Consider the following 57,671-nt stretch of genomic DNA (forward strand, 5'->3'; position numbering starts at 1 on the left):
TAAGCCGTCTTCGGGCGCTGCGAAGGCGAATTGTTGTACGCCGTGCAACAAGTAAGCCGTCTTCGAGCGCTGCGAAGGCGAATTGTTGTACATCGTACAACAATTAAGCCGTCTTCAAGCGCTACGAAGACGAATTGTTGTACGCCGTACAACATATAAGCCGTCTTCAAGCGCTGCGAAGGCGAATTGTTGTACGCCGTGCAACAAGTAAGCCATCTTCGGGCGCTACAATGGCGAATTGTTGTACGCCGTGCAACAAGTAAGCCGTCTTCGGGCGCTACAAAGGCGAATTGTTGTACGCCGTACAACATATAAGCCGTCTTCGAGCGCTGCGAAGGCGAATTGTTGTACACCGTACAACCGGCGTTCAGTTGGGAATCATGGTCATCATTTCGGAGACGAGCGGCATAGCATCGATATTCATTTTATTGAATATGGCCGATCATGACGACGAGGGCGTGCTGTCTTACAACGGACGTAATGCCGAAATGTCCATGTGTATTTGGAGGAAAGATGAAGTCCATTGGATTTGGCGAATCCTGAATGAGCTATTCATTTTTACAATGTACTAAGGCGCAGCTCATAAAAAAACTGCACAATCGGATGCTTTATCTTCACCTTCTCGGTCATGTTTAACATTCTCTTTTTTCCAACTCGTCTGTCCACCAAAGCTAAAATATTCAATAAGATATCATTGCTCTCTAGGCTTTCCTCTATAGAAGTAGATAAAAACTTATTGGCTACAACGGTAAAATTAGATTTACTTAGTGCAGACTGTTCTGACAAGAGCTTCTTTGCATGTTCTGATATTTTTCTATTTCTTACGATTACTTTTAGACGATCCTCCGGAACTATCCCCTTGGTTTCTGTTCTGACAGCTTCAATTTCTTCATTGTCGATAGGAATCCGGATGTCCGGATCATTCTTTATTTCCAGCTCCGTCTGATACCATCTGATTAAGGTAGTTTTATCACTCATATTGAGTACGTTCTTCTTATCTACCGCAATATAACACGTTCCTGCTTTATCAGGTAAATAACGGTAGCTGGTTGCACGGTATTCGACCCTTCCATATAACGCAGGACAGAGAAAACTCTCCAGTTGTTGCTTCAATTTGCTCCAGGACATGTAATCCTCCTATGCAACGATTAAACTTGCCGTCTATCGCCTTGAATATAGGCTTCTATATCTTATTGAGGCAAATCGTTCTATTATCCATTCTACAATAACCAACACTTCGATCATACTAATCACTCCACATGCCCCCTATGCGGGAACATAGGCTATTGGTTCCAATCAACCGCGGGTTTTGAACCTTATGGATTTTTCCCGGTGTTCGACGTAAAAAAACCTCCCCGAATGGGGAAGTTGAGGATAAAAAAGGGGGAGGGGCAACTTTTGCGCATATGGCAACCGAAAACCTTGCCTCAATCCTTATACGGATCAAACTCATCCGCTCCCGCCATGCAAACGCCGATCGGCTTCAGCACGTGCATGACTTCGATCGTTTCGGCATGGGCGTCCAGCACTTCCTGGAGCTTCCGGTAAACGAACGGGCTCTCGTCGGTGCCTGCGCCGCGGAGCTCGACGCCGAAGTCGCGTACGGCATTCAGCATTTGCGCCGTGGAGATTTGCCCGCCGGTGCGAGCTCGGGTTTTCCAGTTCATTTTGCCTGCTGCTTGCGTCCGGCTCATGATGCGGCCCGCTCCATGAACGGTGCTGCAGAAAGCTTCGCGATTCTCCGCGGTATCTTTTCCTCTCACGATAACGGATATATCGCCCATGCTCCCGCCAATAAAACCGATCTGCCCCGGTGCGGAAGGTGTCGCCCCCTTACGAACCACCACGACTTCTTTCCCGTCATGCGTCTCTTTCCAAGCGTAGTTATGATGGTTATGCACCTCAAAATCCGCTTCCGTTCCCAGAATCGACAGTACTTCCCGAATCACGTAGTCCCGTCCGGCATAGGCATAGCGACCGGCCAGCTTCATCGCGCGGTAATACATGTCGCCGAGTTCGCTGCTCAAGTCCAGCAATATAGGAGCTTGATCCATCTTCTCGCCGGGGGCGTTAGCCAGAAATTCTCTGCCGGCAGCAAGGTTGATGAAACCGCTCGCCGTCTTATGCCCGAAGCCCCTGCTGCCAAAATGATTCCCGATCCACACGCGGCCGGTTCCCGTTTCTTCAAAGATATCGACAAAATGGTTCCCGCTCCCGACCGTGCCGAGCTGATCGCGGGCCAGCGTTTTCAGCTTATCGTGAACTTGGTTGCCGAGCGCCTTATAAACGTCCCAATCCGGGTCATCAAAAAGGTCATGATCGACCTTCTCGTTATTGACGCGCCCTACTCCGAAAGAGATTTTGCGAGCGATATCGTCCATGATCTTTGCCAGTCTAGGCTTTACGTCTTCCACGTGCAGATGGGTCCGCACAGCCTTATTCCCGCACGCAATATCGTACCCCACGCCGGATGGCGAGATTTGCCCGTCGTATACGACGACTCCGCCGATCGGCTGGCTGTAGCCTTTATGATGATCCGCCATAAGCAGCGTTTGTACGACGTTGCCGGTTTCCGCACACATTTTTGCTTGAGCAAGCGCACCTTCGTCGGGTTTCCCCCAGACTAGTACGCCGTCTATATTTTGATAGGCCATAAGTTCCAACTCCTGTAATCAATGATTGTGGTCTAATCAGTTATATTATTACATCTCACTCTTCGAAAATCGATAATTACCATTACAAGATACAAACTAGGGTCTTTTTTTTGTTTTTTAACACATTACTGCTTAATGCTTGAGTTTGATCTTCTACGCGGCGTCTGAGAATTCAATTTTGGGATATTTATAGGGATCTATTTTATATAAGCACCAAACAAAAAGGGGTGCTTATATAAAATGCTTAAAATCATTCAAAAAGCAAAAAAAGTTGTGGAGAATACGGCCGCTTGGTGTAACTGGTTGTTTGAGAGCAAGTACGTCAGAAAGATAAGGAAATGCGTGGAAGTGATAGCGGTATTGGCTTTCCTATGGAACATAGTAAAAGGTGTAGCAAAAATTTCGGTATTCCTATGGCACTTGTTGAAATTAGTGCTTGGTCTTTAAATCTTACCGATGCTCCCGGGAGTCCTAAACACAGGCCCGGGAGCATTCTCCCCTACCCCCACACTTCGCTCAACGCCTCTCGAAACAATTCATCAAACCGTTCGTCCTGACCACCCACGGCGGCTTGCATATCGGATGCCATTCGTTCGTAGAAGGCGATTCTTTCCTCCAAAAATTCGTTAATCGGATTAATTTTCGGCTCATAATCCATTTCGTCGCCTGCCATTTTGCGCGCCAGCAGATTAAGGATAACCGTCTTAAGCTCGCTCCCCTCCGTCACTAAGCCGTCGACAAGCGATTGGAATTCGATCGGCGGCATCTCATTGTGCCTCTCGATCCACTCGCACGCCAAAATCGGACGAAGGACATAAAAATACTTCTTGATTTTCACTTGCTCGCCCTGCAGGTATTCCCGGTAGTTGCCTTTGGCCATGTGCAAATAGTGATGCATGCACGATCTGGGCGAAAAAGTAAGCGGCGAGATGCCGCGGATTTGTTTAGCAACCGAATAGTTTTCCATGTAAAGGATCGGCGACTGCAGCCACTCGAGCAGTGGCGGGTTGGATTTGCGGAACAAATTTAAGGCTTTTTTCAAATCCCAGCCGTTGATGTCCAGCATGTCGCTGATTGGGCGCTCGATCACATCCCGCTTCTCGAAAATGGATAGATACCAATCCATCGGCCTGATGTATATAAACCTTACGTCGAAATCGCTATCCTTGGACGGGAAGCCCCACGCGCGGCTGCCCGATTCGCATGCGTACAGGATCCGGACATTTTCTTCCTGCTCGATTCGTTTCAACTCTTCTATAATTTGCTGCCGCGTACCTGACATGCGTGTTCCTCCTATATTCATTCTATAAATAGGTTGACCAATGAAATTAAAGTTCCTTTCATTCTGTCTCCTCAACTTTTTCTTTAGTTCAAATCATCTAAATCCAAAGCCCCCACCCGTTCCGTCAATGTAGAATACCCTTGCACGGACTGCGCGATGTAGGAAAGCACGGTGTCGCTCCAGCCGTAAATGTAGAAGGTTTGCGGATCCTCCATCGGGACCATCGCATGCCGGTATGGCGCGATATCGACAATAAATGCCTTCGCATCGCGGTTGACCTTCGAGCGGTACTGCTTAAGTCGTTTGTAGAACGGGCTGCCGCTGTTTTGCTGCTCGTCGGTTATGATGATGATTTGATCCACTTTCTTCTGATCCTGGATAAGCTTACGCACCGGCGCCCCCGTATCCGTTCCACCGCGAGTTTGAATTTGCGCCGCCTGAGTCAGAATGCTGTCTTTGCGCGACGGTTTGGCATCGACGACCTCGGTATCGAACAGCCAGAACAGGGAGCTCCCCTGCGTCTTTTTGTACAAGGCCAATGCAAAAACCGAACCGATCTCCAAGTACCGCCCGCTCATCGAACCCGATATATCGAGGAAAATGGCCGTATGCTCGCCAAGCTCCGGCAGGTTGTCGAAGGTGAGCTCAACCGCTTCCCGCAATGCGTCACGAAGCTGCGGATGCTCGACCTGACGGAATGCTGTCGCCAACCGAAACGGCAGGATTTTGGCTTTCGTCAGTGCCTGTTTGTCGGTCAAACGGCTAACCATATAGTCCAGGTTCCGCCGATCCTCCAACACGCCGGCCCGCTGCAAAGCGTTCATATGACGGAGCATGGCGAACGTCGGCATTTGATAAAGCAATGCTTCCCAAACCGCCTTCGACGGTTGGATGGCGCCGGTAACGGTTTCGTACGGAAGCCTCCCGCGTTCGATCCACGCGATCTGCTCGTCTTCGTTTGGAGCAAGCTTTAAGTTTTCCAGCGCTTCGACTTGCGGCAGCAAAGCAAGGTTAGCCTCGAGTCCCCGCAAATAGCTGAACAATGCCTGCTGCTTCATGTCCTTCGGCTTCGGATGAGCGGTTGCGACGGCGTCCCCCAGGCTGTATCCGCGCCCGCGTCCGTTGTACTTGAGCGCCCAATATTCGGATACGCCGGCTAAGAAAAAGCTCACCTGCCGCTTGACCGCACGACCGCCCTCCCCGCGTCCCATCCCTTTCAGTATGGTCAGGAAATCGGATAAATCCGACGGAATCCGCACCACCTGCAAAAAAATCTTCGCAAACAAGTCCGGCCGAAAAACGGACAAAACCGCCAGGCCGAACAGCGGCTGCAGCCTCATAAAGCCTTCGTTGCGCGCGAACACGATCGCTTTGGCCATGAAGGTCGGGTTGGCGTCGGCCATCCCGTAATGGAGCTGCGCCGCATCGCTCATCAATTCGTTCCGATCCGCATAGAACGTGTTGCTCATCGTATTCGTCAGCAGCGTCTGCAAGTACTGCTCCTCCGCAGACCGCGTATAGGCAGGGTAGTTGTTTTTATTCAACGTATCCGGCTTCAGGGAGCCGAACAGCTTTTTGGCTATACTCATGACTATCATCCTCCTAAAAGCTCGTAAGCTTATGGTTAAAAAATACGGCGAGGAAAAAGCGGAATAGGTTTTTGCTGCAGGGGTCGAACCTGCCTGCGGCATACCGGCCGCCGCTATCCAATTGGATTGGCGGCTATGCTCGGAAGTGCCGTTTTGTCCGGGTAAATCCATTGTTCGATCAGCTCGAAGTAACCCATCCCTGCGCCTCGCCGGTTTATTCAATTAGTAGGGTAACGAAGCGAGGAAATTATGGAAAAGGCCGCTGGTGTCCTGAAAACACCATCAATACTTATCCCTAATAAGTCGAAGTAGCCCTTGCCGGCGCCTCGTTTCGTCATTCATTTGTGGAAGATCACCGAGGAAAAAGTTGATTTAGAAAGGCACAGACTGCTCTACCGCTGAGCTATTCCACCTTTACGGCGAAAGTTGGATTCGAACCAACGACCCGTCGCGTGGGATGCGAAGTAACCCTTCCAAGCGCCTCGGCGATCTTTTTGCTTACCTGCGCGTCTTCGTGTGTTCCCTACTCGCGTTCGGTTATCTTCACGAGTCTTCGTGTACACCCTACTCGCGTTCGATTGCCTTCACGAGATTTCGTTTGCTCCCTACTCGCGTTCGGTTACCTCCACGAGATTCCGTTTGCTCCCTGCTCGCGTTCGGTTACCTTCACGAGATTTCGTTTGCCCCTACTAGCGTTCGGCTGCCTTCACGTTAACGCATCGGCTTTGTGTGTTTATCTTCGCTTATTTTCGAACCGGCGAACATGGCGAAAGTATTACGACTATAAAGAAAGTTTCCATTCCGCCCCATTCGATCCCCTGCTACAATGGAGGAAGGTTGTTTTAAGAACGGAGGATTCGGATGGCCAAGGAGAGTTTTGATAAGGAGATTCAATTTCTGCGTTTGCTCGTGCTCACAAGCGGCGCATACAACAGGCAGCAGTTCGCGGAACGGCTGGGCATATCCGTCCACACCTTTGACAAAACGATCCGCCGGCTCAAGGAAATCGTCAGCTCCGTATACCAGCGCCTGCCGCAGGAGCAGAGCAAGGAATTCGCCGAAGCCATCCGGTTCAGCTATTACGACTCCACTGATCCGATGCTGCTGTTCCTGTTCCGCGCCAAATCCGTCAAAGAATCCGAAAGCCACAGAATTTCTCTGCTCCTCGGCGCCATGAACGACCAAGCATTAACGGCCATGGAGCTTATGGACATCTGCTGCGGCAGCCTGTCCTCCGATCTCCCCCAGCCCGACGAGAAAACGATCCGGTCGGATCTTAAATATTTGGAGGAAGTAGGCGTCATCCGAAGGGAGTCCGGCGCTCGTCCTTACCGGTACCGGGTGCAAAACGATCTGATCCGGCAATTGACGGATGAGGAACTAGTGGATTTGTATGATTTTGTCGATGTCATGGCGAATACGCAGGTGCCTTCCGTACAGGGCTATTTGCTGCGCGACGGCTTGAAAAAGCATTTGCTGCGCAATCATGCGGAGAAACACGCCATTGAGCCTTTTTTATATAAGTATCATTTTTACTCGCGTATTTTGGACGAGGCGCATTTGTTCACGCTGCTGAGCGCCATCCGGCATCGCCGCAAAGTCCGGTTTCTGTATTTCTCGCCGAAAACCGATAAAAGCTACGCCTCCAAAAATACGAACCCGCTGTTCGAAAGGGAGACGGAAGGCAAATGGGAAAAAACGCTTCCGCTTAAGGTTGTCTACGATCACCAATACGGCCGGTGGTATTTGCTTTCGAACGGCAGAGAGGGAATCCGCAAATACCGGATGGAAGGCATGACCCAGATCGAAGCGGATGAAGGCGTGGACGAGGCTATATTTACGGAGAAGACGATCGAGCTGGAGGACAAAATCCGCCATAGCTGGCTGATCGACACCGGGCGCAAGGTGAAGGTTCGGGTCCGGTTTTTCAATCCAGATTCGGTCGAGCCCAATTTTGTTAAGGAACGGGTGCTGCTGCAAGGACAATGGGGGCAGATCGTCGCAGAAGATGAGTATTCGTTTATCTATGAAATTACCGTTAACGGGACAACCGAAATCAAGCCGTGGCTGCGGAGCTTCGGCTCCAGCTGCGAGGTGCTCGAGCCCGCTTATTTGCGCCGCGAAATGATTGCCGAATGGAAGGAGATTCAGGCTTACTATGAATCTGTTTGAGAAAATATTCAACTACCAGATCATTTCCCGCCTGGAGGATTCCGGCACGTTCATGATCACCTCTCACGAAAGATCGTGGCTGAAAACGATGCTGGCACACCCCGCCGCAGCCAGAGCTTTCACGGCGGAAACGCTGAACAAGCTGCGCGCGATCCTCGAGCCGGATCAGGCGATGGATAGCTCCGATCACCTCATCCAAAAAGCGTCCAGCCTGGAAAAGCAAGTGTATCACCCGCTCCTGCGTGCACTGCGCCGGCATATTATGAACAAGAGCGGTATCCGCCTCACTTACAAGCTCAAGGACGGGCGCTTAAACCCGGATCATTCCGGGCTGCCTTACAAGCTGGAGTATTCCATGGTCAAAAGAGAATGGTACCTGCTTTGGTACCATCTAAGGAAACGGGCATTCATGAGCACCCGGCTGGCCAACATCATCTCCGTAGCGGAGGAATCCGTCCCGTCCGCCAAAGCCGATGACATCCTGTTATGGATCGGCCGGACGCTCGACTCTCGCAAAAGCGAGGCCGTCATCGAAGTCGTCCGCATGTACAATGCAGAGCTGTCCCGCATCCTGTACGCCTTCTCCAGCTTCGAGAAAGACGTCGAGTACGATTCGGAGAACGACGTATACAGAGTCAGGGTTTGTTTGCTCGGCGACGAATATGAGTATTTGCTTTCTAAGCTCCGTTTTCTGGGGAAGCGCGTGCGGGTCGTCGAAGGCGACTACTTGAAAAAGCGGATGTTGGAGTCGTCGACGAAGGCGCTGGAGCGGTATGGGGTAACTGCGTCTAACGAGGAGATGTTGGGTTAGGTATCCGTTAGCTCATTGAAAAAGAGCAACTGCCGTGGTTTGCATCTTTTTGGCAGAACAAACAGGCTACGGCTTATGCCGCTAGCCTGTTTATGGTTTTATCGTATCCGTTAGCTTATCCACGTTTCTTATTATTCGAAGAGGAACTGCTGGACCGGTTGGACACTATTCCAGGGATCGCCCGTCGAACCGCTGAACAATATCTCCCCCCACTGCTTCCTAACATTGATCTGCCCTCAAACAAAATGAAGGCGTAGCTTTAAAAACAAGTTTGCTACGCTTAGTTTCCTATTGCCATTTTTGAGTGTCCAGCGTAAGCTTTTCCTTCCACTTTTCGTCTCCCGCCTTTATATAGAGATGAGGCGTCTCTTCGTCCACCGCCTCCCGCATTCTTCCTCGAAGGCAAAATCAGCGCTGCTTGAGTGATACTGGGGTTGTGACCGGGGCTTCGATAAAGTCGAAGCAAAGATAATATGACAATAAAAGCAGACGATATGTGCTGTTTCCGCACCGTACAGCAAGAGATAATATAAAAAAAATAGGGAGGGCATGTTAGCTTCAATCGCATCTTTGCTGGCTATGGAACGACTTGCAGCAACAGGAAGGAGATCGATCGAAAAGCCCTTCCATCGCAAAACTATAAAAATTCAAACATCGAGGTGTATATAGGCATGTTATACCCGTTAAGTAACAAATTCGGAGCCATTTCATTTGATTCCGTTGCAGGAATATGGTCATGGACTGCAGATCAACGCTTGGTCATGGAATCCTTTTCGCTCGTATGGGAAGTAGATGGCTCCCAGATCCGCTGTCTGGAGAAAACCAATTCGGTCGAAATGAATCAAGGCAAAGACTTGCATGGACGATACTCGGAACTTGTTGCCGATTGCGGCGCCTCAGGTACGGGGAAGAAGTTTGCGATTTCGTTCCGGTTATATGAAGAGGAATGCTTCTTGACAATAAAAGCCCGTGTCAAAAATGTCGGAAAAACAGTCATTAAGCTCGGGAAATGCCATTTATTGCACGAGAGCGGCAATATTGATCTTGGCGAAAAAGCCGAAGAAACGGTGGCGCTTTGTCAAACGGCTTGGGTTCTCGATAATTATGTGAAAAAGCTTTATTCTGAAAACAACTGTCACCGGAGCAAAACTGTCGGTTTGCTGTATAATCGGTCCCATAAACTTGCATTCAACTGCAGCTTTATGACCTTTGACAGAATAAATACGGAGATTGAATACAGCACGTCCCACAACAAGATTCATGTTGATGGTTACTGCGACTTTGATGGTTATGAGCTTCAGCCGGATCAGGAAATCGAGTCCGAAACGATCGGGTGCGATTGGTCATACGATCCTTACGCGTCTTTGGAAAATTGGGCAGCGAAGGTGGGCCATTATTACAAACCCCGGATAGCCCCGAAACCGTCCGTCGGCTGGATCGGAGGATGGACATGGAAGGACGGTTTTACCCAACAAACGTACGAAGAACTTGTGCTGGAGAATTCCGCCGCCATTCAAACGAGACTCGAAGGGTTTGATGTCACGAATATCTGGGTAAGCATCGGCAATTTAAAGCATATGCTGCCGGGAAACTGGACAGCATTTAACAAAACAACGTTCCCCCACGATTTCGAATGGCTTGTTTCCAAATTGGCGAAAAACGGACAACGTCTTGGCTTTTGGGTCGCTCCTTTCTGGATACCGGACAAGCTGAGTCCCCTGTTTGAAGAACACAAGCACCATCTGTTAAAAAGGCAAGGAGAGTTCGTCAAATGCGATTCCAGGTGGAGGTTCGGGAAGTCCGGGGATTTGCCGCCTGACGAACGGGTTGGCTTCTATTGCCTGGATGGAAGTCATCCCGATACGGTTGACTTTTTGAAGCGAACCTTTGAATTTTATCAGAAGCTGGGGATCAGGTACTATATGATCGATTTTCTTTATGCGGGATCGGGCTCGACCCCGGGCCACTTCCTCTATGATGAATATTTCGACCGCTCCAAGGTGAAAGGTCCCGAAGTATACAGAGAGGCTTTGAAAACGATCCGGGAAGCTGCAGGCGAGGATGCGTATATTTTGTCTTCGACCGGAACAACATTCCACAACATCGGTTGTGTCGATGCTGTAAGGGTTGCCCCCGATTGCGGTGAAGGACGTCCGCTTATTAAAGGGATGAATGAATACCCTGCCATGTATACGATCAATACGTGGAATTTGATTCGAACAGTATCGACCACAATGGCCAACACTTATTTTACGGATCGAAAGTTGTATTATAACGACGCTTTCAATGTGATGACCATCGATAAGCCTATTCCTTTGAACGAAGCGATGATCACGGTCAGCATGTTTGCTTTATCAGGCGGTCCCGTGATGCTCGGGGACGATATTGCGACAATTGGCGAAGAACGGCTTGCGCTTATCAAGAAGGCGCTTCCGCCATACAACAAGATGGCAAAACCGGCAGACTTGTTTGACGCCGTATATCCGGATTGGCCCAAAACATTCAATTTGAAGGTCGAGAAGGGCTGGGACGAATGGAACGTTATCGGCGTCTTGAATACCGAACCTACGACCGTAAAAATGGAGCTCCCGCTGGACAAACTTGGGTTGGAACACGGCCCGACCTACACCGTGTTTGATTTTTGGAACGAGATGTATTTGGGTGAAATAAAAGACCGGCTCGAAGTCGAGGTGCCCCCCCATCATATCCGGGTATTTCGAATAGCCAGGTCGAGGCCGCATCCTTGGCTGATTGGGACCGATATGCATGTAACCCAAGGAGGGGTCGAAATCGAACGGCTCGAGTGGAATCCGAACAAACGCTATTTGAGCGGCGTATGCATCCGGCCAAAAGGGGAAACGGGGAATTTGTTCTTGAAGCTTCCGAAAGGGTGGAAGCCCGTTCAATATGAAGGGCTTCAAACCGCAAAAGTCCCAATGGATAAAAGCTTAATCGTCCTCAAACCTTTGGCGTTTCGAACGGAGACACTCACTTGGCGCATTGATTTCGAGCCGGAAGACGAAGCGGAATTTCACAACTTGCTGCATGTCGGGGAAGAGAGAGTCATTTTGGAATGATAAAATGAGGCTGCCGGGAAACGTTCCGATGGTCAGATCCCGTCAAGCAGGAGAAAAAAGAGCGCTCATGCGGCGATCGTTTTCCGGTATTCCTCCGGAGAGCGGTCGCTAAGTTATTTATCGCTGTCACGTGTTAAACGTGCATCAATATCATGGTCCTTTATAATAGTAACAATACGCTTGCTAAAATATATATAAAAAAGCCCCGAAGGGCTTCATCTTAAACAACCACCATGGGAAGCCAGTTTGCACCATTGTCTGCTGTATTAATCCAACCGATGCGAGTTGCATTAGGGTCGGACGCTTTAAATATAGTTCCTGCCGGCAATTTTGTGCTGTTAGTTGGAGCGGCAGTAGCTTTATAACTGTAAGCAACCTCAATTGCACCAAACAGCGGCGTCGTTATTCTTGAGTTATTATCCAAAGTTAGCGTCGCTTGACCGGCAGAATAGTATTGTTTAGCCCCATTGTCCGATGTAATTTTTGCATTTGTAAATGCTACATTTGCTTTATAGAACGATACCCCTTTATTACTACCATTAATCGCAGGCCCCAAGTAAAACTCTACATTTTCCACAGTGAAGTCAACACTAGACAGTTGGCTTGGAATTCCAAATGAAATCCCCCCATTACCGGAAAACACAATTCTACTTGTTCCATCTGCATGGCCAATTAAGCGAACTCTACCAACACCACGGGTTTTTGAATTACACAAATAAACGGTTCCGTTTATTTCGTAATCTCCTGACGGTAATCGAATAATGACATCATGAACTAACTCCGTATCGTAAGCTAATGTTGTTAAATTTACTAAATTAGTCGTGTTTGTCGTGGCATTACCTGTGTTTGTTAACGTGTTATCCTGTGTCTTTTTAGAAAAGTCATTCATTATGAATCTGATAGGATTTTCAAATCGGAAATTAGATAAATAAGTCACTTCTGTAGCCAAAATACTCTGATCAAGAATGGTGACGCTTTCAGCAGAGAATAGTTTCCCCAGTGATAATACATAAGTCGCACCCTTCTTATTATGATTCCATAACCCTGAGATTGTAGTAGAATGACCACCGTCAATTCGTATTAAGTGGTCTGGCGGAGTTGTGGCGTTGCCGATGGATAATGTCATAAATCCATTAATAGTCAATCCTTGTGCAACACGGACTTTCATAATGCGAGTAGAACTTTCAGCACCGCAACCATTAAAAGCTACACCTCGCGCAATATCAATGTAGTACGGATACGCTGCTACACCATTACCCGTGTCATTAATGATGTGATCTGATGCACATGAGTTGAACGTCATATAGGTTGACTCACCGAACCAGTAACCGAACTCTGTATGTTCTAAAGCATAGCAACTATTTAATGTCACAGAAGTACATACACCTGAATCATTAGTCCCGGGCCCTGCGATAACAATTCCGCGCGGAGAATAAGCCGTTTGAAGTTGCTCAAGCAATGTCACATAGGTTGCTAGACGAACACAGTCTTTCTTTGCAACATAGAATTGGCATTGGCGAATAGCCATATTCGGGTAATAGGCGTCTGAACCTTTTAGAACATAATGACAGTTTGGAGTTGTTTTGGTTGGTCCACCCCAAACCGATAAGTTTTCAAATTTCTTATACAGCCCACCGCCTTTCAATAGAATTGCGGCTTCAATGGTAATATCTGTGCCTAAATCCACTTTAATAGACGTTAAGTTAGCCGTACCGCGAATAGAGATAGGATCTAGGTAAATGCTTCGTGTTGGTGCAGGAATAACTAAACATGCGGAGTCTGTGGCATCGTAGGATTTCCAGCGGTACTCTACTACGGGCTTTGGAACAACTAACTCACCACCGCCACGCCCGTGCAGGTAGTTAATAGCAGCCTGAAATGAAGGTCGATCATCGTAGACACCATCTCCTTTTGCGCCGAACATCTCTACGGTAACTTCAGAGCATTCCAAGCGAATCCATCGACCAGTAGCAATTCCGGAAACTTGAAAAACTGTACCACTATTTGCTGTAGATGTATTTGCAGCATCCCAAATAAAGTTACCACCACCCTTATACGGATTAAGTTCGATAAAAATGTCGGGTGAATGATAACCTTTTACAGCAACACGCATACCGTTTTGCGGTGAAATGATGGCCAGCATGTCGGAAATGGAATCAACACAGCGATTGCAATCATTAACCTGCTGCTGTGATACCCCGCTTGAATCCAAAATCGCGCTCGCTGGATGCGCCCCAGCCATATCACGACCTGCCAGCTCGTTATGCGTGATCAGCTCAAGCTTCTTCGCTATTCCTGGGGGAATTTCACTCTTGTCGTTAGACCCTCCGTATACGGTATCGGCAACCGATGAATCCTTTTTCCCGTAAGCCGTTGACGATCCCCCGAGTATGCTGCCCGCGGCTAAGGCCACACCGGCCATGCCGAAGGACGTTAGCAGCTTTCTGCGGCTTATATGGATATCAGGCTCCTCCGGTCGTTTTTCAGTCAAAAAAGGATATGAGCCATTACCTTCACCAACGGCGACATGTGTATTCTCAAGCTCAAGCTGATTTTCAGAGGTTGCACTGGCTAATTTCGCTTTTTCAATTTCCGTTACATTTGCGTCAGTCATGATTTATCCTCCTCCATCTAAATCAGGTAGCCGAATGGGACAAATGGAAATCCACGTTCCGCCCCGCAGCCACCTAAATTTTTCAAACATACCGTTCGCGTCCATTTGCAACCGCTTCCAAACCACCCTCTTATATGATTCTTACTGCGTGGTGACACATCCCCCCCTTCAACGACCGCGCTATCACCAGGGCGGAGATGACTTCCGCCCCTCCGGCCCGATGTATTAAAGCTTGATAATCTGCTCGCTATACGGCAGATCTTTGCGGAAATCCGGCATTTCCATCATCCGCCCTCCGTTCATAACAGATAGCTCGGATAACAGCGCCACAGCCGTCCACTCGCACGCATCGTAGACATCGATCGCCGGCTTAACGCCGCGCAGCGCCGCATCCACAAAGTCTTGCACGATGAAAAAGTCTCCTCCCCAATGCCCCGTCTGCCGCTGCCCTTCGGTCGCTGTCTTATACCGTTCCGGCAAGTATTCGGAGTAGTCGGATAGCGGCCTCCATTCCGGGTCGCGCCCTTCCTGCTGGTCCGACTTGAGAAACAGCTTGTGCGTATCCCCCAGTCCACGCGGAGCCTCGTAGCAGCCTTGCGTGCCTTGCAGCGTGTAGTAGCTCATATTGTGCGGCCGTTCCGAAACGACATCTAGCCGCAGCTTGATCAGCTTGCCGCTCTCCAGTCTGCACAGCGTAAGCGAAGTATCCTCCTGCCGAAGCTGCGGCGCGGTATGCCAGCCGCTGCCTACGCAGCACACTTCCTTGATCCGGTCGCCCTTGAACCATTGCATGACCGGTCCAATGCTGTGGGTCGGGTAGAACATGCCCCGCTTGCCGTATTGCCAGTAGTTTCGCCAGGACGTCTTCCGACTGCTGTCCTGCGACCCCTCGAATCGCCGATTGAAGCCGGACACAAGCCGCTTGATCTCGTGCAAATATTCGCCTTCGCCGAAATACACCTCGCCGAACAACCCTTGCTTGACCATGTTCGTAATGAGTTGGACTTCCGGAATGTAGCAGTAATTTTCCGCCATCATATATACCTTGTCGTGCTTCTCCGCCGCTTCCTTCAGCCACCACAGTTCATCCATCGTGACGCCGGCCGTCACTTCGCACAGGACGTGCTTGCCCGCTTCTAGCGCCTGGATCGTCTGCTGCAAATGGAGTTGCATCGGAGTGGCGATGACGACAGCGTCAATGTCGGACTCCAGCATATCTTCATAAATTCGATACGTATGCGGGATGCCAAAGCGCTCGGCCTGTTCCTTCAGGACGCCCTCATGCAGGTCGCACAACGCCACCACTTCCGCATCCGGTATCGCTTGAAAGCCAAGCAGCGTGCTAAGTCCTCTCGCGCCGACAATTCCTACTTTAAGTGTCATAGTCTCTCGCACCTCCTTAGCCTCCTGTTCCTGCGTGAATGTTTTCAACTCCACTAACCGGTTCATTCATCTAATGCTCCTTTGCGTTTGCTCACTGCTACCATAGCGGGCAGAGCCGGTTCATTCAATAGCACTTTCTTTGAAACATCGAACTATCTACAAGTTGGACAGAAGATTTCTTTAGAGCGAAGCAAAGCCAACCCCTGTATCGAGGCCGGCTTTACTTGTTCTTCTGCAAAATTACACGTTAGTTTGCTGCTTTGTATATCTCAACATCATCAAAATAAATGATCTCCCCTGGCTTGAAGGTTGGGTCCAGTATAACCGTAAACCGCACTTGTATGACTCCCGCAGGCAGAGTAAATTCGTATTCAAACGGAACCCAGCCTCCTCTTGAGAAATTAGCTGCCCGTCTCTTCGGAGCAAGTATCGTATTGGGGCCGCTAGCATTGTTACCTAAAGATGACGCCCATGCTAGGCGTACAACAAAGCAAAGTCAACCCCAATGTCGGGGTTGACTTTGCTTTGTTTCGTGAATTCCGCTCATGCTCGTCTACGCCTGTGTGTTGTCCTCCTGCAATGGCCATTTGGCCGCCCACGCTCTTTTTTTCGTCCAATCTTCAGAAAGTTTAACGCTTCAAAGAATGATTCATGCCCGATTTGCAGATAGTTCGATGTTTCAAAAAAAGTGCTATTGAGTGAAGCCCCCTCCGCCCGATATGGTGGCAGTAAGCAAACGTAAAAGGAGCAGAATGATGACGAACGAGACTCACTCCCCCGCCGTTCGTACGCAACGGGCAACGGTTCAAAGATTTACAAGTTCATTCCACGCGTACTGGAAGTACAAATATTTAACGCTGCTGTTTTTGCCGGCCATCGTGTATTACGTCGTGTTCCACTATATTCCGATTTATGGGGTCATCATCGCATTCAAGTCGTACAAGTTCAGTCTGGGCATCTGGGGAAGCCCCTGGATCGGACTGGAGCATTTCCGAGACTTGTTTGCGGTTCCGAGCTTCTGGCAGGTATTCCGAAACACACTGCTCATCAGCTCCTACAAATTCGTCTTCGGGTTCCCGATTCCAATTGTGTTCGCACTACTGCTGAACGAGATTCGACAGGCGTATTTCAAGAGATTCGTGCAGACGGTTAGCTACTTCCCGCATTTTCTCTCATGGGTCGTGCTGGCTGGGATGGCTATTGCGTTCCTCTCGCCATCGTCGGGTCCGGTCAATCTTGTCCTGCAGGCGCTTGGCATGAAGCCGATCTACTTTCTCGGCAATCCCGAATGGTTCCGTACCGTGCTCGTCGCCTCGGATATATGGAAGGAGCTTGGCTGGAGCACGATCGTGTACCTCGCCGCCATCGCGGGGGTCAACCCGGAATTGTACGAAGCGGCGACGGTGGACGGAGCCGGACGGTTCCAGCGCGTATGGAGCGTGACGCTGCCTGCAATGACGCCGGTTATCACGATTATGCTAATCTTCGCCGTAGGGCGGCTCATTAGCGACGACTTCGACCAGGTGTACAATTTGCTCAATCCGGCCGTGCTAGGAGTCGGCGACGTGCTCGGCACCTATACGTACCGCATGGGTTTGGTCAATATGGAATACAGCTTTGCCACCGCCGTCGGTTTGTTCCGCAACCTCATCGCGTTCGCGCTCATTCTCGCGGCCAACTATATCGCCAAGAAAATCAACGACTACGGCTTGTGGTAAGCAAGCGCATCGAAAGGAGAACACCCCATTGCTTGCGAAGCGAATGACCTGGTTTGACTGGGTGAACAGCTTGTTCATGATTGTATTGTGTATCGCTACGATTTACCCGTTTCTTCACATGCTGTCGGTATCGTTCAGTACAGGCAGCGTGAGAATGGATACGTTTCATTTGATCCCGCCGGAAATGACGTGGGCCAATTACAAAAAGGTACTGTCGAACGATTTCATGATGAGCGGCTTCACGAACACCTTGATCCGAACAGTATTAGGGACAGCCCTGTCGGTTCTCTTCACGATCTTCACGGCGTATCCGCTGGCGAAGCGATATTTTCCGCACCGGACATTTTGGACCTCCCTGATCGTGTTCACGATGTTTTTCAGCGGCGGTCTGATCCCGAACTACTTGCTGGTGAAAGGGCTCGGCCTGATGAACACGACGTGGGCGCTCGTGTTGCCCGGCTTGATCAGCACATTCTCCATGATCATAGCCCGCAACTACTTCATGTCGCTGCCGGAGACGCTGGAGGAATCCGCGAAGATTGACGGGGCGAATGAAATTGTCATTCTGTTCCGCATCATCATCCCGATCTCGATGCCGATTATCGCTACGCTTATCCTCTGGAGCGCGGTAGGCCATTGGAACGCCTGGTTCGACAGTATGATCTACATGACCGACTCTCATAAGCACGTCCTTCAAGTGGTCATGAGACGCATCGTGCTGGAAGGAACGCAGGATATGCTGGACGTGAATAAGCTGAGCGACGATCCGAACCAGGTAGTCAATCCGGACACGATCAAAGCCGCTACCGTCATGGTCTCGGTCATCCCAATCATTCTGTTCTACCCGTTCCTGCAAAAATATTTTGTCAAAGGCGTTCTTGTCGGGTCTTTGAAGGGTTAGATGCAGTGCACAACATTTGCGAGTATCCAGCTTGCGAATTTGATGCTATAAATTTATTGAGGAGGGTCACACCAATGACAAACAGAACGACTAAGACGACAAAGCTTACCGCAACCGCCATCAGCCTGATGCTTGTGCTCCTGGCCGGATGCAGCCAAAGCAGCACCAACACTAACTCCCCATCTCCTAGCGGAGAAGCGCCTAAAGCGGCGGAAGGAGATAAGAACGCCGATCCGGCGGCGCCAAAAGCAGATAAAACATACAAAATATCATGGGTCACAGGCCAATCACAACCGGTCGACGCGAACGCCGAAATGATCAAGTATTGGGAAGAGAAGCTAAAGATCGATCTGGATGTCTGGAACATCGAATCGACGAAATACGCCGATCTGCTTGGGCTGAAGTTCGCTTCCGGCGAAATTCCAGACCGGATGCTCCTCAGCGGGTTCTCCAACCTGCAGAAATACGCAAGTCAGGATATTTTGGCCGAAATTCCGCTCGATATGTTGAAGAAATACGCGCCTAACGTCTACGCCATGACCGAAAAAAGCTTCCCGAACGCGTTCAACTACGCCAAAGTAAACGGCAAAATATACGGCATTCCGCGGCTGAGCTTCTACAGCACCTTCCGGTCGCCGATCGTCTGGAGAGGGGATTGGCTGAAAAACGTCGGCATCGACAAAGCGCCGGAAACGCTGGACGAGTTTGAGAAGGCGGTCTATAAACTAACGAAGGAAGACCCGGACAAAAACGGAAAAAATGACACCTATGGACTTTCCACCACCGCTCTGCCCCTCGTATATGGAGCATACGGCTATCTGCCGGAGGTTTGGGCGGAGAAGGATGGCAAGCTCGTCTATGGCGGCATTCAGCCGGAAATGAAGGAAGCGCTGAAGCTGCTGAGCAAATGGTATAAAGACGGTGTCATTGATCCGGAGTTCGTCACCGGAGAAAATAAAGGCGGCTATTGGGCGCTTTCCCACGCCTTCATCAACGGGCGGATCGGCTTGAGCTCCCTGGGTGTGTACTACCACTGGAAGCCGGTGTTGTTCGAAGGGGACGGCGCCTCCCACGATTATTTAGAAGTGAAGAAGGTTAATCCGCAAGCGGCCGACTCGCTCCTGCACGGCATGCCTCCCAAAGGCCCGAACGGCAAGATGGGCGTACCGCAAAATAGCATGTTGAGCGGCGTATTCATTTCCTTTGGCAAGCAACTGGAGAAGGAACCGGACAAGCTGGCGAAAATTTTGCAAGTCATCGAAGCGATCAGCGCGACATCCTATGAGAACTATGTAACGGCCATGTACGGCATCCAGGGCAAGCATTGGGATTTCGACAAAAATCAAATCCCTGCGCTGAAAAACAACCTGCAGACGCAAGACTTGGAGAAGATGGGCGCGAATAGCGTCATAGAGTCGCTGGAGCTGCCTGAATATACGCAGAAGCGAGTTGGAATCGCTTCCAAGTGGGCGGAGGAACATGGCTTCTCCAAAGGCGGCATGGTCAACAAACTGTTAGCACCGCTGGCTTCGGAAGGCAAGTATTTGGCCGAGCTGAACAAGATGCGCGAGCAATACTACATTTCCATCATTACTGGGGACAAGCCGATTGATGCATTTGATGAATTCGTGGCCAAATGGAAGTCGAGCGGCGGCGATCAGCTGACCAAAGAAGCGAACGACTGGTATGCGCAAGTAAAATAAAATCCGCTAGGGAGCACCCCTGACCAAGCCGGTCAGGGGTGCTCCGTTACGAGTGCTTTACAGCCGGATACGTTTGGCGTACTATTTAGGTTACTAACAGCATGATAGCCTATATTCTATGTCTATGAGGAAGGTGGAGCACATTGAAACTGCTGAATCGCTTTCGGACGGTTCCTTACAAGTTGTTTCTATCCTTCACCGTATTGATTGTGCTAACGACCTTGATCGTTGGAACAACTTCTTCGATTTATTTCACCTCCAATTTTAATGAAGAGATTGAGAATATTCATGCCGACATGCTGAGCCATACGAGCGAGATGATCGACACCAACATCCTGCAGAAGGCGGAGAAAGTGTACGTCGATCTGGCGATGAACCCCGATCTCGCGTTCTTGTTCGATAATCCGATAGAGGGCAACACAGCCAAAATCCTCGATGCCCAGCGCAGCCTGAACAATGCGGTTCGACTGTATCCCGACTTGTTGGAGTCCATATCGGTATATTACCAGAAAAACCAAATTGTATTATCCTCCCAGCAAGGGATTACGTATTTGAACGATTCGACCGAAAAAATTATTGTGGATACGAACTGGATCAGGCAAATGGATCAGTCGAAATCAACCGGAATGTGGATCGGGACTCGTCTGGTCGCCGCAGACCTTGGTGGAAACACAGGAGGCGCGAAGCTGTTCACCTATGTCCGAACGTATCCGTTTGCCGTCACTGCAGAACGCGCGCAGGGCTATATCGCGGTGAACATGAAGGAAAGCGCCCTTAACAGCGTCATTCGCTCCAAGAGCTCAGCGGACCGAGGACAGTTATTCATCATCGATCGTCAGGGAGAGGTCATTTCCTCGGATAACAGCCATTCTCTCAGGGAGAGCGTAAGTCCGGCGACATTGGAGAGTATGTTCCGATCCGGCGATACTATGGATAGCTTTATCGACGAGGAAGACGGTGCCCGTTCATTTGTCTCGCATACGACCTTGTTTACGACCGGTTGGAAGTTGGTCAAAATTACGTCGGTGGAGCAGTTTTATAAGAAATCGTCTTCGATTCAGCGTACCCTGATCATCATTTGTCTGATAGCCGTCGCGGTAGGCCTTGCGCTCGCCAACTTGTTTACCGTGAACCTGTACAACCCGCTGAAAGCACTGCTGCAATCGTTGCGCCAATCGTTCGGACCCGCGGTCCATACGCCGACAGGCAAGACGTTGAACGAGTATACGTTGATTAATGAAACCATTCGCAGCTTGTCGGTCAAAATGACGGAGCTCGAAACAACGGTGGAGGAAAACCGCCCTGTCATCAAGCATCATTTTGTATCGGATTGGCTGCTTCGGGCAAATGGAACTCGGGAGGAATGGGAGGAACAGCTGAACTATTTGCAGATCAACATGGGCGGGCCGTTCTATTGTGCGTTATTAATTCAATTCGATGAACGGCGATTCGATGCGCTGCAGATGGAGAACAAGCAAATTATCATTTACAACCTGATCCGTGAGCTGGAAACGATAGAACTGGACGGCTTGAAATGTCTGGCCGTCTCCTCCTCGGAGACGAGCATCTCGGTCATCGCTAACGCTCACAGCCCAGACGACGCCGATCTCCATGCGGCGATCCGGCAGGTGCGCGCCTATGCGTCGCAACACTTTCTGATGGAGCCGAACGCGGCGTCAGGAAGCTGGACGGGGGAGCCCTTACACTTGCGGCATTCGTACAGAGAAGCGCAGGACTACATGTCGTTCAGCTATTTTCACCCGGAATTGAGCTGGTTTCCGGACGCTGTATTCCGAGAGAAGGAGTGGAATACAGGGCCCTTCCCCGATACCTTGAACCGGCGATTCGAAGAAACGTTGAAGGAACGGGATTACTCAGGGGCGCTTGCGGTTATTCAGGAGGCGGTTCAGGAGCTGAAGACAGGGATGTATCCGGCGGAGCAAAGCCATGTCTATTGGAAGAGCTTCGTAGCTGTCTATCATGCGTTCGTCAAAGGCGCGCATCTGAAGTCGGAAGACATTCTAAGCGAAGAGAAGATCCGGCAGTTCCAGAATATCGGCAACATCGACGAGTTCCAGGAATGGCTTGCTCAAGTCGTGCGGCTCACGTTCGCCTACATGGACGACCGCAGCTTAAACCGCTCGGCCGAGATTGTAGAGCGCGTGAAGACGTATATCCAGCAGCATCTGGATCGCGATCTTAGCCTGAATGCGGTGGCAGAGCAGGTCCATCTGAACGCGAGCTACGTCAGCCAGTTGTTCAAGGAAGAGAGCGGAATCAACTTTGTCGATTACGTAACCAAGCTGCGGATGGAGAAAGCCGCCGAGCTCATCTTGACTACCGCGATGACGTTGGAACAAATAGCCGAGCAGATCGGTTACAACAGCGCCACCTATTTAATCAAGAAGTTCAAGCAAACCTTCGGCGTCACGCCCAAAACGTACAAATATAACCATACGTTATCCGGTTCAGAGTAAATCCAGATAAGCCGTCCGGCAATGTGCCGGACGGCTCTTTTATTGATGGTCACGGTGTAGTTGCCGTCGCCTTGCCCTCTGTCGAGTACGGATGTGCGATCATTGGATTTTGTCCAATAGAATCGCTTTGTTCGGGTGAGCAGCCCCTCTTCTATTGGATTTCGTCCAGCAAAATGCCGCCAAATCTTTCGAAACGCCTGCAAGATTCGTATTGACTGCGACCCCATACCCCCTATAATGGTAGCATGACACCGCGTAGTACAGCCTCTTTTCGAAGCGGTATCAGGTGAATATCGGTAAAGGAAGGGACTTGTATGCAAGTTTCGCCAGATGCTTTCCGCCTCGTTCATTTGCTCACGACACTGAGGCTGTCCGAATTCGAATGTGGGACTTCCACGCTAGGTACGTATCGCGGCAAAAGCTACTACACTTCCATTCGCGTCCAGCCGTGGGCATTGCTGACTCAAATTACCGAAGGGCCTTTACAAATTACGCTGGCGCATGAAACGTTTATCGTGAATCCGGGGCAAGCGCTGTATATACCGGCCAATCAGCCTTACACGTTGCAACTGATCGACCGCGACATCGTCTCGCACTGGCTTAATTTCAATTTCACTGTATTTGAACATTTTCCCCTGCTCGAACTGCTCGATGTTCCTTTTGTATCCCCTGTATCCGTTGGAAACGAGGTAAGGAGGCTGCAAACGCAAATTAACGAGGTCGTTCATGCTGAGCGGTCTGATCCCGGCGAGCTTCTACGCACAGCCAGCCTTGTGAAGCAGCTTATGTACGTCGTGCTGGAGCTGGTCATGTCATTTTCTCGTTACAAATCCGGGGGCATTGAGAAAATCAGTAAACTTCAGCGTTTCCAGCCGGTACTCGATTATATCGAAAGCCATCTGAATGAGAAAATAACCATACCCCAGTTAGCCGGCCTGATGTTCATCTCTACATCGCATTTCCATAAAGAGTTCCAAGAGGCGTTCGGCGTTTCGCCGTTGCAATATATTCAATCGCAGCGATATAAGAAAGCGCAATCGTTGCTGGCTACTTCCGATTTGACGATCCACGAAATCGCAAATCGGGTCGGCTATGAACAGCCGTTTCCATTTAACCGCTTTTTCAAATCGCTGTACGGCGCAAGCCCCGGCCATTACAGGAAAATGATGATCGAGCGGTTTAACTAAGATGTTTCGCCATTGGACTGTTTGATTATCAATCTAATGACGGGGCGGGCATGGTGATTGGCGGCGGATCCTGTGCCGTTTCTTTTTTTTCTTTGAACCCTTTGTACTTATATGACTTTTCCGGCTCATTGCAGGTCGTATAAAAAACAGGATGTGCATCAACATCCTCGGATTTCATATCCCTATTCTCCAATGCAGCGGGCTTAACCTGCATATATTTTTTCAACGCAATATCCGAATTGTAATCATCATTGTCATCATGATTGTAATTAATCTTTTCATCATAAGCATGCCTGCTGATATACTGGTCGGATGCCTGGTCATACACATATTCCGCGGCATCCAATTCGAAAAACAACTTATAATGATTATTGGCGAATAATACATGCCCCTTTTCTTGTGCTCTGAAGTAGTCGTTTTTTAGCTGCTCCGCATCCTGCCATTCATTTCGGCCATCCTCATCATCCCGCTGCATTTCATATACTGTAGCTGTGAGTGTCGTCCTAAGCGCTGCAATATCTCCTTCGGTAGTTATCCTTACGTCAAAAGGTTCCCGGTAGTAGTCGGGTTTATTGTAAAACATAATAAAATCGTTATAGTCCTTATCCGGAATATAGGATTCGGTATTGTACGGCTGCCGATACCAGTATTCATCAAAGATATGAGTAAGCGTTATCCGCTTCGGTACATGGGAAGTATCCCACACATACGGCGTGGAAAAGCAATTCGCGTTTTCGTTAAACACGCGCTTTGTGCTTCCGTTATCAAACTGAATGAATGTAGTCCCGCGCTCAAAGCCTTTAAAGTTTACTATTATTCCATTGGTTATGTTTTTGTTTTTGCGCCCGTATATAACGAAAGTATGATCCGGTTTGTCAGGGTAACACCTGAGCCGATCCTTTTCAAATTCATAGCTTCCAAATATCATTGTCGCATAGCCATACAGCAAAAACTTCCCATCTTCAAACAAGTAAATCCCTTCAGTGGTGCCGCCATACTTCCCGCTGACTTTTTTACGACACAAAATGAATCACATCCTTTGGTTCATTCTATTCAGGGTCTGCCCACCATTGCTTATAATTGTTCTTCTCAATCCACATTTCACTCATTCTTTCAATCCATTCACTTTCACTTACCCCATCCTTATTTACTTTATCATAAATCTCAACAAAATCTGTTTTTGTCACGACACACTGTTGAATTTGAGCGATCACGCCTTTTCTGCTGAACAAAACATGAACAGCTACTATTTCAAACGGAGTTTCCCTTTTGTAAATGTAGAGCCAAGTTTTCATAGCTTGGAGCACTTTACCGGGAAAACTTACTGACAACAAAAAAACACTCCCCGATTACGAGAGTGTTCATGGTATAATATGGATTTTACAACCCAACTTGTGGTGTTGGCCCCCTCCGGAAAGGAGGTGTGGCCTATGGATACTTTCCAAACGATCATGTCTTTCCTAGCGTTCGGGACTTTCCTTGTGGCGCTGCTGACATACATCGATAAACGAAAGTAACCCACCCAGGTTGAACGGCCTAACGGTGGGTTACTTCTCCGATTTTCCACCCAGGAGGGTTTCCCCGCCCAAGTAAGTTGTGCAGGAACCGGGATTAGGCCCCCGGTTCTGTTCTTATTTATAAGCATAACATGAGTGATTCATACCTGCAATTGTTTTGACTTTAATTAAATCATTGAAAAAGCTGCAGCTTTCCCAGAGACAGCTCCTCCAATCAGCCAAACTCCCGATGCAGCTCTTGCAGCTTGAGCATACCGTAGTTTTGACATATGCGATTGAGCTCGTCCCGAACTTCCATTAGAGCGAAACCTAACAAATTTTGACCTCTCCATTCCAATGGATTATCGATTTTCTCGTCATCCGCGGACATGCAAATTCCCCATATTTTATCGTACGGACTGGGTTCCACTAGTATTTTGTCATCTGTCTGCAGCAGAAATTGCATGAGCTCCTCATTCTGCAGAAACTTGGCAAAATTGCCTTTCAGCACGACGGAGTATCGTTTCCCCGCCCATTTGTCCCCATCAAAGCCGCGTACTTTCCTGCCCAGCTCCTTGATTTCTTTCGGATTATCGCTCTTCAATATCTTCTCCAGCATCTCTTCGTCATCAAAAAGCCGGGCCTTCTCCGCCATCATGTATTGCTCCATGCAGCAGTAAGTATACATCTCATCGTCAAAATCCGCTTTCCACCACTGGCTCATGCAAGTTTTTGTAATAGAGTCGTCTCCGCTTGGCTGATGCCCCCAGAAATAAAGATACTTAGCTTTTTTGCCTTTCCGGAAATTCTCCTGTACCCCTTCTAAAGAATAAGCAGGCTTTCCATCCGCATGCCAAAGAAGATCGCCATCTTCGTCATAAAGATCTTCATCGGCATACTCTTCTTCGTACCAGCCAAGCCAGCCTTTCGGGGCGGGAAATCGTTGACGAAACGTATTTCGCTCCTCGACGGTTAGAGCGGAAAACCATTTTCCGAAATGCATGACATAATGCTCGCCATACCCCATTCGCCAGCCGATGCTGTATCTACTTATGTGCGGGTACATCAGCCACAGAGGCGCCATCGGATTCCCGATATCATATGCCATTCAAGTGTTCCCCCAAATCCCAAAATTGTTTTCCCTCATCTTGATATTCTACTATAAACATACGCCATCAATAGCGAAATGTCTCTTACGGCTGCACGGTTCCCGATTCAGAATCACTCCTCAAACCGACCCACAACCTTCCCGGCCTCATCCGCCCCGCCATAAAAACGAGTCGTCCCGTCTTCCAGGTACAACAAGCTGTTGGTTGCCGACTGCTCCATTTCTTCCAGCAGATGCGTACTCATAATAATCACGCTATGAAATGCCAGTCTGTTGATCGCGCTTTTGAAAAATAACTTCTCTTGGTTGTCCAGCCCTTCAAACGGTTCATCCAGTATGCAAATCCGGGGCTGGTTGATGAGCGCTTGGATCAAGCCTATTTTCTGCAATTGTCCTCCGGAGAGCGTCCGCAGTTTTCTCGCTCTAAGCTCATACAAGCCGCTTTCCTTGACCCACTTCTCGATTGTCGATTTTACCAGGCTGCGAGGAATGCCTTTATGAAAAGCCATGTAAGTTAAGTATCTTTCTATCGTCATATCCGAATGGCCGGTAAAATGCTGAGGCATAAAGCCGATCATCGATCTGACTTCCTCGACGCTTAGCTGCTTGCGGTACAGACCCGTTCGTTCGTCTTTGACCAGCCTCGTATATTCAATTTCACCTTGATCCGGCGATATCGCAGTGGCGATGAGCTTTAAGAGCGAGCTTTTGCCCGCTCCGTTTTTTCCGATGACATACGTAATTCCCGTTGTGAACGTACAAGTCGCATCGCTTATGTTTCCTTTCAAATACTCCACGTTGTTCAAAACGATCCTTACGCTCATTGGAGATCCCTCTTTAGGTTATTCTTCAAAAGCACGCTGCATAACAGCAAACCGGCAAGCCCTGCCATGCCGACAGTCATCCCTATAACATGTTCATTCCAAGGCAACTGAAACATGGAGAGCGTTTTGCCGCCCCGGTCAAGCAGCATTTGACTAAGCCAAACGAACAGCGTGACCATAACGCCCGCCCTATGTCCGAGCCACATGGCGCATGTAAACCCGATTGTCCCGAAGAAGAAAATAGGCATAAAGGAGCCCAGCACATACGAAAACGAGCTTTCTCCCCCTAGAATCAAGAAACTCAAAGGCAGCGTAATCGCAACCTGCAAAGCCATAACGATGATAAAACGGGCGAACATTTGATGAGTCAAGGAGTAATAGCTTAGCACTTCTACGATGTCGTTCCCTTTGTTTCTCGAGCGGAATGCATAACCCATCACGGCGATCATGACGAGCGAGCCGCCTTTCATCCACGCCAAAAGACCGCTCATCTCATTTCCCGTACCCGCGTTAATCATTACGGATAAGAGCAGCATGACGATTCCCGTCAGCAGCCAGCTTCTCAACCCGTAAAAATTCCACTGCGCCAAAAACAAACCGGCCAGCTTCGAAGCGTCGGATTGCGCCGATTGGGCCGCCTCCAGCTCAGCGCGTAAATCGGCCGGCTTCGTTTCCTCCGTCTCTTTGATCCTCGCAAGCAGCCGAAACGTCTGCTCCGTCGTCGGTTCGGGGGACGTATAACGTTCGAACCGGTTTTTCCATTGTTTTTCTAAACGCGACAGCTCTTGATCCTCACTCATTTGCCCCCGCCCCTTTACGATCGTCTTCTATCAGTATGCCTTCCAAGTACTTCAGCCCGCGTGCCATGCGGCCTTTAACGGTGTTAACCGGAATGTCCAGGGTCAGCGCGATCTCGGCATATTTCAAATCCTGATAAAACCGCAAATAAAGGACGGACCGGTATTCGAACGATAATTGATTCAACGATTCGATCATCCACTTCCGTTCAACCTGGCGGTCGATAATCGAATGGACTTCCGCCATCCGCTCTTCGCCTTTATCCGTAACATGCTCCCGCTGCGTGGAGGCTTTCCTCCAATAATCTTTGCAACTGTTCGTAGCTATTTTGTACATCCATGGCTTGAACTGGTCGGGAACGTAACCTTTTTTGCCCTGCTGATAGATTTTAAGAAAAGTTTCTTGAACGATGTCTTCCGCCAGCTTCTCGTCCTGCAGCAATCGATAGGCATAACCGTACAAAAGCTTATGATACCGGAAAACGAGCGTATCCAGAGCCGAGTCATTGCCGAACGACAGCTGTCTCATGTAGTCTTCATCTTGCATTTCAGCAACCCCATTTCTCCGCCATACTCAATCTGTCTTCCGGTTAACATACACAATGGCTAGCACCGTCGAAAGCAACCCCAGACCGATATAAAATAGCCGGTTATAAAGGATCCAAGGCTCGGTTCCGGCAAGCAGGCTTCCGTTCAAGTACGCATAAACGATCTGCAGCTCCAACAAAGCTGGGCTGGCATGCTGCAATAACGCGCCGCCATTTAATGATAGTATCCATAAAACCAATCCCGCAAATAATCCGCCGAGAGAATGTTTTCCAACTACGACGGCAAGCACTACGGCTCCGCCGATCCCTATATACACCGGAATAGTAAACAATAGACTCTTCCATACCAAACCGCCGGCAATCGGCGTCAACCCGATCGTCACCAAGCACAATAAACCGGCAAAAAGTATCAACGACAGCAGTGCTCTTTCCGCAATGAGCTTCCACCTGGCAATCGGGTACGTGATCAGCTGTCCGATAAATTTCGAATCGAAATCGATGGAGAAACACCACTGCAAAATAAACACATACAACAGCACCGCTGCTTTTTCATAGAACATACCGGTTAAGGAATCGATTCTGTACGATAGCCAGATGCAGGATACATACGCCGCCACTGGGAACAGCACCATCAGGATCACGGCAGGAAACGACCTAAACCAAAGCTTCAGCCAAAGTCTCAGTCTAATCGCGAACCCGTTCATCGCTTTGCTTCTCCTTCATAGCTTTTCAAAGCAGTCTCCAGGTTAAATTCAGCCTTATCTTTAAGCCCATCGTATTGGGAGAACACATAGTTAACAGCTTTAAGGAATTGCTCTCCGCTGTTTTCCTCAAACCGATTTAGCATCTCTATCCGATTAGCCGCTTCAGCAGGCAATTGTGACCGCCAATCATGCGCATACCAGTCGCCGAATCGATCGAAGCCCTTGTCCAACTGAAAATGCTTCATCAGTCCCCATGTTATTGCGCTCTGAAGAATATGCACATCTTCGCCTAATGAAGGGTTATCGTGGATAAGATCGGTTGCTAAAGCATAAACCATCACTGAGGGATCCGCATATTTGATGTCATAAAAGTCCCAAGCGGCAAACTCCAGGCTGGGCGTAAATTGCGCCATTTTGCTGTGATCGCTGCCCAAAATATAAATGACCTTCGGCGCCATGCCAACGCCCAGCCACTCCTCGATATAGTCCCAATACTTGAGATACATTTCGGTTGTTTTCCTTGCGCCGACCAAAACCTCGGGATGCCCTACCACTCGAGTCTGATCGACCGTTACTTCCTGCAAATTTCCTCCGACGAGCGACAAGCCGTACCGGGACGTTCCTTTGTAGGAGCCGTCCGGTTCGCGCGGTATCGTAAGAGCCATCGGGACGCCGTCTTCTTGACCCTTGATCGTAACGGTAAATGCAGTCGGGCTGTCTTCAACCAGTCCGCCGTTTTTGAGTTCGAATTGTACATAGGTAGGATCCATTCCGCGCACACTTCCGGCTAATGCACGTTCGCCGATTAACGGATACCAGCTGGCCTCTTTGGGGAGGTAAACCCGGCCGGATTCGATAAAAGAATGCGCCAGCAAGCCGTCGGAACGATACTGCTTCATATCCCCCTCGTAATTCAGGTTCAAATCGAACCGTTCATTCGGTTGAATGCCGTTAGGGAAACGGATTCGGATGAAGTCCTTTTCCCGGGAACAAGTCATTTCCACGCTGCCCGAGCATTCCGTTACGGCTAACCGGTGATGCAAAGTAAGCGAAACATCGTTAACCGGCACATCCCCGTTATACGCGATCGATAACCGGCTGTCGGCCTCAATCCGGTTGTCGGACGGAAACAACACGTTTAAATCCGTACGGTCTATTGCAAAAGGATAGTTCGGACGCTCCCCTTGAGTGCTTGTGCGCAAGAACGCGAACTCTTCCTCCCGGCTTGCAAACAAGTATTGCTCGCCCGTTTCGATATATTGCTCAAGCGCGCTGTCATATTGCGAATACCGGATTCCGCTAATCACGACCGCGGGTATCACTAGAATGACCGCCAATGTCATCGATATGCGCTTCTCGATTTTTAGCCTGCGGTGAGGGTGAAACAGCAGCAGCGCAGCGAGTATGACAATAACACCTAACAAAAATACGGCCAGTTGGTGGAGCATTGCGCCGTCGAAAACGCCGTTGATCCCCCAGATGCTTTGATAAGGAGTAGCGATATACATGGAATCGTACGGTGTCGCCAGATTCAGCCTCGGATTGACGTAAGCAAAGCCGTAGCTGTTAGCTTGAAGCAAGAAGACGGCTCCCAGCAAGGCCGGAATGCAGATGTAGGAAAGCGTATTTTTCATCCAAATACCGAACAGAAAGCCGATCGATACGAGCAGGAAGTAAGCTCCCTCCACTTGCACGAAAACATACATCAGGTTTTGGAGCCGCTCCTCCGCTCCCATACTGCCGCTTAGAAACCAGATCCCCTGAACCAGCAGCGTCATAGCCGTGAGGCCAAAACCGTATGTCTGAGCGGCCAGCCATTTCCCGGCGATCCATGCCGTATTTTTCACCTTGTAGGTGACTGCCAAATATTCGAATTCGCTTTCGCGATCCTTCCCCGCCATATAGACGGCGAATAAGCCCACTACTAGCAGGTTCACCATCAAGATCCATTGAAAGTTTCCGTAGAAAACGGCGGCGATTTCCTCATAATGAACCGGTTCGCTCTCGTACATGCAAATAACGTATCCCCAGCAAATCAACTGGATGGCCAAAGGGAGCGCCAAATAAGGGTTCCTGCATAACAAACGCATTTCATTGCGATAAACGAGTTTGATCATGCTCATGCCGTCACCCCATTGATGACCGCCATATATCCGTCTTCAATCGTCGGCTGCACGGCCGTGGCATGGACATGCGGGGGTTCTTTCGCTATCACCCGGAAGACGGCATGGTTCATTTCCCTTCGGCTGGAAATGATCGCATATTCTTTTTCCGCCTTGTCATAGTTGGCGTACGGCACCTGAAGCTCCCAAATGCAGCCTGCTGCTTTTTGCGCCAGACCGGCGGTTGTGCCTTGGTATAACACTTGCCCTTTATTGAGGACTGCCGCTTTCTCGCAGCTGGATTCGATATCGCTGATGATGTGGGTGGATAAGATGATGGTATGGTCTTTGCTCAGCTTTTCGATCACATTGCGGAAGCGAATGCGCTCGGACGGATCGAGTCCCGCAGTCGGCTCGTCCAGCATGATGAATTTGGGCTTTCCGAGCAGCGCTTGCGCGATCCCGAGCCGTCTCGTCATGCCGCCCGAGAAGCTTTTGATTTTTTTGTCGGCATGCGGCAGCAGGTTGACCTCGTCCAGCAGCCGCTCCACTTGTTCGGACCGTTCGCGGTGATTCGTCAGCCCCTTCATCGATCCTGCATAGTGCAAAAATTCTCTGCCCGTAAATTGCGGAGGCGCATGAAAATGCTGCGGCAAATAGCCGAGCAATCCCCGAACCTTGTCTCCTTGCTTGGCCAAATCTAAATCATAAATCGTCACTTGCCCTTCTTCATAGGGAAGGATCGTACTAAGGATTTTCATCAGCGTCGTTTTGCCGGCGCCATTAGGCCCTAGCAGACCGAATAACCCCGTCTCGATTTGCAGATGAATATCCGATAACGCCGGTACGCTTCGATACGCTTTGTTTAATCCGTCTATTTTGACCATGCACATAGGTTTCTCTCCCCGTGATCGATTTCCTCACCTTAACACGAGTAGCGGGATGAAATGGTTACATATAAACAAAAAAACTCAAGCCGGCCGACAGCTCGAGTTATTTTCTCTATCAAATCCAAACGCTGGATAAGAGCATAAACAAGCATCTAAAACCGCTCATATGCTAGGGTAATAGAGGGGAGATGGACAGCATGAGTTATCCGAGCGCCACCATGCAGAGCAAATGGGTGAAGACGAAATGGCTGCTAACAAGCCCAAATATGCGAAAATATATTCCTCAAACCTTGCTTTTCAGCCGAAGCAGCCTCAGCAGCATGCTTTTGCAATATTCAACGGTTTATTTCAAGCCTACCGGCGGGACGGGTGGTTTCAATATTTTTCGTATAACGAAGCTGGAGAACGGCTATCAAATCCAGCATAACTCGGTGAAAACCCGGTACGCCACATTCGACGCTCTCTACGGACAGCTGCTCAAACGCGCCAAGGCCCGCTCCTACTTGCTGCAGAAAGGCATCAAGCTTGCCGCGACGAACGGAAGGCCTTTTGACATTCGCGTCATGGTACAAAAAACGAACAAGGGTGTCTGGGAGAGTACTGCGCTTTTCACGAAAATCGGCGTGCCGGGCAAGGTCGCGACAAACTATAACCAGGGCGGCGAGGTAAGTTATTTCCGGCAAACGCTGTCAGGTGCGGGATTCGGCAAAGCCGACATCGACCGGATTGAAGCGGAGCTAAGGCGTCTCGGAAAATCCGTCGGAAGGCTGTTCGACCGCCATAAACAAGGCTTTCGAGAACTCGGCCTCGACGTAGCCTTGGACAGCAGCGGCAGAGCCTGGATTCTTGAGGTGAATACGAGGCCTCAATTTTACCCGCTGAAGCATATGGGGGCTAAACGCATGTATCGCCGCATTATATCCTATGCCAAGCAATATGGAAGGAAGAAATAGGCTCCCAGCTATGCTATAATCAGAAAGCAATAGAATAGGCTTGCAAGGGCGGTCGGCTAGTCTCCCGGAAGGGAGGTGATGCCTGTGGAGGTTAAAGACGCTTTGACGCTCATGATCGGCTTCGGTTCGCTGCTTATCGCGCTGCTGACGTTGGTTGTGGCCATCTTCGTCGCAATTAACCGCAACACAAAGAAATAGGCCGCCCTTTCACCGGGGAAACGACCTATTTCTGGGGTAGTACCTGATTGAAGCCACCGCCCTTAAAAGCGGCTATTGCTCGGAGAGTCGTGTTACCAGCACGGCTCTCTTTGCATTGTATACTCGTTATGACTTGATTATACCACGTGCGTATCAAGATGTTGATCGAAAATTACAGGATGTCGAATATAAATTAACCGTACATTCAACTTCCTTACTGATTTATCCTACAACACATCAGCCCTATTAATAGTTTTGACCGCCAAATATGTGATGAAAGCGCCGATTAGAAAAAACAAGATAGAATATTCATGTACTATTATGTATATTTATACTGTATTATTATGTATTGCCGTTAGGCTTGCAAGATGAGCTATGTAAATCAGAAAGCCTGTTAGGGAAGGTGATAAAAGATGATTTTGATAGACGAATCGAAGTCTCTGGAAGATTATTTGGCGGAAACGGAAGAAATTGATTTTAGTCACCCTTCCATTAAAGAAAAAGCGTCCGAGTTATTTTCCGCATCGTCTAATGAAGACGATTTTGTGAAAAAAACGTTTGAATTTGTTCGCGATGAAATCTCTCATTCATGGGATATCCAAAGCTCGCGGGTAACATGCAGGGCCTCGGAAGTACTTTATTTTAAAGAAGGCATTTGTTATGCAAAGTCTAATTTACTGTGCGCTCTATTAAGGAGCAAACGGATTCCGACCGGTTTTTGTTATCAGCGGCTCACAATCGGCGCGACACCGGATACGGGGTACTGCATCCATGCTTTGAACGCCGTTTACCTGAGCTCCGTAGAACGCTGGGTTCGCCTGGATGCACGGGGAAATAAAGCCGGCGTAAATGCGGAATTCTCTTTAGGCGATGAAAAATTGGCATTTTCGATAAAGGAAGAATACGACGAAGTTGATTATCCGCAAATCTATACGCTGCCGAACCCAAAAACGACAAATGCATTAAAACAAAATAAGGATTGTATAGCTATGTATCTGCATGGCTTGCCAAGCAGTTTGTAGGTATCGCGTTTGCAAACCGCAGCCGCTGGGATACTGAGGAGTTGGCTCTGATCGCAACGGAAAGCAGAGCGTTTGGCCGATCGCGGGCGTCTCAGTCCCAGCCTTTCCCCTGGATCCTCCGCCCTATCCCCTCTATGAGCTGCCGCTATTATTCAGGATAGCATACACTTCATTCTTCTCCGTGTTATAATGATGTGAAGTTTACCAAGAGGTGTCATTTATGGGGCTGTCGATCTGGCTGGATCTCTATATGTTTTTCCTCCTGTTCGTTCTTTTTGCTTACCTGTTCGTTTCCGTTACCGTTACTAATTTGCATAAGTCTTATTTTTATTTCCATTTTCTCATGATGCTGTGGCCCCTTTTCCAGTTTGCAATCAAAATAACGGAAAATCCCGCGATACAGCTGGTTTATGTCAAACTTGCATTTGTCGATTTGTCTTTGCTTGGAGCCGGATGGCTCGTTTTTACTTTCTTTTTGACCGGACATACGGCATTGCTTCGGAATAAAAAAGCGTTCCTGTTTTTCATCCCGGCTTTGCTGACGTCGGCAGGCGTATTTGTCAATTACCGCGGCATGTTCGTTCAACCGTTTGACGGCGCCTACATTAATCGGTATTACGGGCCCTTGTTTTGGATAGTGATCCCGGTGCTGCTCGGTTATCTGCTGGTGCCTCTGTTTATACTGGCAAAAACCTTCGCATCCGCCCAAGCTCCGCGCACGAAGCGGAAAATAAAGCTGGTGCTCATAGGCATTGTGGTCTTACTGGCTTCCGCTGTATTTGATATTTTCATAAATGTCATTTACTTTTCATCGGCCATGATCGTTCCCGGTTTGACGTCGCTTGGCATCTTCGTGTCCGCCATCTTTTTTGTCATTGCGATTCGCCGGTACAAAATGCTCGACATCGTTACGATTGCGCACCAAGATGTGATCGACACGATTGCCGACGGCATCCTGGTATTGGACGAGCACGAACGCGTTATGGAAATCAACCGCTCGTTTCGGCCCTATCTCGATCTGCGCTTGGGAGAACGGTTTGTGATCGAGTCCTTTCTCAAATTTTCATGCGGCGAACCGCAAAGAGAGCAGTTTCTGCAAACATACCGGGAAGAGCCGCTGCGTACAGCCCGTATTGACATTATTGCCGAAGAGGCCGATAGACGGTATATCAGCCTGCAAACGGCCCCGATCATTCTAAACAAGGTCAGGGTAGGACGCATCGTAACGCTGCAGGACATAACCGAAGTAAGACGGCTTGTGAATGACCTGGAGCGCTTGGCCGTCACCGATAGCCTGACAGGCTGCTATAACCGCCATTATTTGACCCAGCATTTGGAAAGCGACATCATGCTGCATGTAAGGGGCCATCGCCCGTTCGCCATTTTGCTGCTGGATATCGATTTTTTCAAGCGGATCAATGACCAATTCGGCCATCTGGCAGGAGATGAAGTGATCGTCTGGACGGTGGATACGATACGGCGAACCATCCGGCAAACCGATAGTATCGCGAGGTTCGGCGGGGAAGAGTTTATGATTTATTTGCCGGATACCGCTCCAACGGAAGCGGCTATTCTGGCCGAACGAATAAAGGCCTCTATAGAAACGGGTCAAGCTGCGGTCGAAAACGGGGCTTATCGGTTGTCGATTACCGTGAGCATAGGCTTGCTTTCCGTCGATACGTTCGAAGGAGGGCTGCAAAGCAACCCAAACGGGTACATTACGCAGCTGTTTACCTTAGTGGACGAAGCCTTGTATCAGGCGAAAAAGAACGGCCGCAACCAGGTCGTCGGTTCGGCCGCCTTCGCAAAACGATCGATCTCTTGAGCAGGATCGATGCTTCATCGCTATTCGTCGGTTTTACAAATCCGTAATTGGCCGCCGGCACTCCCCGGACAACGGCCGTTTCCAATACAGGGCTGCCGTATGGCGGCCCTTCGCTTCGTTATCGGGCGTTTTTCGTCCGTTTACACCAATGATTTGGGACTATAAAGCCTTTGGGCGCGAACATAGTCTATTGGTACATTCACAGGTATATCCAGGAAATATTCCAGCTGCCACGACTGAGTCTTTTGAGCCTGGCGGCTCGCAGGCTTGTCCCAAGGCGGGTAAACGCGTATTGCTCTTTTACCGCCTTTCCCTTTACTGGATACTATATCCTGCTCGCATAAAACTGCTTTTGGAAATATAAATTGGCCGAAATCGCTGCCATTGCGTGTACTGATAACGAAGAAATCGGCCGGATCCGACACGTCATAAGGCTGGATCGGTCCATCCCCCACTCTCTCCCATAACGTCACAAATTGCCCGATCTTTGTCGGCGTGATTTTTGCAACACGAAACCTAATGGCGAGAGCGTTCAAGTTAAACACATACGCCCCATATTCCGCATTTTGCGCTTCCGGGAGCGGTCGGGAGCAATCAAACCTGCACGGGTTATAAACAAGATCCTTGGCGGCAATTAAGTCGCTATGTATGGGATCGTAGGAACGCCAGTCTTGATGACTCGGGCTTATTTGATCATCCATCTATTCCAATCCCCCGCGTAGTTCCATGATGAAATCCATTGCTAGTCCTAATGTTCACTATCTTAATGCAATCATAACCGGTTCACAAGTTCCGTTCAGCTAAAATGGGAACGACGAACAGGCTGCCGATGGCAGCCCGTTCAACAGCGGTTTAACAGTATCGATCGGTTTATTGTGTTTCAGCTATCTGCATGCTTTCACCATGCTGATCAGTCCCCTCAAGACACGGTCAACCGCTTATGGAGGGAGTTGCACTCATCTGATCGCTAACTGCCCACCGCACTTTTCGGTTCTGCTTGAATACCGCTTTTCAATTTAAACAGCGGAACCAGAACCGCTGCACCCACAAGGAAGAATAAACCTGCGATTACGTACAACGGAACGAGCGAAATCGCGTTTTTGATGGCGCCGGACAGCATCATCGTAACAACCATCGAGCCCATGAACAACGGATTCAGAATGCCGTTTACCCGGCCGATGAACGACTCCTTCGTATTTTGCAAAATCATCGTATTGATCCCGATCTGAATGCACGGCAGGACAAAACCGCTTACGAACTGGAGACCTAGCGTGAACCAGTAATTCGACGAGAACCCCATACCCATCATCGTCAAGCTGTCGACTACCATGCCGAAAGCCAGAAGCTTCTGCGGCGATACTTTGCTTGATAGACTCATCGCCAGCACGCCGCCGATAATCATCGCTATACCGTTGACCAATAGGAACCACTGCAAATAATCCTCCGGCTTCCCAAGCCGCTCCGTAATGAGGAAGATGCCCATCGGCTGAATAAGACCGAGGCCAAGCCCTGCAGCTATGAAGCCGCCGCCAAGCTTACGGAGTATCGTGCTGGACCATACGTAGCGGAACCCCGCCTTAATGTCCTCCAATACCTGCGACTTTTGTTTCTCCTCTGCTTCTTGACGATCACGCGGCAGGAAAGCCAGCGAAGCAGCCGACAATAGAAAAGCGACGCCCATGACGCCGATTGCCGTCTCGATGCCGTAGCTCTGATACACGAACGTGCCGACAACCGGTCCGAAAATCATAAATACCGCGAACAACGTTTGATAAACCGACATGCCCTTCTGCACCAAATGCTCGGGCACATGCAGCTTGAACAGCTTCATGCCGGCGGGCTGTGAAAATTGAGATAAGATGGCCGAAGCTAACGTCGCGAAAAATACCGCTTTCCACGTACCGTTCGCCATTGCAAAAAGCACTACGAGGATGGAAACCGCACTTAATAAATCACACCACACCATCGTCTTTTTCGGCCGCCAGCGGTCTGCGAACGTCCCTCCGATAAACGAAAAGATGAAGATCGGCGCGAACTCCGCGACGGAGATGAGCGAAACGGCGAACGCGTCGTTATTCGTCATTTCTTTGACGTAGAACAGGATGGCGATATTTCGCACCCAAATGCCGATTTGCAAAAACAACGTGGACATCAAAATCGCTTGCACGAACCGGTTGCTTAGCAGCGAAGATGCCGAAGCAGATTGATTGGCCGTCATGAATCTCACCCGTTCCCTTTCCTTTTCCGATTTTCCTGTGTATACTTCATAAATTTTACCGGATGCGCCAATTTCCTAAAACGTTCACCGGAATGAAAGTTAGCTCCGTCCCGAGACTGATAAAACATTCATTTTTGCGGCAGCAAAAAGGCTGCCTTCTGAGATGACCGGCAGCCACAGTATGTTATTGAACGCTTCTAATTTGCCCGTTAAATGCTTTTTCGTATGGGGAAAGGAAGAGCAATGGGATTTCAACCGCTGTTGAAATCATATTTCGTTCATTTGTTTTTTCCTTTTCCAAACCCGTGTGCTGCAGTCCGATTTTGCCAAATTGGAATCGAGTTCTTATTCATTTTCTCGCTTGCAGTCCGAAAATGCCCACTTGCAGCGGCTTTTTGGCTCCTCGCACCGGTGAATCCAATCTCCAAGCAGGCAAATTCGGATTACAGCAAAAAGAAGCCTCGATTCCTTACTCCAAGTCGGCAATTTCGTACTACAACGTACAAAGGGGCTCCATACCAGCTGGTTTCTCGAAGTATTCCGACATTCAGCAGCTCCCCCTTTTTTTTCAGACACTCAAACAAACCGATTAACTCTTCAAAAGAAAAACCGAGATCAGCGAAAAACCGGCCTCGGTTTTTTAGTTGTAACGATCACAGTCTCAATGTTGATCGAGATAACCTTTTGTTTCGTTATCCGATCCGAATCAAAACGACGCCGTATCCCGGTATCTCCACATCCAGCATTCCTGCGCCGTTGTTGTCAAAGCTCACGGCCACAGACTCCGACGTTTGCAGCTCATGGTCGGAATCGACTCTGGAGAGCGTGCACGGCGGCGTAGAACCCGCTGCAACTCCGTCTAGAATGACCTTGCACGACGCGAGCTCCCCTTTGGGATTGCTAATGAGCACAGCCAGTTGCCCGCTATCGTCCGTACCTGCGCATGCATAGACGCCTTGAGCCGCGACCGCATCTGCTCCGTTTGCGTATGCACCGCCCTCGTCCGCCACCGCACCGGTTTCGGCTGTGAATGCACCGGCCTCGTTCACCACCGCATCTGCTCCGGCTGTGTGTGCGTCGGCTTTAACCGACGCCGTGTCGCCCACGATAAACGTACCAATCCCGCCTCCGACCGTAACCGCCACCCGATGCGGGTGCTTCACCAGCTCGTTAAAAGCGGCGAAGGCGTAGAACGTTTTCTGCGGGACGCCGTAATAATCGAATAAGCCACAGAACAATGCGCTTGGCTGGCCGTCGTAGTAATTGGCCGCGTCTACCCGGGCGTCCTGCAGGGCGATGAGTCCGGCTGCGCAGAAGGAGGCTCCTTCGACTCCTTTCGCCTTTTCGAACATATCGCGTCTCGCCTTGCCGCTATCCTTGGACCACAGCTTCTTTTTCCAGTCGCTCAAGTCGGCGTAATTCCACTCGTTCAAGTGAACTTCCACGTCTCCGTAACCATATTCGACAAGCCGCCCGTGCATCAACGCCGCATTGGCCGTCAATACTTCCACCTCGACCGTATACGTATGCCAAGAGAAGAAATCGAGCGGCAGCTCATGCTTGCGGCAGTAGGCGAGAAATCCCGGCAAAAATTCGCTCTCCAGCTGACTTACCGCAAAGCCGCCTATCTTCAGCTCCGGAAACCTCGCCTTGATCGCCGTCGCCGCAGCGCGGTACAGCTCGTAGTACTGCTCGGCCGTGCCCGACCACATCACGCCGGCATCCCCGTTGTCCGGCTCGTTCCATATTTCCCAGTATTCGATGTTGTAATGAAAGCCGTCGGCCCAGCCCTCGTTGTAGTGACGGACGATACCGAGGCAAATGCGCGCCCATTTATCGTAATCTTGCGGAGGATGAACATAGTACTTGATCTGCGTATGCTCGATGCTCTGGCCTAACCGGTATACGATCTTCGCCCCCGTATCCAGCACGGAGCGGATATACGTATCCGTACGGGAGAAGTCGTAGCTCGCCGGATCCTCGGGATCGCGCGAGAAGTCCGGGAACACGGCGCTAATATCGACCTCGCGCGGGTATGGCCAATTCGGGTCATGCAGGCGTACGAGCGGAATGCCCGCCTCCTCGTAATGATGGGAAACGTCGATCAGTTCGCCGTAGCAAACGGGACCGTTGTTGACTCCATGCAGCGCCTTAATCGTACCGCACCTTTGATTCAAATTAATTTTGATCTCCTGCAGCATGCAGCTCTCCTCCTATGTAACTGACTCCTTGCGATCGTCCGCGGCCTTATCCCCATCGTAAAAGATGCGGGTATCGGAGTCCATATTACATCCTTAAGCGCACATGTCGTTCTGTTAGCCTTCCCCCGCGGTACGGTACTCCTGCGGCGTGATCCCGTAGTATTTCTTGAATACTTTAATAAAATAGGATGTCGTCAAATATCCGACGTTAGCCGCGATTTCGAATATTTTCAGCTCGCTGCCCTTCAGCAGCTGCACCGCCCGTTCCATCCGGATGCGCAGCAGGTAATCGCTCAGCATCTCTCCGGTTTCCAGCTTGAACACTTTCGACAGATGCACAGGATGCCACCCGACGTGATCCGCCAGCGTCTGCAGCGACACGTCCTCGCTTAGCCGGCTGAGGATGTAATCCTTGACGATATGGACCACTGCCGACCGGGAGCTGCTCATTTCTTTACTGGCCGTCTGGTACAGCGCGTCGCAAACGGCCGTCGCCCATTCCCGCAGACGTTGAACCGAGAGCGAGTCTTCCGGCAAGTAGAGCTTTACGTCCTTCAACAGCTCGGCGATCGATCTTCCGTTCGAGTGAGCATAATGATATAACGCGGCGGAGACGGCGTGATACACCTCGACGGCGTATTCGTGCGTCGCCTGCCCGCGGCCGCCGAGCCGCTCCAGCTCCGTGAAGACGCCGTCCAGCTTAAGCCGGATTTCCTCCCAATATCCCGCCTCGAACAGATGCAGCAGCGACGGCGACTTGTGCAAGGCGGACAGCGCATCGATGCTGCCCCGCTCCGGCACGCTGCGGGCCGTCATGAAAAAGCCTTGGTTGCTGCCGATCTGCGTCCGGATAAGCGCCAGCACTTCCGCATGAAGCTTCGGCAGGCCGGCCGGGAATTCCCTTTGCCCGCCGACGACGACCGAGACGTTCCCTTTCAGAAACGTGGCGACGTTCTCCTGCAGCAGACACGCCCCGCGCTCCAGCCGATCCAGCAGCTCGGCGTGACCGTTCTGCGTTCCTCCTTCCGTCCTCCAAACCCGCTCCGCCTGACCGTTCTGCGCTTCTCCTCCTGCCCTCCAGACCCGCTCCGCCTGACCGTTCTGCGCTCCTCCTCCTCCTGCCCTCCATCCCCTATCCGCCTGCTCGATCTGCTCGGCCTTCCCTGCCTGCACGATCTGCTCAGTCTTCTCTATCCGCCCTATCTGCTCGTCCCTTCCTATGTCCGTCATCTCTTGCCTAGCGCCTTCCGCCGCCCGCGGGGCCACCGCTACAACCAAATAATCATGCGCATCGCGGCACGACCACAGATGAAAGTCATGCGCCATAATTTCCCGCGCCATATTGATGACGGCATATTCGATCAGCCACCGGTCTTTGTAGTCTTCGGAGGCGAACTCGCCTTCCAAACGAATCAGCATTAGCGCAACGGTATCGTTCGAACCGAACGGCAGGCGCAGCACGCGCAGCTTATCCTCGAGCTGCTTGGCTCCGAATTTGCGGCCGTCCAGCAAGTCGCGAAGAAGATCGGCCTGCAAAGCCGGCAGCTGCTCGTTCAACGTCGAGACGGCCCGTTGATAGGAGCTGATCTGCTCCCACTTGTCGTTCAGCTTGCCGATAATGCTGCGAATCGCCGCGATAATCGTTTCGTCGCTGACCGGCTTCAGCAAATAGTCGGCGACCTGGTGCCGGATCGCCTCCTTGGCATAGGAGAAATCCTCATAACCGGTGAGCAGCACGCATTCCGTATTGCTCGACAGGCCGCGAATGCGCTCGATCAGTTGAATACCGTCCATGCCCGGCATCCGGATATCGGTCAAGACGATATCGACGTGATGCTGCTCGATGATCTGCAGCGCCTCTCTGGCGGAATATGCGCCGAACACCTCCCCGATGCCCAGCTCGCTCCATGGAAGCGTGCCGGTCAGGCTGTCCACCACGAAATGTTCGTCGTCCACAATCATGACTTTATACATCGTCCGCCTCCTCCTTTCGTATCGTTACGGTCACCTTCAAGCCGCCGAGATCGCTCACGGAGAGCCTTAAACCCGATTGCTTGCCGAACATGAGCTTGAGCCGCTGATTGACGTTCCATAGGCCGCAGCCCGATTCGCTTTCGCTGCTGCTGTACATGACATGCTGCTCCAGTTTGGCCATCGCTCCCCCTTCCATACCGATTCCATCGTCCTCTACGACAATCCGGTATTCGTCGGCTCCGCTTTCGCCCATAACACGCAGCATCCGGGCGCTCTCGGACGGCTCGATGCCGTGCACCAGAGCATTTTCCACGATCGGCTGGATAATGAGACGGGGGAGCTCGAGCTGCTGCATCCCGTCGGAAATGTCGATCCGGTAATCAAGCCGGCCGAGCCGCAGCTTCTGGATCGTCAAATAATGGTTCAGCATGTTCACCTCCTCCTGCAGCGTCGCCGTTTGCTTTCCGAGCCGGGTCGTATAGCGGAAATATTCGCCGAGATTCAGCGACATCGCCACGACAGCCTCCTCGTCGCCGAGCCGAGCCATGCTTTTGATATAGAACAGGCAATTGTACAGAAAATGCGGGTTGATCTGCGACTGCAGCTGCTTTAGCATCGCTTCTTTGGAGCGAAGCTGCTCGACGTAAACTTTGCCGACCAGCTGCTCGATTTCCTGCGACATCTCGTTAAACACCTGGAATAAATAAGAAAATTCGCTGCCTCCGTCCCCCTTGATCCGCGTCGAATAATCGCCTTGTCTGATGCGCTGCACATTCCGGATCAGTTTGCGGATCGGCACCTGGACATTCCGGTAAAGCACGAACGAAGCCAAAACGCTTACGCAGAGCAGCACAAGCGTGGATATATAAAAAAGATTGCGGCTCTTAGTAATCGGGGCAAGCACAGTGTCCATCGGAACGAAATCGATCAAATGCCAGCCCAGGCTCTGCGATTGAATCGAGCTGACCATATACTGCTTGCCGTTCAGCACGACGGTCTGATCTTCCATGGCGGGCTGCGGAGGATGCTGCGACAAAAAGCTGCTCAATTGCCCGATATCGTCCACATCTGCCGTCCGATTGGCCACGACGCCGAGCTCGGGATGGTACAGAAACGGATTGCCGTTCCCGTTCGCCTTGTAGCCGTCGAGCATGTTTTGCAAATAAGCCGTCGAGAAACTGATTCGCACGATCATACGGGCCTCGGATGGCTGTTCGTAAGCCGATAACGGCAAAACCGAAAACCAGACGAAAGCGTTTCCTTCCTTTTCCTGCTTAAACCGCCAGCCCTTGGTCAGCTGGTCGGCAAACATCGCGTCGTCGTACAAAACCGTTCGCGGGTCGGTAGAGACGACGGCGCGGGCTTGCTTGGACCAGACGGTAATTTTCGACACCCATCCGCTCATTGTAGCCTGCAGGTTGATATGATCCTGGACCATCGCCAGAAGCTTTTTTCGCTCGTAAAAGTCGCCGGACTCCTCCGTAAAATTCAGCTCCCGAACCGCAGGATCGTTAACCATCGTCAGCGAATTCGTAGACAGCTGCTGGATTTGCGCATCCATCTGATGCAGCAGGAAGACCAGCTTGTTGAAATTCATCTGCTTGATCTCGTCCTTAATCACGTTAACCGACTGCTGATTGGAGTACGCATACAGCCCGATTACCGGAATAAGCAGCCCCAACACCAGCACGACAACTTTCGTAAAAATGGTCAACCGCCGATACATACACGCCACCACACCTGTCTCGCATATTTGAAAAACGCAGAAGACGGACCCCGCCCGGAAGCGTTGCCCGCCTTGCTATTCCGTTATTTGGAAACCGACTTATACCATTCGTTGACTTCCTTCGTAATTTTCTCACCGCCCTGTGCTTTCCATTGTTCAACGAAGGCGTCGAACGCATCGACCGGATCGTTGCCGAACACGATTTTGCTGTACGTTTCCAGCTCGATTTTACGCAAGTAATCCCACTTTTCCTTCATCGTAGGCGTATTGCCGCCGGTGAACAGATTTTTGACCTGGGACTGGCGCTGGCTCCACACGCTGACGGCCGCCTTCATCTCCAGCGGAGTGGCGAAGCCCGACCATATTTTCTCATACGGCGTTTGCGCCTTCCCGTTGACCGCCACGTTGTTCAGCGCCTGCAAATTTTGCGATGGAATGCGCGGCCCGTGATACAGCAGGCTGTAGAAAAAGACGCGGACCCCGCCGCCCGGTATCTTGTTGAAATCGTAAGTCGGCTGACCGTCCACTATATCCCAATCGTACCCCTTGGCCCATCCGTTCTCCCATTCGCCGCCGGGCTTCGGATCGGAGATGTTGTCATACAGATAATTGCCGTACGTGAAAAAGGTTTCCGGATGCTTCATGTTTTTGTTGATGAAGATCGCGCCGATGTAATTTTGCTTGCCCGGGATCATCCGCTTGCCGTCCGGGCCGGCAGGCGCTTCGTAAGTGACGAGCTGCGCGCCCGGCGTGTTCTTCTGCAGATCGGTGCCGATCGGCCACACGTCCGCCCAGTAAGGACCGCCGACGGAACCGGTGCGGCCTGCAGCCATGAACGCCCCTGCCTTGTCGGAATCCCAGATCGACGCTTCCTTCGGAAGATAACCCTTGCCGACCCAGTCCTTGAGCTTTGCCAGCGCCGGCTTGATCTGCGGCTGCACCGACCCGTACGCGAGCGAACCGTCGGACTGCTTCAGCCACATATCCGGCATCGCCCCGTAAGCGCCGAATACGAGCGACGAAAAGCTGTACGGATCGGCATAGGAATTTTTGAAGCCCGCTACCGCGCCGTACGTATCCTTCTTGTTGTTGCCGTCGGGATCGCCGTTCGTGAACGCGTCCAGCATGCGCTCGTAGTCGTCAAGTGTCTTCGGTGCCTGGAGTCCGAGCTTGGTCATCCAATCCTCCCGTATCCACAGCAGCGGATCGAAATTGTACTCGTATTCGAGCACCGGAATGCCCATCCGCTTGCCGTCGCGGGTAAATTCGTACCAAGCCGTCGGGCTTTCGGCCATCGCCTTCTTCCACGCCTCGCCGGCATATTTGTCGAACAGCTCGCCGGCATCCTGAAACTTGCCGGACTCCATTAGCAGCTGGGCGGTTTCGCCGCTGGCGATCAGCACGTCGGGCAAAGATTCGTTGGAGGAAAGGGCAAGCTTCAGCTTCGTATCGTAGGCATTGTTCGTATCCACAACCGACCACAGGTTTTTGATCTCGATCCCCAGCTTCTCCTTGGCCCAGCGGTAGTGGACGTTGTCGTCGGCCGACTCGCCGTTCTTATAGGTTGCAGGCGCAGGCATGCCCCTGACGGTCGTAATCGTAACCGGCGGATCGTATTTGCCGTCCTTCGGTACGGGAGCGTTTCCCGCATTCGGGGATTGCTCCGTCCCCTCCTTCGTTTGCCCCGGCTCCCCGCTCCCCGATCCGTTCGTGCAGCCTGCAGCCTGCGCCGCAACCAAAGTCAAAAGCAGCAGCAGCTTGACGTTTTTCCGACTGTTCATTGTTTCATCCCCCAGGTTAGATGTCCGTTTCCACCTAAATTGTAAAAGCTGCAAACGAGGATTCAAATAAGACGATCTTAAGCGGACATAGCACAATGTTAGTGCGGGGCCGGCCAACTAACAGAATGATATTCGCGACTAAGAGAACGATATATAGCCGCTCCGGACGCAGTGATACACTTGATTGTAAACGAATACGAAGAGAGGGATCAACAACTATGAAAGTTTCTACAGAGCCTGACCGCGCACCCGCTTCGGGAGCAACCGTTCGGCGGAGAAGGCCTTTGCTTTCGCCCAGAACGCTTCCCTTCCATCTCATGCTGCTGCCGGCAGTCATCCTGGCATTTCTGTTCTCCTACTTGCCGATTACCGGACTGGTCATCGCCTTCCAGGACTTCAAGCCGTGGCACGCTCCATTCCAATCGCCCTGGGTCGGGTTCGATCACTTTAGGCTGCTATTCGAACGGGACGACAGCGTCCAAGTGATTTGGAACACGCTCATTATCGCCTTCCAGAAAATCATATTCGGCCTCGCCGTACCGATCGTTTTCGCCCTTCTGTTGAACGAAATCCGCAAAATGGCGTTCAAACGAGCGGTGCAAACGATGGTTTACTTGCCTCATTTCCTTTCATGGGTCATTCTCGGCTCGATCCTGGTCGACCTGCTTTCTCCGGAAGGAGGGCTGGTGAATCGTCTGCTCGTATCATGGTTCGGGCTGGAGCCGATCTTCTTCCTGGGTGACAACAGCTGGTTCCGGTTCACGCTGGTCGTAAGCGAGGTGTGGAAGGAATTCGGCTTCAGCACGATTCTGTTTCTGGCTTCGCTGGCGGGGATCAACCCCTCGCTGTATGAAGCCGCCGAAGTGGACGGAGCAGGCCGCTGGAAAATGACGCTGCACATTACGCTCCCGTCGCTAGTCCCGATTACCGTCGTCTGCGCCGTTTTGTCGCTGAGCAATATTTTGAACGCCGGATTCGATCAAATCTTCAACCTGTACAATCCGATGGTATATAAAACCGGCGATATCATCGATACTTTCGTGTACCGCGTCGGCATTTTGGACGGCAAAATGAGCTTCGCCACCGCGGTCGGACTGTTCAAGTCGGTCATCAGCTGCGTGCTTGTCGTCGCCGTATACCGGCTCGCCTACAAAATCGCCAATTACAGAGTGTTCTAATACGGCAAGGATAAACGGATTAGCCGTCTTTTGGCGGCGCGTTTACCGTTATGTGAAACCATTAAAGTCTTATATTTCAAAAAAATCGCTTCGGCGGCCGATTATTCTAAGGTGAACGGTGCCGTTTCTACAGCATCATGACGCGCCTTCGCCGGTTATTCACCAGACTTCTTAAAGGAGACCTGCAACGATGTACTACAAAACAACCGCCTACCGGACGTTTAACGTCTTCAATTATTTCGTGCTGGCGCTGGTCGCCGTCGCCTGCCTGCTGCCGATGATTCATACGCTCGCCGTTTCCTTCAGCGGCAAAGGGCCGGCGAACGCTTACATGGTCGGACTATGGCCGGTCGATTTTACACTTGATGCCTATCGGAAAACGCTCAACAACCCGAACTTCCTTCACTCGCTGTGGATATCCGCCGTACGAACGATACTGGGGACCGGCATCGGCATGGCCGTCATTTTTCTGGCCGCCTACCCGCTATCCAAAGACAACAGCGTGTTCAAATCGCGCTCGGTCTACTCGTGGTATTTCATCATAACGCTGCTGTTTAATGGGGGACTCGTCCCTTCCTATATCGTCATCCAGAAGCTCGGCCTGCTGAATTCGATCTGGTCGCTCATTTTGCCGGTCGCCGTGAACATTTGGCTGCTCGTACTCATGATGAGCTTCTTCCGCTCCGTGCCGAAAGAACTCGAAGAAGCCGCCGTCATCGACGGAGCGAGTCAGCTGAAGATATTGACGCTCATTTATTTGCCGGTTTCGCTGCCTTCCGTCGCGACCTTATCGCTGTTCATGATGGTGTTCCACTGGAATTCCTGGTTCGACGCGCTTATTTATATCGGGGACATTCACGATTATCCGCTGGCAACGTTCCTGCAGACGATTCTTGTCCAGCTCGACACGATGAAAGTATCGATGAGCGGCTACGACGCGGAAAACATGTCCAATCGTACAGTGAAAGCGGCGCAAGTATTCATCGGCGCCCTGCCGATTCTGATGGTGTACCCGTTCCTGCAGAAGTACTTCGTGAAGGGGATCGTGCTCGGGGCGGTGAAGGAGTAGCAAAGTTCGTTGTACACAGCGCTTAGGGCAGCATCCGTCTAACTCGGCTGAATGCTCGACAGTAATTGAATGGTCTCTTGTTTGTCCGAAAGTCGCTGAAAAATGTCTCGATTTGACAAAAAGACGCTGATTTATTCAGCGTCTTCGTCCTATCTGTTATTCGAATATCGGATCAGCCCAGTTTGGCTTTGATGCTCTTACTTGCTTTTTTCGGTCAGCATATTCGTCAGTATTTCGATTTGCTTTGTCACCGCAATCGGGTCGCTTTGCAAAAACAAATCGTAATCAATCGTGTGCACCTTATTGTTTTTTACAGCCGCCAGATTACTCCATAAACCTGTACTCTTGAAGCTTTCAAACGCTGCCTTGTTCCCCTCATTCACAGCAACGAAGAGGTTATCGCCTGCAAACTCGGGTACGACCTCGGCCGACACTTCCGAATACGGAGGCTTCTGCCCGCTATTGATCAAGTCGCTCAACACTTTTTGCTGCGGCTTCAACCCCAAGTACTTGTACAAAATATTGCCGCCCATATTCTCATCCCGATATACCCGGGGCGATTTCTCAAAGAAGCTCATGATCGTAAACGTTTCGTCGGGAGCGATGACTTCATTGACTTGCCGCTTGGCTTCGGCAACCTTTTTCTTGAACGCTTCCGTCCATGCCGCCGCTTCCTCTTCTTTTCCCAAAATATCGCCCATCAGCGCGATATCCTTCACTGGATCATAGTAAGGTTCTATGACGATAGTAGGCGCGATTTTGGAAAAAGCCTCATAGCCCCCGCTCATTTCAACGTAAGCATCGATTAGAATAATCAAATCGGGCTCAAGCTGGGTGATTTTCTCCAAATTCAGCGGCACGCCCAAATCCTCCATGCCCTTTGTATCGAGCACCGGATTTTGCAAAATATAGGTGGAGGAGCCAAGCGGCTTTACTCCAAGCGCCATCAGCTGGCCCAAATGAAAAGCCGTAACGATCCGCTTTGGCTGTTTCGGAATAACGGTCTCTCCGTGCAGATGTTTGAACGTTCTCGTCTCAGCCTTGTTGCCGTCCGGCGAGTCCGCTCCAGTTTGAGTTGCTGGTGATTGAGAAGATGACGGGTTATTTGTTGGGTTTACCTGATTGCCGCCTGCTTGGCATGCGCTGAGAAGCAAAGTCAGGCACAACAGCATGACTACGGCTACAGGCGTTTTTTCACCTCGATACATTGCTGCTTCAATCTCTCCTTTTTCGTAATAATGATTTTCATTCTCAGTATAGGGAGAGAAGCTATCCTGAACAATGGAAAATGTCGAACTTTTTGATGGATTATGTTGAACCGCTTTTTTGCGAAATTGTACGGGAGAGAGGCCGGTTTGCTTTTTGAACAGTCTGCTGAAATAATACACATCCGAATATCCTACCGAAAGGGCGATTTTCTGCAGGCTCCACTCCGACGACACTAAACGATCCTTTGCCTGGGCCATGCGCACTTGGATTAAATAATCATTCGGGCTCGTCCCGACCTGCAGCTTGAATACCCGGGACATGTAGCTGACGCTGCAATTCAGCAATTTCGCCAAATCCTCCAAGGCAATCGGTTCCGCATAATGCTCATGGAAATAATTTATGATCGACGCCGCTAAATCGGGACTGTTGTTATCCTCCCCGCTCGCCGACTGTTGTCTCAAAACCTCATGTACAAATTTATAGAACAGCGACTTGACCTCCAATGGGTCCGGTCCCTTCCCCTGCCGCCACAGCCCGTCCATCCTGCGGATGCTGTCATATAAGGAAAATGGCTCTTTAGGCACCATATGGTACGTTGTTTGAAACGGCTGAACGTCTTCTGCGAGCTGCTGAAGCGTATGTCCGAGCGGAAACGGAAAGAGCCCCTTGTAGTAAATGAGATAATAAGAAAATCCTTCGGCTGCCGGCACGATTTCCAGTTGGCTTCCTTTGCCGCCGTGCAGTACGTGATAGCAACACATCATATGCGGCGGTTCCCCCGCAAGATTTACGCAGGGCTTGCCTCGCGAAGCAAAAAGAAAAACGCTGGCCGGAAGCACGTAAGCATCGACCTTTTCCCCTCCGGTCAACACCCGATGCCGGATATCCATTACTCTGACGGCTGCTTGATTCCACAGCAAAATCTGCTCATTCCAGTTCATGAGGGTCCCTTTCCCTTTTAAAGTCAGGCTGCATGGCAAACAGCTTTCCCCTAGCGCTTGTCGCTTTTCAAATCATTCGTCGATTACTTGTAGTCTCGATTTCAACCTCAACTTTTCATCCTCGACTTATCCGTTACTCCCAGTTTAGCGGGTTTAGGTTTCTACGACAAATGGTCGTTTGACGAAATCCTTTAGCCCTATGGAACGACAAGCGAAGGGCAAATCATGACAGCACCTCGATTTCCCACGCAATTGTAGGAAATATCAGTTCTTAAACGCTGTCGAAATCGTCTCGCATCCGTTGAATAACGCAAACTTTTGTAAACAATCGTCCAAGGCCGTTCGCAATTGTTTCGTTTGCTTTACGACGTTCTCGTACCAGATGTTTTTAACGACTAGCGTCCCGGTTTTTCGCTCCGCGATTACCTCGGCTCGTCCGATGAAGCTCTCTCCGAATAATAGCGGCAGCACATAATAGCCGAATTTCCGTTTCACTGCAGGCGTGTAAATTTCCCAGGTGTAATCGAAGCCAAACAATTCGTTGATCAGTTTTCTGTCCCATATCATATTGTCTAGCGGGGCAATCAGCTCGCAGCGAAAATCCGGGTCCGGATTTTGCAGGACGGCTTCAATAAGCGGCAAATCTTCCGCGCGGCAGTACAGCATATCTTTCATTTGTTCCACGGTAACGGCAACAATGCGAGCTTCATGCAATAGCTGGCGGAAAACTTCGTTGCGCTGCTCCGCTTTTAATCCCCATATGTTCAGCCAGGCATCGGATGCGCGATTCCATAAAAGGCCGACAGCGCCGATCCGGCGCAGTACCCGCCACTTGTAATGCTCTAGCTCGTCAGGCAGCGGCTCCGGCGCATTCAGCAGATTTGGCTGTATGTACTTTCCGGCGATATCGTAGTATTTACGCGTTCCTTTTTTGTGATGGATAATCAGCTCGCCTGTCGAGTACATCTGTTCCAGCACTGACCTGGATGAGTTGTTTCCGCCGCTCCAGTGAATGGCCGATTGCCAAGAGAAATCCCCATCCAATTTTAAATCATCCGAACTTAACACGCCGTGAATTTGGATATGAGCCTGTACTTGCTCTGTCAACGCTTCCATTTCAGGATAGCGCTCCGCATGTTTTCGGGCGGCCTGCCTGTATCGCTCAAAATACGGCCAGTCCTCGACTGGGATAATGGCCAGGTTCTTGTCGGGATAGTCGACCAGGCTTCTATCTTTATACAGCAACTCTTCGAGCATTCTCTTGGTAAATCCCTTGATTCGCGACTGCAGCACCAGTTCGGCGTTTTTTCCGCAAACATCGATGGGATCGTATTGAATACAGCCGGCCTGCCGAACAAAATCCAATACGCCCTGCTTTCCGATACATTTATATTCGCCCAGCAGTCCGTGCTTCAACAACAGAAATTGCCGTGCCTGGCGGTTCGTTAATTGGATCATGCGCGCATCTACTCCTCTTTATTGTTTTGTTGGAATCGATATCGAGGTACTTTCATTCTATTCCAATTTTGTCATCGCAGCCAACGGCGTATTGCTTCGGCTGTTGTCGTCTATCGAAAAAGAAGCCCGTTTTTCCAAAATACTGTGCAGCCACTCATCCGCTCTATGATTTAACGCTTGCAAATATTATGCTATATTTCTGCCCAAGTAACTATATTAATAATTTAGATCGTTACAAAAAAGAGAACGCCCCATTTAGGACGCTCTCTTGGATATTCTCAATTTCAATTCAAAGTCATCTTGTTGAAAAAAAGTATCTAAGACTGTGGCGATGCATGTTTTGCTTTAACATCCGGTTCAGCGCCCCGTTATTTATCATTTCGATATATTGACACTACGCACTCCACATGTGTGAAGTGCCTAGTGTCAGATACTTTCAAAAAATAAAAGCGACCATCAACCCCAGATTTTACAATCCCTTATATTAGCCGAGTGCAAAAAAGGATGGCGGATTCCTTAATTTAACAAATAAAGTGTGTAGCTAAAGATCACGCCCGCCAAATTGGCGGATCCGTTACATGCTGTAGGTAATGAAGTTAAAAACTGCGGCTTGGACACGAAATGCTCAACATATGTTCTAAGCTGCTCATTATTAGCGAAACGGTTTACTTTTTCTCTACAGGGATCCAAATTTCGCTTTTATAGTTTGGACAATTAGTATCCCTATCTGTAAAGAGAATTTCAGGACCTTCTACAACTTGATAATTAGATGAAGGAAACCATTCAGAATAAATTCGTCCCCATACTTCCTGCATGTTGGCGGGATTACCAAGGACAGTGAAAATTGCCCAAGTAGAGGCTGCAACATGAAGAGAACCCAGACCTAATAATTCTTTTTTTGTTGTTGCTACACCAATAAGATGATCAAGTTCAGCCTTTTCCTCATTTTCTCTTTCCCTAATATTAAATGAAGCACTATATCCTCCAAGAGGTTCAACATTTGCAAGAGATTTCAGCTTGGAGTAAACATCACCTGTTATTTTCGTCAACATTTCTGTTATAGCAGGATTTTCTCCTTTATAAACGAGAGGGATTCTTTCTTTTATACCTACAATTGTAAATGCCTCTTTTTTTTCAATTCGATAATTTAATTCGCTTCCTCCTGTAATGGTTAATTGAAAAGTCATGCGCGGAAAAGATTTTAAGGATTTCCCGGTTTTATTAACCTCGGAAGGGTTAATACCATGCAATTGATAAAAAGCTTTCGCGAACGAATCTGGTGAATGATAGCCATATTTGATGGCAACGTCGATAACTTTCATAAATTGCCCCTTTAATTCAAAACCAGCCATGGTTAACCGTCTTCTTCTAACATATTCAAGTAACGTAATGCCTGCTAGATAGGAAAACATTTTTTTGAAGTGAAATTCTGAACAGCGAGCTATTTTTGCTACTTCAGCCATATCAATATCATTTTCAAGGTTCTCCTCAATATAGGTTAAAGCATCGTTCATATGCTTCAGCAAATTAATGTCTTCCACATCCCATCCTTGATTATCATACCTTTTATCAAAGAAGTGTTCCCGACAATTAGTATTTAATTTTTATCGGATCTTTATTTTAACTAAGTTTATTACTGTTGGTCCGACAAAAGCAATATCGGAATTGTCGGGAACGATGTTGGCAAAGTTGCTACTATTTGTTTAAGAAGGGAGCTTCTTAAATGAACTATTTTGCCACGGTGTTGCCTGGTTTAGAGGATCTTTCGATTGAGGAGATTAAAGACAGATGCTTTGAAATAGTGGTTACACAAAAAAATCGAGGAAAGGTTTTCTTTACAACCACCCTAGATATTGAACATCTAAAACGTTTAAGACTAGTAAATAATTTATATTTGGTTATTTCTGAATTAGAAGTTGGGTCACACCGGTTACATCTTCATCCATTGCGTGATCAAGTTTCTCGTATAAATCTAAAGCCATTCCTAAAAAAAGGGACATTCTATTATGTGAATGCTAGCCGTAAAGGATCACAAACCTATAGCCGATTTGAAGCAGCAAATGCCGCAATGGAAGGAATAAAAAAACGTTACCCTTCCAAAAGAATTAGTATGAATCGTCAGCCTGATGTAGAGTTTCGACTAGATATTGAAGATAGCCGCGGACTTTTTTCGCTTAAGTTAACTCATGCATCCTATCGATTTAGACGAAAGGATAGACGATTTTCAGCAGCATCACTTTTACCAACTGTCGCTCATGCAATGGTGTGGCTTTCAACTCCTGTAGAAGAGGATGTTTTTATTGACCCCTGCTGTGGATCGGGCACAATTTTATGGGAAAGATTATCCTATCCATTTACTTATATTGGTGGGGGGGATATTGAACATCAGGCGCTCAACGTAGCGAAAGAAAATCTCAAGGATACGTTGGCAGAGGTCACACATTGGGATGCTCGTCAATTAGCTTTTGCCGATGCTTCTATTGATAAAGTCGTGACAAACCTGCCATTTGGTAGACAAATTTCATATGGAAAAGAAACAAATGAAATCAATCGAGCAATATTAATTGAAATTACTCGAGTGATGAAAATCCAAGGGAAAGCTATCATTCTAACAGAAAATTGGGATGAGATTTTACAAGTTGCTGCGTCATTGCATTTGCGATTAATAAACGCATTCCCGTTAAGTCTCAAGGGATTACACCCTACCATCTATGTTTTCGAGAGGGTTAAACACAACAATAAACCGAAAGGTTGATAAATAATGAACTTCCGATTTGTGAGTAGGGAATCCTTCAAGATTGTTGGTATTAAAAAGACTTCACCAATACATAAAATTGGAGTCTTTGTTCCTGGAATTGATCAAACAACACATGAAGACATGCAAACTTATTTTGAGCAGGTAACTATGGAAAAAGTAAATGAAATTCTTTATATAGCAGTCGATCATACAGACAATCTAGTTGATTATTACTTTGGATTTGAAACAACTGCAGAATGTCCTAAATCACTTGTTGAGTTGATCATTTCCAAGCAAAAGTGGGCAGTCTTTAATCTTTCCTCAACATCACCGCAAACATTGTATAACACCTGGTATTATTTATTTTCAGAATGGTTTCCTACAAATGGATACGAGCTTGTGGCAAACGCACAATTTTTCCGAGTACTAAAAGTGGATGCATCATATGAGCTCTGGGTTCCAGTCGCAAGAAGTAAATTGTAACTATGAATTAATGAAGACGAGAATCAGTATACATTGTAATCAGGGAGGATGGGAATAGATGACTGCATACGAAAAACCAACATTAGAAACTTCGGAAGTGGAAGTTGTGCTGAGTAAATATTTTGGTTCGAATGTGACTGTGGTAACGCCATTAGAAGGGGGTAATTTAAGCGCTGTATTCTCCTTCTCGGTTTTTGATAAGGAATACGTTATTAAATTTAGCGATTTAGCAGGGAGTTTTGAAACTGAAAGATTTATTTCAAGCCTCTTAACATCACAGGGAATCCCGTTTCCTTCTTGTCTCGGGCTAGGTAAATATAAATCATGTAACTATCTCATTTCAGAAAAGATCAGTGGACTCCATCTGGCAAGCTGCTCTCCTGAGCAACAACGCAAATTGATTCCGGAGGTCATTCAACTTCTAACTCGAATGAACCACATTGAGGTAGGTAATACACACGGTTATGGATTTATAAATTCGAGCGGGAATGGTACAGATAATTCTTGGAGGGAACATGTAATTGCTATTAATGCAGAGGATCAGGCGGGCACCTTCTGGGATGGGTGGTACAGCTTATTCAAAACATCTTGTCTGGAGCAAGATGTGTTTGATGAATGTTATAACCGTTTATTGGCGTATTCCAGCTATAATGAACCACATCGGTATTTTATTCATGGTGATTTTCATCAGTTTAATATTTTATCTGATGGTCGACGTATAACCGGTATTATCGACACTAATGGTAAATATGGTGATTTTCTTGTCGACCTTGCAACATTAGACTGGCACTTGAGGAAACTTGATGTGATCCAGGAATACCAGAGTTATCAGCAACAGGTTGGCATTTCCATTCCTAATTTTAAGGAAAGAATAATTGGGGCAAAATATTACAATGGATTGATCGGATTACGCTTTTATGCGAAGATGGGATGGAATGATGCTTATTTCGGACTTCGCCAAGAGCTTTTAAGATTGACCAATTAACACTTATATGAAGTTCCGCTAAAGGATACGATAGTTAAAACTGTAAATAGGAGAGCCCTCATATTCTGATGGCTCTCCTTATTAACTTGCTGGCTTTATTTCGTTAACATCATGGCTCTCACAAATTAACCAAGTGGCTCTACCACGCCGAAATATTCATTAGGGGAAACAAAAATCATAAGAAAACCTCTCGAGGAACAAGTATGCTGTATGTTACCTTGAGAGGAACATATATCAACTATATAGGGTTTGCTCCCGGCTACCGCCATCATAAAATGACCATAAATATAGGCCAACCAGTAATATCTGGCTGACCTAATAATACGTTTGATTAAACAGGTAAATGCGGCTCCCAATACTATTCTCTCACTACCGACACACAGCACTCCACATGTGTTGTCCAAGGGAACATATCCACAGGCTGAACTTCAACGGCACTGTATCCGCCATCCTCGAGCACCCGCAGATCTCTTGCCAGCGTCGCGGGGTTGCACGAGACGTACACGATGCGCTCCGGCTGCATCGCGAGCAGCGTCTCCAGCAAAACCTCGTCACACCCTTTGCGCGGCGGGTCTACGACTACGACTTCCGGCGTAATCCCGTCCTCTCGCCATGCCGGAATCACTTCCTCCGCCTTGCCTACGGCGAAGGTCACATTCCCAAGCCCGTTCAGCTCGGCGTTGGCGCGAGCATCGGCGATGGCTTCGGCGACGATTTCGACGCCGTAGACGTGGCGCGCATGGCGCGCGAGGAAAAGCGAAATGGTCCCGATGCCGCAATAGGCGTCGATGACCGTTTCGCTGCCGGTGAGGCCGGCATATTCGAGGGCTTTGCCGTAAAGCACCTCGGTTTGCACCGGGTTCACCTGGTAGAACGAGCGCGCGGAAATCGCGAATTGCACGTCGCCGATGTAGTCGTGTATAACCTCTTGGCCCCACAGCACGCTCGTTTTGTCGCCGAAAATGACATTCGTGCGCTGGGTGTTCACGTTGTGGCAGATGCTGCGCACCGCCGGAATCGCTTCGCGGATACGCTCCACGAGCTGCTCTTCGCCCGGGATGCGGCTGCCGTTCGTGACAAGAACGACCATAATGTCGCCGGTGCGGAAGCCGATTTTAACGACGACGTGACGCAGCAGCCCTTGGTGGCTCTCCTCGTCGTAGGCGGTGATGCCGAGCGCATATGCAATGCGCTTCACCTCGCGGACGACCGCGTCGGTCTGCTCGTGCTGAATGAGGCACGCGTCCATGTCGACGATGCGGTGACTGCCCTGCGCGTAGAAGCCGCCGATCAAGCCGCCTTCTTCCTGGCCGATCGGCACCTGCGCCTTGTTGCGGTACCGCCACGGATCCCGCATGCCCAGCGTCGGGTGAACGACGATGCCGGATGAAGCGACGTCAGCTGAAGACATCCGGTCATCTGCAGGCGCAACCGCCAGCTTCCCGATCCGTTCCAGGCTGTCTACGACAGTCTGCCGTTTCAAGCGCAGCTGCGCTTCGTAGCTCAGATGCTGGAGCTGACAGCCGCCGCATTGTTTATAGATCGTGCACGGCGGCTCGACGCGGTCCGGGCTCGCTTCGAGCACTTCAAGCAGCTTGGCGTAGCCGAACTGCTTCTTCAGCTTCATCACCTTTATCCGCGCTTTTTCGCCGGGAAGAGCCCCATGTACAAAAAGG

At 49.6% G+C, this 57,671-nt stretch carries 43 protein-coding genes (1 of these 43 running past the window's edge); 18 read left to right on the forward strand and 25 right to left on the reverse strand.

Translation table 11 applies throughout. The annotated features are described in order from the left end of the window. Positions 1–558: 558 nt before the first annotated feature. The 4 genes from DQG23_RS31760 to DQG23_RS31780 all read right to left on the reverse strand — a co-directional run bounded on the left by DQG23_RS31760 (position 559) and on the right by DQG23_RS31780 (position 5,525). Positions 559–1,128, reverse strand: coding sequence for an SF0329 family protein (locus tag DQG23_RS31760; RefSeq protein ID WP_113035062.1), 570 nt, complete (start codon positions 1,126–1,128; stop codon positions 559–561). Positions 1,129–1,427: 299 nt separating this feature from the next. Further along, positions 1,428–2,654 (reverse strand): RtcB family protein, encoded by a 1,227-nt coding sequence (locus tag DQG23_RS31765; RefSeq protein ID WP_113035063.1) that lies wholly within the window; start codon positions 2,652–2,654, stop codon positions 1,428–1,430. Between the two features lie 499 nt (positions 2,655–3,153). After that, positions 3,154–3,936: a nucleotidyltransferase domain-containing protein gene (locus DQG23_RS31775; protein WP_113035065.1), complete on the reverse strand. Its 783-nt coding sequence runs from the start codon at positions 3,934–3,936 to the stop codon at positions 3,154–3,156. An 83-nt stretch (positions 3,937–4,019) separates the two neighbouring features. Further along, positions 4,020–5,525, reverse strand: a complete 1,506-nt coding sequence (locus tag DQG23_RS31780; protein ID WP_113035066.1) for a TROVE domain-containing protein — start codon at positions 5,523–5,525, stop codon at positions 4,020–4,022. A gap of 861 nt (positions 5,526–6,386) precedes the next feature. On the opposite strand from DQG23_RS31780, the gene DQG23_RS31785 reads away from it, so the two are divergent. The 3 genes from DQG23_RS31785 to DQG23_RS31795 all read left to right on the forward strand — a co-directional run bounded on the left by DQG23_RS31785 (position 6,387) and on the right by DQG23_RS31795 (position 11,585). After that, positions 6,387–7,697 carry a helix-turn-helix transcriptional regulator gene (locus DQG23_RS31785; RefSeq protein WP_113035067.1) on the forward strand — a complete coding sequence of 437 codons (1,311 nt, stop codon included), beginning with the start codon at positions 6,387–6,389 and terminating at the stop codon, positions 7,695–7,697. Then, positions 7,684–8,508, forward strand: coding sequence for a WYL domain-containing protein (locus tag DQG23_RS31790; RefSeq protein WP_113035068.1), 825 nt, complete (start codon positions 7,684–7,686; stop codon positions 8,506–8,508). Before DQG23_RS31785 ends, DQG23_RS31790 begins: the two co-directional genes overlap by 14 nt. A gap of 761 nt (positions 8,509–9,269) precedes the next feature. After that, positions 9,270–11,585 (forward strand): alpha-galactosidase, encoded by a 2,316-nt coding sequence (locus tag DQG23_RS31795; RefSeq protein ID WP_238178146.1) that lies wholly within the window; start codon positions 9,270–9,272, stop codon positions 11,583–11,585. A gap of 220 nt (positions 11,586–11,805) precedes the next feature. Here DQG23_RS31795 and DQG23_RS31800 read toward each other — a convergent pair whose 3' ends face one another. Next, the gene (locus tag DQG23_RS31800; RefSeq protein WP_113035070.1) at positions 11,806–14,199 is read right to left on the reverse strand and encodes a hypothetical protein; all 2,394 of its coding nucleotides are present in this window, start codon (positions 14,197–14,199) and stop codon (positions 11,806–11,808) included. A gap of 225 nt (positions 14,200–14,424) precedes the next feature. Further along, entirely contained in the window at positions 14,425–15,582 is a 1,158-nt protein-coding gene (locus tag DQG23_RS31805) for a Gfo/Idh/MocA family protein (protein WP_158560800.1), read from the reverse strand. Between the two features lie 755 nt (positions 15,583–16,337). On the opposite strand from DQG23_RS31805, the gene DQG23_RS31810 reads away from it, so the two are divergent. The 5 genes from DQG23_RS31810 to DQG23_RS31830 all read left to right on the forward strand — a co-directional run bounded on the left by DQG23_RS31810 (position 16,338) and on the right by DQG23_RS31830 (position 23,568). Continuing rightward, entirely contained in the window at positions 16,338–17,300 is a 963-nt protein-coding gene (locus DQG23_RS31810) for an ABC transporter permease (RefSeq protein WP_113035072.1), read from the forward strand. A gap of 28 nt (positions 17,301–17,328) precedes the next feature. Further along, positions 17,329–18,201 carry a carbohydrate ABC transporter permease gene (locus DQG23_RS31815; RefSeq protein WP_238178139.1) on the forward strand — a complete coding sequence of 291 codons (873 nt, stop codon included), beginning with the start codon at positions 17,329–17,331 and terminating at the stop codon, positions 18,199–18,201. A 74-nt stretch (positions 18,202–18,275) separates the two neighbouring features. After that, the gene (locus DQG23_RS31820; RefSeq protein ID WP_113035073.1) at positions 18,276–19,904 is read left to right on the forward strand and encodes an extracellular solute-binding protein; all 1,629 of its coding nucleotides are present in this window, start codon (positions 18,276–18,278) and stop codon (positions 19,902–19,904) included. Positions 19,905–20,047: 143 nt separating this feature from the next. Beyond that, entirely contained in the window at positions 20,048–22,381 is a 2,334-nt protein-coding gene (locus DQG23_RS31825; protein WP_113035074.1) for a helix-turn-helix domain-containing protein, read from the forward strand. Between the two features lie 314 nt (positions 22,382–22,695). Next, the gene (locus DQG23_RS31830; protein WP_113035075.1) at positions 22,696–23,568 is read left to right on the forward strand and encodes an AraC family transcriptional regulator; all 873 of its coding nucleotides are present in this window, start codon (positions 22,696–22,698) and stop codon (positions 23,566–23,568) included. Positions 23,569–23,596: 28 nt separating this feature from the next. Here DQG23_RS31830 and DQG23_RS31835 read toward each other — a convergent pair whose 3' ends face one another. Further along, the gene (locus DQG23_RS31835) at positions 23,597–24,592 is read right to left on the reverse strand and encodes a preprotein translocase subunit SecD (RefSeq protein WP_146762421.1); all 996 of its coding nucleotides are present in this window, start codon (positions 24,590–24,592) and stop codon (positions 23,597–23,599) included. A gap of 25 nt (positions 24,593–24,617) precedes the next feature. Then, on the reverse strand, positions 24,618–24,899 hold the full coding sequence (locus DQG23_RS31840; RefSeq protein ID WP_113035077.1) for a hypothetical protein: 282 nt from the start codon (positions 24,897–24,899) through the stop codon (positions 24,618–24,620). Positions 24,900–24,998: 99 nt separating this feature from the next. Between DQG23_RS31840 and DQG23_RS43205 the strand changes: the two genes are divergently transcribed. Further along, positions 24,999–25,085, forward strand: a complete 87-nt coding sequence (locus DQG23_RS43205; RefSeq protein WP_272949032.1) for a putative holin-like toxin — start codon at positions 24,999–25,001, stop codon at positions 25,083–25,085. Positions 25,086–25,299: 214 nt separating this feature from the next. On the opposite strand, the gene DQG23_RS31845 is transcribed toward DQG23_RS43205, so the two are convergent. The 7 genes from DQG23_RS31845 to DQG23_RS31875 form a co-directional block, all read right to left on the reverse strand. Beyond that, positions 25,300–26,172 (reverse strand): NADAR family protein, encoded by an 873-nt coding sequence (locus DQG23_RS31845; RefSeq protein WP_113035078.1) that lies wholly within the window; start codon positions 26,170–26,172, stop codon positions 25,300–25,302. A 113-nt stretch (positions 26,173–26,285) separates the two neighbouring features. Continuing rightward, positions 26,286–26,996 (reverse strand): ATP-binding cassette domain-containing protein, encoded by a 711-nt coding sequence (locus tag DQG23_RS31850; RefSeq protein ID WP_113035079.1) that lies wholly within the window; start codon positions 26,994–26,996, stop codon positions 26,286–26,288. Beyond that, entirely contained in the window at positions 26,993–27,796 is an 804-nt protein-coding gene (locus DQG23_RS31855) for a hypothetical protein (RefSeq protein WP_113035080.1), read from the reverse strand. The genes DQG23_RS31850 and DQG23_RS31855 overlap by 4 nt, the downstream gene beginning before the upstream one ends. Further along, the gene (locus DQG23_RS31860) at positions 27,789–28,340 is read right to left on the reverse strand and encodes an RNA polymerase sigma factor (RefSeq protein ID WP_113035081.1); all 552 of its coding nucleotides are present in this window, start codon (positions 28,338–28,340) and stop codon (positions 27,789–27,791) included. The genes DQG23_RS31855 and DQG23_RS31860 overlap by 8 nt, the downstream gene beginning before the upstream one ends. Positions 28,341–28,367: 27 nt before the next feature. Further along, complete coding sequence (locus DQG23_RS31865; protein ID WP_113035082.1) at positions 28,368–29,045, reverse strand: hypothetical protein; 678 nt, start codon at positions 29,043–29,045, stop codon at positions 28,368–28,370. Next, complete coding sequence (locus DQG23_RS31870) at positions 29,042–31,168, reverse strand: ABC transporter permease (protein WP_113035083.1); 2,127 nt, start codon at positions 31,166–31,168, stop codon at positions 29,042–29,044. Before DQG23_RS31870 ends, DQG23_RS31865 begins: the two co-directional genes overlap by 4 nt. Beyond that, positions 31,165–32,040 (reverse strand): ABC transporter ATP-binding protein, encoded by an 876-nt coding sequence (locus DQG23_RS31875; protein WP_113035084.1) that lies wholly within the window; start codon positions 32,038–32,040, stop codon positions 31,165–31,167. Before DQG23_RS31875 ends, DQG23_RS31870 begins: the two co-directional genes overlap by 4 nt. 194 nt (positions 32,041–32,234) lie before the next feature. Here DQG23_RS31875 and DQG23_RS31880 point away from each other — a divergent pair, with 194 nt between their 5' ends. The 4 genes from DQG23_RS31880 (at position 32,235) to DQG23_RS31895 (ending at position 36,035) form a co-directional block, all read left to right on the forward strand. Further along, complete coding sequence (locus DQG23_RS31880) at positions 32,235–32,990, forward strand: YheC/YheD family protein (protein WP_113035085.1); 756 nt, start codon at positions 32,235–32,237, stop codon at positions 32,988–32,990. An 84-nt stretch (positions 32,991–33,074) separates the two neighbouring features. After that, positions 33,075–33,188 (forward strand): putative holin-like toxin, encoded by a 114-nt coding sequence (locus DQG23_RS31885; protein ID WP_113035086.1) that lies wholly within the window; start codon positions 33,075–33,077, stop codon positions 33,186–33,188. A 413-nt stretch (positions 33,189–33,601) separates the two neighbouring features. Continuing rightward, positions 33,602–34,210 (forward strand): transglutaminase-like domain-containing protein, encoded by a 609-nt coding sequence (locus DQG23_RS31890; protein WP_113035087.1) that lies wholly within the window; start codon positions 33,602–33,604, stop codon positions 34,208–34,210. Positions 34,211–34,430: 220 nt separating this feature from the next. Further along, entirely contained in the window at positions 34,431–36,035 is a 1,605-nt protein-coding gene (locus tag DQG23_RS31895) for a histidine kinase N-terminal 7TM domain-containing diguanylate cyclase (protein ID WP_238178140.1), read from the forward strand. A 140-nt stretch (positions 36,036–36,175) separates the two neighbouring features. On the opposite strand, the gene DQG23_RS31900 is transcribed toward DQG23_RS31895, so the two are convergent. The 6 genes from DQG23_RS31900 to DQG23_RS31925 form a co-directional block, all read right to left on the reverse strand. Beyond that, the gene (locus DQG23_RS31900) at positions 36,176–36,736 is read right to left on the reverse strand and encodes a MepB family protein (RefSeq protein WP_113035088.1); all 561 of its coding nucleotides are present in this window, start codon (positions 36,734–36,736) and stop codon (positions 36,176–36,178) included. A gap of 266 nt (positions 36,737–37,002) precedes the next feature. Continuing rightward, positions 37,003–38,253 (reverse strand): MFS transporter, encoded by a 1,251-nt coding sequence (locus DQG23_RS31905; protein ID WP_113035152.1) that lies wholly within the window; start codon positions 38,251–38,253, stop codon positions 37,003–37,005. A gap of 692 nt (positions 38,254–38,945) precedes the next feature. Beyond that, positions 38,946–40,454: a GH39 family glycosyl hydrolase gene (locus DQG23_RS31910; protein WP_113035089.1), complete on the reverse strand. Its 1,509-nt coding sequence runs from the start codon at positions 40,452–40,454 to the stop codon at positions 38,946–38,948. 114 nt (positions 40,455–40,568) lie between these two features. Further along, positions 40,569–42,428, reverse strand: coding sequence for a response regulator (locus tag DQG23_RS31915; RefSeq protein WP_113035090.1), 1,860 nt, complete (start codon positions 42,426–42,428; stop codon positions 40,569–40,571). Then, the gene (locus DQG23_RS31920) at positions 42,421–44,154 is read right to left on the reverse strand and encodes a sensor histidine kinase (RefSeq protein ID WP_113035091.1); all 1,734 of its coding nucleotides are present in this window, start codon (positions 44,152–44,154) and stop codon (positions 42,421–42,423) included. Before DQG23_RS31920 ends, DQG23_RS31915 begins: the two co-directional genes overlap by 8 nt. An 83-nt stretch (positions 44,155–44,237) precedes the next feature. Next, positions 44,238–45,935, reverse strand: a complete 1,698-nt coding sequence (locus DQG23_RS31925; protein ID WP_113035092.1) for a type 2 periplasmic-binding domain-containing protein — start codon at positions 45,933–45,935, stop codon at positions 44,238–44,240. A gap of 218 nt (positions 45,936–46,153) precedes the next feature. Between DQG23_RS31925 and DQG23_RS31930 the strand changes: the two genes are divergently transcribed. Further along, positions 46,154–47,113, forward strand: coding sequence for an ABC transporter permease (locus tag DQG23_RS31930; protein WP_113035093.1), 960 nt, complete (start codon positions 46,154–46,156; stop codon positions 47,111–47,113). A 190-nt stretch (positions 47,114–47,303) separates the two neighbouring features. Further along, entirely contained in the window at positions 47,304–48,182 is an 879-nt protein-coding gene (locus tag DQG23_RS31935; RefSeq protein WP_113035094.1) for a carbohydrate ABC transporter permease, read from the forward strand. Between the two features lie 197 nt (positions 48,183–48,379). Here the strand turns inward: DQG23_RS31935 and DQG23_RS31940 are convergent, their stop codons facing one another. The 3 genes from DQG23_RS31940 to DQG23_RS31950 all read right to left on the reverse strand — a co-directional run bounded on the left by DQG23_RS31940 (position 48,380) and on the right by DQG23_RS31950 (position 53,322). After that, on the reverse strand, positions 48,380–50,332 hold the full coding sequence (locus DQG23_RS31940; RefSeq protein WP_113035095.1) for an AraC family transcriptional regulator: 1,953 nt from the start codon (positions 50,330–50,332) through the stop codon (positions 48,380–48,382). Positions 50,333–50,596: 264 nt separating this feature from the next. Then, positions 50,597–51,790: a winged helix-turn-helix domain-containing protein gene (locus tag DQG23_RS31945; protein WP_113035096.1), complete on the reverse strand. Its 1,194-nt coding sequence runs from the start codon at positions 51,788–51,790 to the stop codon at positions 50,597–50,599. 665 nt (positions 51,791–52,455) lie between these two features. Then, the gene (locus DQG23_RS31950) at positions 52,456–53,322 is read right to left on the reverse strand and encodes an AraC family transcriptional regulator (protein WP_113035153.1); all 867 of its coding nucleotides are present in this window, start codon (positions 53,320–53,322) and stop codon (positions 52,456–52,458) included. A gap of 191 nt (positions 53,323–53,513) precedes the next feature. Here DQG23_RS31950 and DQG23_RS31955 point away from each other — a divergent pair, with 191 nt between their 5' ends. From DQG23_RS31955 to DQG23_RS31965, 3 genes are read left to right on the forward strand one after another with little or no spacing between them, the layout of a single operon-like run. Beyond that, positions 53,514–54,545: a methyltransferase gene (locus DQG23_RS31955; protein ID WP_113035097.1), complete on the forward strand. Its 1,032-nt coding sequence runs from the start codon at positions 53,514–53,516 to the stop codon at positions 54,543–54,545. A 6-nt stretch (positions 54,546–54,551) separates the two neighbouring features. Next, on the forward strand, positions 54,552–55,010 hold the full coding sequence (locus tag DQG23_RS31960; RefSeq protein WP_113035098.1) for a GyrI-like domain-containing protein: 459 nt from the start codon (positions 54,552–54,554) through the stop codon (positions 55,008–55,010). 58 nt (positions 55,011–55,068) lie between these two features. Further along, positions 55,069–55,995 carry a phosphotransferase family protein gene (locus DQG23_RS31965; protein WP_113035099.1) on the forward strand — a complete coding sequence of 309 codons (927 nt, stop codon included), beginning with the start codon at positions 55,069–55,071 and terminating at the stop codon, positions 55,993–55,995. Between the two features lie 358 nt (positions 55,996–56,353). On the opposite strand, the gene rlmD is transcribed toward DQG23_RS31965, so the two are convergent. Beyond that, positions 56,354–57,671, reverse strand: partial view of a 23S rRNA (uracil(1939)-C(5))-methyltransferase RlmD gene (gene rlmD, locus DQG23_RS31970; RefSeq protein WP_113035100.1) — the 3' portion only. The gene runs 266 nt beyond the window's last position; only the last 1,318 of its 1,584 coding nucleotides appear in the window; its start codon lies beyond the right edge, outside the window; it ends in the stop codon at positions 56,354–56,356.

Source organism: Paenibacillus contaminans (genome assembly GCF_003285015.1).
Lineage (GTDB): Bacteria > Bacillota > Bacilli > Paenibacillales > NBRC-103111 > Paenibacillus_V > Paenibacillus_V contaminans.

Coding starts and splice junctions, on each gene's coding strand:
- DQG23_RS31925 (WP_113035092.1), bottom strand. CDS start 45,935: ATGAACAGTCGGAAAAACGTCAAGCTGCTGCTGCTTTTGACTTTGGTT.
- DQG23_RS31780 (WP_113035066.1), bottom strand. CDS start 5,525: ATGAGTATAGCCAAAAAGCTGTTCGGCTCCCTGAAGCCGGATACGTTG.
- DQG23_RS31935 (WP_113035094.1), top strand. CDS start 47,304: ATGTACTACAAAACAACCGCCTACCGGACGTTTAACGTCTTCAATTAT.
- DQG23_RS31865 (WP_113035082.1), bottom strand. CDS start 29,045: ATGAACGGGTTCGCGATTAGACTGAGACTTTGGCTGAAGCTTTGGTTT.
- DQG23_RS31895 (WP_238178140.1), top strand. CDS start 34,431: ATGGGGCTGTCGATCTGGCTGGATCTCTATATGTTTTTCCTCCTGTTC.
- DQG23_RS31810 (WP_113035072.1), top strand. CDS start 16,338: ATGACGAACGAGACTCACTCCCCCGCCGTTCGTACGCAACGGGCAACG.
- DQG23_RS31765 (WP_113035063.1), bottom strand. CDS start 2,654: ATGGCCTATCAAAATATAGACGGCGTACTAGTCTGGGGGAAACCCGAC.
- DQG23_RS31880 (WP_113035085.1), top strand. CDS start 32,235: ATGAGTTATCCGAGCGCCACCATGCAGAGCAAATGGGTGAAGACGAAA.
- DQG23_RS31855 (WP_113035080.1), bottom strand. CDS start 27,796: ATGAGTGAGGATCAAGAGCTGTCGCGTTTAGAAAAACAATGGAAAAAC.
- DQG23_RS31775 (WP_113035065.1), bottom strand. CDS start 3,936: ATGTCAGGTACGCGGCAGCAAATTATAGAAGAGTTGAAACGAATCGAG.
- DQG23_RS31890 (WP_113035087.1), top strand. CDS start 33,602: ATGATTTTGATAGACGAATCGAAGTCTCTGGAAGATTATTTGGCGGAA.
- DQG23_RS31945 (WP_113035096.1), bottom strand. CDS start 51,790: ATGATCCAATTAACGAACCGCCAGGCACGGCAATTTCTGTTGTTGAAG.
- DQG23_RS31870 (WP_113035083.1), bottom strand. CDS start 31,168: ATGAGCATGATCAAACTCGTTTATCGCAATGAAATGCGTTTGTTATGC.
- DQG23_RS31850 (WP_113035079.1), bottom strand. CDS start 26,996: ATGAGCGTAAGGATCGTTTTGAACAACGTGGAGTATTTGAAAGGAAAC.
- DQG23_RS31790 (WP_113035068.1), top strand. CDS start 7,684: ATGAATCTGTTTGAGAAAATATTCAACTACCAGATCATTTCCCGCCTG.
- DQG23_RS31955 (WP_113035097.1), top strand. CDS start 53,514: ATGAACTATTTTGCCACGGTGTTGCCTGGTTTAGAGGATCTTTCGATT.
- DQG23_RS31920 (WP_113035091.1), bottom strand. CDS start 44,154: ATGTATCGGCGGTTGACCATTTTTACGAAAGTTGTCGTGCTGGTGTTG.
- DQG23_RS31845 (WP_113035078.1), bottom strand. CDS start 26,172: ATGGCATATGATATCGGGAATCCGATGGCGCCTCTGTGGCTGATGTAC.
- DQG23_RS31910 (WP_113035089.1), bottom strand. CDS start 40,454: ATGCTGCAGGAGATCAAAATTAATTTGAATCAAAGGTGCGGTACGATT.
- DQG23_RS31785 (WP_113035067.1), top strand. CDS start 6,387: ATGGCCAAGGAGAGTTTTGATAAGGAGATTCAATTTCTGCGTTTGCTC.
- DQG23_RS31820 (WP_113035073.1), top strand. CDS start 18,276: ATGACAAACAGAACGACTAAGACGACAAAGCTTACCGCAACCGCCATC.
- DQG23_RS31860 (WP_113035081.1), bottom strand. CDS start 28,340: ATGCAAGATGAAGACTACATGAGACAGCTGTCGTTCGGCAATGACTCG.
- DQG23_RS31900 (WP_113035088.1), bottom strand. CDS start 36,736: ATGGATGATCAAATAAGCCCGAGTCATCAAGACTGGCGTTCCTACGAT.
- DQG23_RS43205 (WP_272949032.1), top strand. CDS start 24,999: ATGGATACTTTCCAAACGATCATGTCTTTCCTAGCGTTCGGGACTTTC.
- DQG23_RS31940 (WP_113035095.1), bottom strand. CDS start 50,332: ATGAACTGGAATGAGCAGATTTTGCTGTGGAATCAAGCAGCCGTCAGA.
- DQG23_RS31875 (WP_113035084.1), bottom strand. CDS start 32,040: ATGTGCATGGTCAAAATAGACGGATTAAACAAAGCGTATCGAAGCGTA.
- DQG23_RS31830 (WP_113035075.1), top strand. CDS start 22,696: ATGCAAGTTTCGCCAGATGCTTTCCGCCTCGTTCATTTGCTCACGACA.
- DQG23_RS31965 (WP_113035099.1), top strand. CDS start 55,069: ATGACTGCATACGAAAAACCAACATTAGAAACTTCGGAAGTGGAAGTT.
- DQG23_RS31930 (WP_113035093.1), top strand. CDS start 46,154: ATGAAAGTTTCTACAGAGCCTGACCGCGCACCCGCTTCGGGAGCAACC.
- DQG23_RS31905 (WP_113035152.1), bottom strand. CDS start 38,253: ATGACGGCCAATCAATCTGCTTCGGCATCTTCGCTGCTAAGCAACCGG.
- DQG23_RS31795 (WP_238178146.1), top strand. CDS start 9,270: ATGGAATCCTTTTCGCTCGTATGGGAAGTAGATGGCTCCCAGATCCGC.
- DQG23_RS31760 (WP_113035062.1), bottom strand. CDS start 1,128: ATGTCCTGGAGCAAATTGAAGCAACAACTGGAGAGTTTTCTCTGTCCT.
- DQG23_RS31915 (WP_113035090.1), bottom strand. CDS start 42,428: ATGTATAAAGTCATGATTGTGGACGACGAACATTTCGTGGTGGACAGC.
- DQG23_RS31960 (WP_113035098.1), top strand. CDS start 54,552: ATGAACTTCCGATTTGTGAGTAGGGAATCCTTCAAGATTGTTGGTATT.
- DQG23_RS31805 (WP_158560800.1), bottom strand. CDS start 15,582: ATGACACTTAAAGTAGGAATTGTCGGCGCGAGAGGACTTAGCACGCTG.
- DQG23_RS31800 (WP_113035070.1), bottom strand. CDS start 14,199: ATGACTGACGCAAATGTAACGGAAATTGAAAAAGCGAAATTAGCCAGT.